Annotated in this window: 56 protein-coding genes and 1 tRNA gene (1 of these 57 running past the window's edge); 34 read left to right on the top strand and 23 right to left on the bottom strand. The window is 41.6% G+C overall.

Annotation, left to right across the window (positions count from 1 at the left end):
* The 3 genes from QZZ55_RS04595 to QZZ55_RS04585 form a co-directional block, all read right to left on the bottom strand.
* Positions 1-32: the beginning of a carboxymuconolactone decarboxylase family protein gene (locus QZZ55_RS04595; RefSeq protein WP_293265803.1), read on the bottom strand. Its footprint begins 355 nt before the window's first position; only the first 32 of its 387 coding nucleotides appear in the window; its start codon is at positions 30-32; its stop codon lies off the left edge, out of view.
* A gap of 59 nt (positions 33-91) precedes the next feature.
* Positions 92-448 carry a MerR family transcriptional regulator gene (locus QZZ55_RS04590; RefSeq protein ID WP_293265801.1) on the bottom strand — a complete coding sequence of 119 codons (357 nt, stop codon included), beginning with the start codon at positions 446-448 and terminating at the stop codon, positions 92-94.
* 161 nt (positions 449-609) lie between these two features.
* Positions 610-1,086, bottom strand: a complete 477-nt coding sequence (locus QZZ55_RS04585; protein ID WP_293265799.1) for an acyl-CoA thioesterase — start codon at positions 1,084-1,086, stop codon at positions 610-612.
* A 201-nt stretch (positions 1,087-1,287) separates the two neighbouring features.
* On the opposite strand from QZZ55_RS04585, the gene QZZ55_RS04580 reads away from it, so the two are divergent.
* Positions 1,288-1,848 (top strand): hypothetical protein, encoded by a 561-nt coding sequence (locus tag QZZ55_RS04580; RefSeq protein ID WP_293265797.1) that lies wholly within the window; start codon positions 1,288-1,290, stop codon positions 1,846-1,848.
* Between the two features lie 78 nt (positions 1,849-1,926).
* Here QZZ55_RS04580 and trpA read toward each other — a convergent pair whose 3' ends face one another.
* Both trpA and trpB read right to left on the bottom strand, forming a co-directional pair.
* Complete coding sequence (gene trpA / locus QZZ55_RS04575) at positions 1,927-2,709, bottom strand: tryptophan synthase subunit alpha (protein ID WP_293265795.1); 783 nt, start codon at positions 2,707-2,709, stop codon at positions 1,927-1,929.
* Positions 2,706-3,935 carry a tryptophan synthase subunit beta gene (gene trpB / locus QZZ55_RS04570; RefSeq protein ID WP_293265793.1) on the bottom strand — a complete coding sequence of 410 codons (1,230 nt, stop codon included), beginning with the start codon at positions 3,933-3,935 and terminating at the stop codon, positions 2,706-2,708. Before trpB ends, trpA begins: the two co-directional genes overlap by 4 nt.
* Before the next feature lie 83 nt (positions 3,936-4,018).
* On the opposite strand from trpB, the gene QZZ55_RS04565 reads away from it, so the two are divergent.
* A complete protein-coding gene (locus QZZ55_RS04565; RefSeq protein WP_293265791.1) occupies positions 4,019-4,561 on the top strand; it encodes a TetR/AcrR family transcriptional regulator in 543 nt (180 codons plus the stop codon).
* A gap of 65 nt (positions 4,562-4,626) precedes the next feature.
* On the opposite strand, the gene QZZ55_RS04560 is transcribed toward QZZ55_RS04565, so the two are convergent.
* Positions 4,627-5,058 (bottom strand): hemerythrin family protein, encoded by a 432-nt coding sequence (locus tag QZZ55_RS04560; protein WP_293265789.1) that lies wholly within the window; start codon positions 5,056-5,058, stop codon positions 4,627-4,629.
* Positions 5,059-5,166: 108 nt separating this feature from the next.
* Complete coding sequence (locus tag QZZ55_RS04555) at positions 5,167-6,600, bottom strand: M48 family metalloprotease (RefSeq protein WP_293265787.1); 1,434 nt, start codon at positions 6,598-6,600, stop codon at positions 5,167-5,169.
* Between the two features lie 120 nt (positions 6,601-6,720).
* On the opposite strand from QZZ55_RS04555, the gene QZZ55_RS04550 reads away from it, so the two are divergent.
* Positions 6,721-6,957, top strand: a complete 237-nt coding sequence (locus QZZ55_RS04550) for a sulfurtransferase TusA family protein (RefSeq protein WP_293265785.1) — start codon at positions 6,721-6,723, stop codon at positions 6,955-6,957.
* Positions 6,958-6,983: 26 nt separating this feature from the next.
* The gene (locus tag QZZ55_RS04545) at positions 6,984-8,063 is read left to right on the top strand and encodes an AI-2E family transporter (protein WP_293265783.1); all 1,080 of its coding nucleotides are present in this window, start codon (positions 6,984-6,986) and stop codon (positions 8,061-8,063) included.
* Positions 8,064-8,140: 77 nt separating this feature from the next.
* On the opposite strand, the gene QZZ55_RS04540 is transcribed toward QZZ55_RS04545, so the two are convergent.
* A complete protein-coding gene (locus QZZ55_RS04540) occupies positions 8,141-8,608 on the bottom strand; it encodes a peroxiredoxin (protein WP_293265781.1) in 468 nt (155 codons plus the stop codon).
* Between the two features lie 154 nt (positions 8,609-8,762).
* Here QZZ55_RS04540 and dapA point away from each other — a divergent pair, with 154 nt between their 5' ends.
* The 3 genes from dapA (at position 8,763) to QZZ55_RS04525 (ending at position 12,065) form a co-directional block, all read left to right on the top strand.
* Positions 8,763-9,641, top strand: a complete 879-nt coding sequence (gene dapA, locus QZZ55_RS04535; RefSeq protein ID WP_293265779.1) for a 4-hydroxy-tetrahydrodipicolinate synthase — start codon at positions 8,763-8,765, stop codon at positions 9,639-9,641.
* A gap of 10 nt (positions 9,642-9,651) precedes the next feature.
* Positions 9,652-11,034, top strand: coding sequence for an outer membrane protein assembly factor BamC (gene bamC / locus QZZ55_RS04530; RefSeq protein ID WP_293265777.1), 1,383 nt, complete (start codon positions 9,652-9,654; stop codon positions 11,032-11,034).
* Between the two features lie 83 nt (positions 11,035-11,117).
* On the top strand, positions 11,118-12,065 hold the full coding sequence (locus tag QZZ55_RS04525) for a 2-hydroxyacid dehydrogenase (RefSeq protein WP_293265775.1): 948 nt from the start codon (positions 11,118-11,120) through the stop codon (positions 12,063-12,065).
* Positions 12,066-12,086: 21 nt separating this feature from the next.
* Here the strand turns inward: QZZ55_RS04525 and QZZ55_RS04520 are convergent, their stop codons facing one another.
* Together QZZ55_RS04520 and rlmD are read right to left on the bottom strand one after the other, a co-directional pair.
* Positions 12,087-12,710 (bottom strand): RluA family pseudouridine synthase, encoded by a 624-nt coding sequence (locus QZZ55_RS04520; RefSeq protein ID WP_293265773.1) that lies wholly within the window; start codon positions 12,708-12,710, stop codon positions 12,087-12,089.
* On the bottom strand, positions 12,707-14,101 hold the full coding sequence (gene rlmD / locus QZZ55_RS04515) for a 23S rRNA (uracil(1939)-C(5))-methyltransferase RlmD (protein ID WP_293265771.1): 1,395 nt from the start codon (positions 14,099-14,101) through the stop codon (positions 12,707-12,709). Before rlmD ends, QZZ55_RS04520 begins: the two co-directional genes overlap by 4 nt.
* A gap of 118 nt (positions 14,102-14,219) precedes the next feature.
* Between rlmD and QZZ55_RS04510 the strand changes: the two genes are divergently transcribed.
* On the top strand, positions 14,220-15,203 hold the full coding sequence (locus tag QZZ55_RS04510) for a glycosyl transferase family protein (protein ID WP_293265769.1): 984 nt from the start codon (positions 14,220-14,222) through the stop codon (positions 15,201-15,203).
* 24 nt (positions 15,204-15,227) lie between these two features.
* On the opposite strand, the gene QZZ55_RS04505 is transcribed toward QZZ55_RS04510, so the two are convergent.
* Positions 15,228-16,397, bottom strand: coding sequence for a cation:proton antiporter (locus QZZ55_RS04505; RefSeq protein WP_293265767.1), 1,170 nt, complete (start codon positions 16,395-16,397; stop codon positions 15,228-15,230).
* 173 nt (positions 16,398-16,570) lie between these two features.
* Between QZZ55_RS04505 and nfuA the strand changes: the two genes are divergently transcribed.
* The 5 genes from nfuA (at position 16,571) to QZZ55_RS04480 (ending at position 22,318) form a co-directional block, all read left to right on the top strand.
* The gene (gene nfuA, locus QZZ55_RS04500) at positions 16,571-17,164 is read left to right on the top strand and encodes a Fe-S biogenesis protein NfuA (RefSeq protein WP_293265765.1); all 594 of its coding nucleotides are present in this window, start codon (positions 16,571-16,573) and stop codon (positions 17,162-17,164) included.
* A 255-nt stretch (positions 17,165-17,419) separates the two neighbouring features.
* Positions 17,420-19,843: an endopeptidase La gene (lon, locus tag QZZ55_RS04495; RefSeq protein ID WP_293265763.1), complete on the top strand. Its 2,424-nt coding sequence runs from the start codon at positions 17,420-17,422 to the stop codon at positions 19,841-19,843.
* A 133-nt stretch (positions 19,844-19,976) separates the two neighbouring features.
* Complete coding sequence (locus tag QZZ55_RS04490; protein WP_028468835.1) at positions 19,977-20,252, top strand: HU family DNA-binding protein; 276 nt, start codon at positions 19,977-19,979, stop codon at positions 20,250-20,252.
* A gap of 34 nt (positions 20,253-20,286) precedes the next feature.
* Positions 20,287-20,363, top strand: a tRNA-Asp gene (locus tag QZZ55_RS04485).
* A gap of 65 nt (positions 20,364-20,428) precedes the next feature.
* On the top strand, positions 20,429-22,318 hold the full coding sequence (locus QZZ55_RS04480; protein ID WP_293265761.1) for a SurA N-terminal domain-containing protein: 1,890 nt from the start codon (positions 20,429-20,431) through the stop codon (positions 22,316-22,318).
* A gap of 54 nt (positions 22,319-22,372) precedes the next feature.
* On the opposite strand, the gene QZZ55_RS04475 is transcribed toward QZZ55_RS04480, so the two are convergent.
* Together QZZ55_RS04475 and QZZ55_RS04470 are read right to left on the bottom strand one after the other, a co-directional pair.
* Positions 22,373-23,494 carry a beta-ketoacyl-ACP synthase III gene (locus QZZ55_RS04475; protein ID WP_293265759.1) on the bottom strand — a complete coding sequence of 374 codons (1,122 nt, stop codon included), beginning with the start codon at positions 23,492-23,494 and terminating at the stop codon, positions 22,373-22,375.
* A 125-nt stretch (positions 23,495-23,619) separates the two neighbouring features.
* Positions 23,620-23,808: an RSP_7527 family protein gene (locus QZZ55_RS04470; RefSeq protein ID WP_293265757.1), complete on the bottom strand. Its 189-nt coding sequence runs from the start codon at positions 23,806-23,808 to the stop codon at positions 23,620-23,622.
* 132 nt (positions 23,809-23,940) lie between these two features.
* On the opposite strand from QZZ55_RS04470, the gene gcvA reads away from it, so the two are divergent.
* From gcvA to QZZ55_RS04435, 7 genes are all read left to right on the top strand, one after another.
* Positions 23,941-24,825, top strand: a complete 885-nt coding sequence (gcvA, locus tag QZZ55_RS04465) for a transcriptional regulator GcvA (RefSeq protein WP_366512295.1) — start codon at positions 23,941-23,943, stop codon at positions 24,823-24,825.
* A 45-nt stretch (positions 24,826-24,870) separates the two neighbouring features.
* Positions 24,871-25,566, top strand: coding sequence for an aspartate/glutamate racemase family protein (locus QZZ55_RS04460; protein ID WP_293265755.1), 696 nt, complete (start codon positions 24,871-24,873; stop codon positions 25,564-25,566).
* A 431-nt stretch (positions 25,567-25,997) separates the two neighbouring features.
* A complete protein-coding gene (locus QZZ55_RS04455) occupies positions 25,998-27,173 on the top strand; it encodes an acyl-CoA dehydrogenase (RefSeq protein WP_293265753.1) in 1,176 nt (391 codons plus the stop codon).
* A complete protein-coding gene (locus QZZ55_RS04450; RefSeq protein WP_293265751.1) occupies positions 27,173-28,390 on the top strand; it encodes a CaiB/BaiF CoA-transferase family protein in 1,218 nt (405 codons plus the stop codon). The genes QZZ55_RS04455 and QZZ55_RS04450 overlap by 1 nt, the downstream gene beginning before the upstream one ends.
* A gap of 3 nt (positions 28,391-28,393) precedes the next feature.
* A complete protein-coding gene (locus QZZ55_RS04445) occupies positions 28,394-29,854 on the top strand; it encodes an NAD-dependent succinate-semialdehyde dehydrogenase (protein ID WP_293265749.1) in 1,461 nt (486 codons plus the stop codon).
* A gap of 14 nt (positions 29,855-29,868) precedes the next feature.
* A complete protein-coding gene (gene gabT, locus QZZ55_RS04440) occupies positions 29,869-31,140 on the top strand; it encodes a 4-aminobutyrate--2-oxoglutarate transaminase (RefSeq protein WP_293265747.1) in 1,272 nt (423 codons plus the stop codon).
* Between the two features lie 113 nt (positions 31,141-31,253).
* A complete protein-coding gene (locus QZZ55_RS04435) occupies positions 31,254-31,787 on the top strand; it encodes a cupin domain-containing protein (protein ID WP_293265745.1) in 534 nt (177 codons plus the stop codon).
* A 57-nt stretch (positions 31,788-31,844) separates the two neighbouring features.
* On the opposite strand, the gene QZZ55_RS04430 is transcribed toward QZZ55_RS04435, so the two are convergent.
* The 5 genes from QZZ55_RS04430 to QZZ55_RS04410 all read right to left on the bottom strand — a co-directional run bounded on the left by QZZ55_RS04430 (position 31,845) and on the right by QZZ55_RS04410 (position 37,881).
* Positions 31,845-33,071, bottom strand: coding sequence for a hypothetical protein (locus tag QZZ55_RS04430; protein ID WP_293265743.1), 1,227 nt, complete (start codon positions 33,069-33,071; stop codon positions 31,845-31,847).
* A 1-nt stretch (position 33,072) separates the two neighbouring features.
* Positions 33,073-33,870: an outer membrane lipoprotein-sorting protein gene (locus QZZ55_RS04425; protein ID WP_293265741.1), complete on the bottom strand. Its 798-nt coding sequence runs from the start codon at positions 33,868-33,870 to the stop codon at positions 33,073-33,075.
* Complete coding sequence (locus tag QZZ55_RS04420; RefSeq protein WP_293265739.1) at positions 33,860-36,178, bottom strand: MMPL family transporter; 2,319 nt, start codon at positions 36,176-36,178, stop codon at positions 33,860-33,862. Before QZZ55_RS04420 ends, QZZ55_RS04425 begins: the two co-directional genes overlap by 11 nt.
* Before the next feature lie 66 nt (positions 36,179-36,244).
* Positions 36,245-36,997, bottom strand: coding sequence for a TetR/AcrR family transcriptional regulator (locus QZZ55_RS04415; RefSeq protein WP_293265737.1), 753 nt, complete (start codon positions 36,995-36,997; stop codon positions 36,245-36,247).
* A 62-nt stretch (positions 36,998-37,059) separates the two neighbouring features.
* A complete protein-coding gene (locus QZZ55_RS04410; RefSeq protein WP_293265735.1) occupies positions 37,060-37,881 on the bottom strand; it encodes a pyruvate, water dikinase regulatory protein in 822 nt (273 codons plus the stop codon).
* Between the two features lie 188 nt (positions 37,882-38,069).
* On the opposite strand from QZZ55_RS04410, the gene QZZ55_RS04405 reads away from it, so the two are divergent.
* From QZZ55_RS04405 to xdp1, 5 genes are all read left to right on the top strand, one after another.
* Positions 38,070-38,603 carry a tRNA-uridine aminocarboxypropyltransferase gene (locus QZZ55_RS04405; RefSeq protein WP_293265733.1) on the top strand — a complete coding sequence of 178 codons (534 nt, stop codon included), beginning with the start codon at positions 38,070-38,072 and terminating at the stop codon, positions 38,601-38,603.
* Between the two features lie 123 nt (positions 38,604-38,726).
* A complete protein-coding gene (gene ppsA, locus QZZ55_RS04400) occupies positions 38,727-41,099 on the top strand; it encodes a phosphoenolpyruvate synthase (RefSeq protein WP_293265731.1) in 2,373 nt (790 codons plus the stop codon).
* 61 nt (positions 41,100-41,160) lie between these two features.
* A complete protein-coding gene (locus QZZ55_RS04395; RefSeq protein WP_293265729.1) occupies positions 41,161-41,940 on the top strand; it encodes a sulfite exporter TauE/SafE family protein in 780 nt (259 codons plus the stop codon).
* A gap of 189 nt (positions 41,941-42,129) precedes the next feature.
* A complete protein-coding gene (gene prsT, locus QZZ55_RS04390) occupies positions 42,130-44,937 on the top strand; it encodes an XrtA/PEP-CTERM system TPR-repeat protein PrsT (protein WP_293265727.1) in 2,808 nt (935 codons plus the stop codon).
* Positions 44,938-45,100: 163 nt separating this feature from the next.
* Positions 45,101-45,922, top strand: a complete 822-nt coding sequence (xdp1, locus tag QZZ55_RS04385) for an exosortase-dependent surface protein XDP1 (RefSeq protein WP_293265725.1) — start codon at positions 45,101-45,103, stop codon at positions 45,920-45,922.
* 69 nt (positions 45,923-45,991) lie between these two features.
* On the opposite strand, the gene QZZ55_RS04380 is transcribed toward xdp1, so the two are convergent.
* Positions 45,992-46,825, bottom strand: coding sequence for an enoyl-CoA hydratase-related protein (locus QZZ55_RS04380; RefSeq protein ID WP_293265723.1), 834 nt, complete (start codon positions 46,823-46,825; stop codon positions 45,992-45,994).
* A gap of 155 nt (positions 46,826-46,980) precedes the next feature.
* On the opposite strand from QZZ55_RS04380, the gene QZZ55_RS04375 reads away from it, so the two are divergent.
* Complete coding sequence (locus QZZ55_RS04375) at positions 46,981-47,232, top strand: hypothetical protein (protein WP_293265721.1); 252 nt, start codon at positions 46,981-46,983, stop codon at positions 47,230-47,232.
* 184 nt (positions 47,233-47,416) lie between these two features.
* Here the strand turns inward: QZZ55_RS04375 and QZZ55_RS04370 are convergent, their stop codons facing one another.
* Complete coding sequence (locus QZZ55_RS04370; protein WP_293265719.1) at positions 47,417-49,042, bottom strand: methyl-accepting chemotaxis protein; 1,626 nt, start codon at positions 49,040-49,042, stop codon at positions 47,417-47,419.
* 372 nt (positions 49,043-49,414) lie between these two features.
* Here QZZ55_RS04370 and QZZ55_RS04365 point away from each other — a divergent pair, with 372 nt between their 5' ends.
* The 4 genes from QZZ55_RS04365 to QZZ55_RS04350 all read left to right on the top strand — a co-directional run bounded on the left by QZZ55_RS04365 (position 49,415) and on the right by QZZ55_RS04350 (position 52,735).
* A complete protein-coding gene (locus QZZ55_RS04365; protein ID WP_293265717.1) occupies positions 49,415-50,284 on the top strand; it encodes an AraC family transcriptional regulator in 870 nt (289 codons plus the stop codon).
* Between the two features lie 823 nt (positions 50,285-51,107).
* Positions 51,108-51,533: an RDD family protein gene (locus QZZ55_RS04360; protein WP_293265715.1), complete on the top strand. Its 426-nt coding sequence runs from the start codon at positions 51,108-51,110 to the stop codon at positions 51,531-51,533.
* 111 nt (positions 51,534-51,644) lie between these two features.
* Complete coding sequence (locus tag QZZ55_RS04355) at positions 51,645-51,857, top strand: hypothetical protein (protein ID WP_293265713.1); 213 nt, start codon at positions 51,645-51,647, stop codon at positions 51,855-51,857.
* Between the two features lie 491 nt (positions 51,858-52,348).
* On the top strand, positions 52,349-52,735 hold the full coding sequence (locus QZZ55_RS04350) for a hypothetical protein (protein ID WP_293265711.1): 387 nt from the start codon (positions 52,349-52,351) through the stop codon (positions 52,733-52,735).
* 79 nt (positions 52,736-52,814) lie between these two features.
* Here the strand turns inward: QZZ55_RS04350 and QZZ55_RS04345 are convergent, their stop codons facing one another.
* A complete protein-coding gene (locus QZZ55_RS04345) occupies positions 52,815-53,690 on the bottom strand; it encodes a LysR family transcriptional regulator (RefSeq protein WP_293265709.1) in 876 nt (291 codons plus the stop codon).
* 184 nt (positions 53,691-53,874) lie between these two features.
* Between QZZ55_RS04345 and QZZ55_RS04340 the strand changes: the two genes are divergently transcribed.
* The 4 genes from QZZ55_RS04340 to QZZ55_RS04325 all read left to right on the top strand — a co-directional run bounded on the left by QZZ55_RS04340 (position 53,875) and on the right by QZZ55_RS04325 (position 55,904).
* Positions 53,875-54,483 (top strand): glutathione S-transferase family protein, encoded by a 609-nt coding sequence (locus tag QZZ55_RS04340; RefSeq protein WP_293265707.1) that lies wholly within the window; start codon positions 53,875-53,877, stop codon positions 54,481-54,483.
* Positions 54,484-54,533: 50 nt separating this feature from the next.
* Positions 54,534-54,926 carry a nuclear transport factor 2 family protein gene (locus QZZ55_RS04335; RefSeq protein WP_293265705.1) on the top strand — a complete coding sequence of 131 codons (393 nt, stop codon included), beginning with the start codon at positions 54,534-54,536 and terminating at the stop codon, positions 54,924-54,926.
* A gap of 220 nt (positions 54,927-55,146) precedes the next feature.
* Positions 55,147-55,347: a 2-hydroxymuconate tautomerase family protein gene (locus QZZ55_RS04330; RefSeq protein WP_293265703.1), complete on the top strand. Its 201-nt coding sequence runs from the start codon at positions 55,147-55,149 to the stop codon at positions 55,345-55,347.
* 98 nt (positions 55,348-55,445) lie between these two features.
* Positions 55,446-55,904 carry a DMT family transporter gene (locus tag QZZ55_RS04325; protein ID WP_293265701.1) on the top strand — a complete coding sequence of 153 codons (459 nt, stop codon included), beginning with the start codon at positions 55,446-55,448 and terminating at the stop codon, positions 55,902-55,904.
* Positions 55,905-56,054: 150 nt separating this feature from the next.
* On the opposite strand, the gene QZZ55_RS04320 is transcribed toward QZZ55_RS04325, so the two are convergent.
* Positions 56,055-56,360 (bottom strand): antibiotic biosynthesis monooxygenase, encoded by a 306-nt coding sequence (locus tag QZZ55_RS04320; protein ID WP_293265699.1) that lies wholly within the window; start codon positions 56,358-56,360, stop codon positions 56,055-56,057.
* A gap of 109 nt (positions 56,361-56,469) precedes the next feature.
* Complete coding sequence (locus QZZ55_RS04315) at positions 56,470-57,321, bottom strand: helix-turn-helix domain-containing protein (protein ID WP_293265697.1); 852 nt, start codon at positions 57,319-57,321, stop codon at positions 56,470-56,472.
* Positions 57,322-57,671: the final 350 nt, after the last annotated feature.

The raw sequence follows: 57,671 nt of genomic DNA, 5'->3' as shown, positions 1-57,671 counted from the left end.
TCTAAACCAACAGCATATCTTGATTTGTTCATTGCCTTGCTCCGTTTGGTGGGTAATTGAGGCAAGGTTACAAGTTAGAGCTTACTCTAGGTCAAGAAGTTTTATGAAGTATGTAATATTCAATTTTCTCATCGAGGGCGGCTAGGTGCTGAATCTCACTTTCAATACGAGATTTTAATTTAGCGCGATGTTGCTCAAGTAATGTTTGGCGCTCTTGATTCGTACTTTTACCCAATGCTCTTAGCTTTGCGTACGCTAAAATACTTTCTAGAGGCATTCCTGTTTGTTTTAGTCTAAGAATAAATGTGACCCATTCTAGGTCTTTTTCTGTGAAAAAGCGGTGGCCGTTTGAACTGCGATGGATGTGATTGAGAAGGCCAATTTTTTCATAATATCTTAGAGTATGGGCTGATAGGGCTGTGCGTGCAGAAAACTCTTTCATATTCATCGAGAATATCCTTATGTTGGCAACATTGTGTAATGAATGTGAAAAATACCCCTAGGTAGTTTTTGATTAAGTAGCTATAGAAAAAGGATGTTGTGACATAGGTTGCTGATACCTGATTACCAATAAAAAACGGATCAGATATCAGTATTTATGTATTGCTTTTATTTTACGTGAGCTTCCATTTCATCCCCGATTCGTTTTCTCATATCCATGAGGCGCAGTGCGGAATCTCTGAGGCGAATATCATGTTCTGTAACTGGGATCCATTCAGGTATATCGGTTGGTTTACCCTGGTCATCAACGGCAACCATAATAACAATGCAGTGAGTAGTTAGATGGCGTTCGGCATTTTTTGGATCACCTGCACGTACATCAATTCCTATATGCATTGATGAGCGGCCGGTATAAATTACTTTTGCAGCAACTTCAACAATGTTGCCTACGTGAATGGGTTTAACAAAACGAATACCGCCAGCATACGCAGTAATGCAGTACTTACCGCTCCATCCTGCTGCGCATGCATATGCTGCTAGATCGATCCATTTCATCACGGCGCCGCCATGAACCTTTCCGCCGAAGTTTACGTCAGCTGGCTCTGATAAAAATCTCAGTGTGATTTGTCTTTCTTGGCCTGCCATGAAAACCTCATAATTATACTTTATTGAAAGTCAGGTTATTATATAGACTAAAGGTGCACGTGAGAAATGTCTGATTAATTAGCCGAAAGAGGTGCTTATATGGGCCGTTGTTTGAGGAGTGTTGTGATCTTTGTATGTGTTTTTGTTTTTTTCTTGTCCACTACAGGGAGTCATGCAGCGGAAGAAGTAAAGAGAGAGCTTGTGATTGATCACGTTATGTTTCCAGTTTATTTAAATAATTCATTCCTAAAAGTAGTAAAAAAATCATGGGAAAAACATAAGGTAGGTAAGATTAATATAGGGCCTCAAAACGCCAGTTACAAAGGTGTTTTCTTTGGCAGCAAGAGTTTTTATGTGGAGCATTTATCAAATGTTAAATCACAGCCCTATTGGAGTAATGCGGTTTACCTTGCGGTGCCTAAAAAGTATTGGAGCTATTATAAAAATCCCGCTTTAGTGACTAAGAATTTTCTAGTTCCTTATTTTGGTTGTGGCTATCAGCTTATTAACCCTGATTATAAATATATCAATAGCAAGGTCTCTAAGGGACTGTCGTATGATGGGTTTACGCTTTTGATTTCTGAAGCGTTGCGAAAAGAGATCGTCAATGTCGCAGGACAAAAGTGGTCGTTACCGAGTAATGGAAAAGTACGCGTCCATGAGAAGTTAATTCGCGTTAACGAGATGGCTGTGATTAATGAAAAGTCGGAGCTTATAGCGCCTTTATATCAGCCAAACCCGATACTACGAGAGTTTCTTTAAGGGATGCAGGTTGCGCTTAGTATTCCTAACACTAAGGCTGCGTTCAAGCAGCTTTAGTATTGGCTCATCGATTAGTAATTAGGGTTGTAACTCTTGCAGTTTAACAGCAACTGATTCTAAACCTCCTTTGTTGAATGCATTGAGTAAGGCTGAACCTACAATCGCTACATCTGCATGGCCTTTAAGTGAGCGGATATCGCTGGCAGTGTTGATGCCAAAACCTACCGCTAATGGCAACGAAGTAAACTTTCTAATCGTGCTGAGATAGCTCTGGATATTCTGCGCTTTAGTGTCGTCTTGGATAGGTGCTTGCTGTCCTGTTACACCTGAACGGCTTACGCAGTAAAGCATACCTTGAGCGTGCTTTATGACTGTTCTAATCCGCTCTTGTTGCATGTCAGGAGTAATTAGCCATATCGGGGAAATTTCTTTCTTACATAGAGGTGCAAGCATGGTGTGATGATCAATGGGCAGGTCAGGTATGATTATGCCAATGACGTTATCTCCCATCTGCTGTGCTAGTGATGCAAAACCGGGTTGTAACAACGGATTTAAATAGCTCATTAATAGCACGCGACTTTGTGAGTAGCGTTGCGCGAGTTGTTTTATATCTTTAAGACACTGAGATAACTTAGGTTGATTTTCCAGTGCATGATGGCATGCAGTGGTGATGGTCGGGCCGTCTGCTACAGGGTCAGAGAAGGGGAACTGTACTTCGAGAATTTCTACGCCACTTTCAAGCATAAGCTGCATTATTTCGAGGCTTTTTTCTATGCTGGGGTACCCGTAAACAACATGAGTCATCATCAAAAGAGGCTTGGTTTGTCTTTGTTCTTGTATGAATGAGGTTAGTTTGTTCATTGTGAGGCCTCTTCTTTCAAGTAACTGTGTAAAAATTCATTGAACGGTTCGTCCTTCAATGCTTTGGCTATGTTGAATATATCTTTGTCACCGCGCCCTGAAATGTTGATGACTAGGTGCTCGTCAGGAGACATAGTGGCTGCTTCTTTTAACCCTCCAGCTACAGCATGGGAGGATTCAAGGGCTGGAATTATTCCTTCGTGACGAGTAAGTAGCTTAAAGGCTTCGATGACTTCTATATCATTAGCACTGGTCATACGAACCTTTCCTTGCTCCTCTAAATCAGCCAGTATCGGAGAGACGCCAACGTAATCAAGTCCGGCGGATATAGAGTGAGTTGGCTGTAGTTGCCCTTCGTCATCCTGCAGAAAGCGTGTTGCAAAACCTTGAGCAATACCAAAGCGTGCTTGGTCGGTATTAAAGCGCATTGCGTGCTCGCCAGGGTTTCCACTGCGTCCGCCGGCTTCAACACCTACAAGTTCTGTTTGTGTATCAACGAAGGGCAAGAAAATGCCACAAGCATTACTGCCGCCGCCAACACAGGCATAGATCCGCTCGGGGTGCTTTCCAAACTGTTGTATTGATTGTTCTTTTACTTCTTCTCCAATCACAGACTGAAAACCTGCAACCATTTCCGGATAAGGTGCACAGCCGCAGCTGGTGCCTATGAGATAGTGTGTGTCTTCATAACTCGAAGACCAGTCGCGCAGTGCTTCATCTAACGCATCTTTAAGTGTGGCTGCTCCTGTCGATACAGGTATCACTGTTGCACCCAGCTGTTTCATCCAGAAAACATTGGGGTACTGGCGTTCAATATCATGTGCTCCCATATAAACAACGCACTCTAATCCCAGACGAGCGGCAACCAGTGCACTGGCGACACCGTGTTGGCCTGCACCTGTTTCGGCGATAACGCGTGTTTTTCCCATACGCTTAGCGAGTAGCCCTTGGCCTATGACATTGTTCATTTTATGGGCGCCGCTATGGTTTAGGTCTTCACGTTTTAAATATATCTGTGCACCGCCAATTTTTTGTGTGAGGTTGGCGCAATAGGTTAAAGGGGTAGGGCGCCCTGAAAAATGTTGCATTTCAGATTTCACCTGTTGAACGAAGGAGGTGTCAGCCATAGCTTCGCGATAAGCTTTTAGCAGCTGTTGTTGGCTGCTATAGAGTATTTCGGGGATAAAGCTCCCGCCGTATTGACCAAAGCGTCCTTCATCATTCATGATCGTGCCTATATGCATTAATTTATTAACTAAACGGTTCGGTAAAGATAATAAAAAATCTTACTGGCGTCAATGAGGTTTTTATGGCGCGTGGTCGTCCTTCCAAAAAAAAAGTTATTCTTGATGCAGCACGACAGCTGTTTGCTGCATCGGGCTATCAGGGCACATCGATTGACTTAGTTGTGCAAACAGCCAGTGTTTCAAAACCAACGGTGTATAACAATTTCCCAACCAAGCAGGCGTTATTGCTGGCTTTACTAGAGGAGCTGTTGTCAGAGGTTCAGCAGCAGCGACAAGTCATTCTGGGTGATGATAACTTGTCGGTTATTGAACGCTTGATAGGGGCTTTCCGACAACTGGCTACCGTGCCAGAGTATTTGTCAGTCTATCGAATGTGTTATGGCGAGCGGCATAAACTTGATGATGATACTTATCAGCTATGTATTGTGTTTGATCAAGCATTACAAGATGACTGTATTGAATTGCTTCAAAGGCAAGAAGCGACTAAAGAGACTTCTATGATGATCATTGCCATTTGTAGAGAATCCTTACTGATTCCAGCGCTTTCAGGAGGGCGGGTTGTTTCTTCGCAGGTAATTGAAGCGGCTTTATCTCGTGTACTTTAGCAACATGAATGTATCAGTTTTGTTTGCGGTTTGTGAGACGCTATTCAAAGGATGGGCCGATACTTCTAGTATCCATTTCTCTTATTAGGGCTTATAAATGCAGCAACAGCGTGATCCATGGTCACTGTATGAGTTTTAAGCCACAGAGGAAATATTTCGTTCATATAGGTTTTTAATGAATGAATATCTTGATAGAGAGACCAGTGATTTATTAAAGAGTTTAGTTCGTGAATTAAGCGGTTGTGTTCTTGCTTATGTTGAGGAAAACCCGGGAACTGTGCTTCGAGCATGGACGCTTCTTCTTTGTCAAAGTGTGAGCGCTTGTGGTGCAGGAGTCTGTCGAGTAGAGGAGAAATTAACCCTTTGTTGCTTTCTCCTGTATATATTTGAGTAATGGTCAGGTTTATTTCAGAAGTAAGGCGCGCAGCTTCTTCGTGATCTTCATTGATGAAATTGAGCGCTACTTTTGGGACTCCATGCTTTTCTAAATAGCTCATACTTAGGGCACCACTAGCTTTTTATTATTACATTTGAGGCTACTCGATTAATTCTTATAACAGTATGTTTCTTTAGTCTAGTCTGAAAGAGCAAAAGGATTAACTGAATTAAAAGTCCATTTTCATTTCTTCTCTGACTATTTTGGTATCAATTTCTAATTGAACTAGCCTTGCTTTATCTGATGAAGTGAGGCCATTTTCTCTGCTTGCAAAAGTGATTTGCTTCAATGCTCTGTCTATCTGGCCCGTTAGTAAAAAGTATTCAACACGTGCCTGATGAACTGCTGTTGTATTTCCAGCTTGGCCTAATGCTTCTGATAATAAGTACCATGCGTTGATATCGGTAGGATAATTTTTAATCAGTTTGTTGAGAACCGTTACAGTATCTTGAGGGCGTTCAGCTCCCATGTAAGCTTTTGCTAGTAGTTGTTCTACTGCATAATGACCAGGGAAAAAACTCGCGAGTTTTTCTAGCTGATCAGTGGCAGTAATCCACGCTTGGGCGGCTATTTGTAATTCTGCATTTGTTAATTTCACAAAGAGATGTTCCTTCCACTGTGGTGGAAGTTTTTTTAATGCTTTTTCTGCTTGTTTGAACTGGTTCATTCGAATAGCTGCGACCGCGAGGCCATAATAATCTAATGGGGATTTTGTGACTTTTGCTGAAGTTTGGTAGTGATTTAAAGCTTTTTGAGGGTTGCTCGAAAAATGAACTTTCAAACGAGTACGAGTTAAATCAAAGTCTAATGATATTGGTGTAGCAGGGCTAGGCGGAAGTTGGCTTGCTCGATTTAATGAGTCAGCGATACGTGATTCTGTGACGGGGTGTGTTAAAAGAAATTCAGGGGGGCGAGTGCCTTGAAAGCGTAGAGATCTCTGCATTTGTGAAAACATGCGAGGCATTGCGTATGGGTCAATACCAGCGGCTGCCATAGTTTGCATGCCGATTCGATCCGCTTCTTGCTCGTTTCGACGGCTAAATGCGAGCCGTGAGGATTGTTGTGCTGCAAGCGAGCTAGTCAGGGCGGCAACGCCGGCTTGTGTGTCGGCTGCGGCAATAAGAATGCTGGCGAGCATCGTGGCTAGAGTGAAAGGTTTATTGCGGCGAGACTCTTCTAACTGTGCGGCAAAGTGACGCTGGCTTAAATGGGCTAATTCATGTGCGATGACTGATGAAAGCTCGTCTTCTTTTTCGGCAGACAGTACTAACCCGCCATGAATCCCAACTATGCCGCCAGGGACGGCAAAAGCATTGAGTGTTGCGTTGTCGAGTACAATGAGCTCCAAACGCTTGTCTTGTAATTGACTATGAGCAGTGAGCTGCCATAAAAGGTCATGCAAATAAGAATAGGTGATTGGATCATTAAGAAGGGGAGCGCTACCGCGCAAAACACGTGCCCATGCTTGGCCTAGTTTATGCTCATTATTAAGAGAAATAATACTTGAGGTTGAATCTTCAATTATCGGCAGCTCATCGTTGGCGTGTGCTGGTGACGCAGTGATAAGGATTGCAGTACATAAAAAAGTTATCATAAAGCGCATACTGTTCTTCCTGTTCTCTTTCAAGGGCGTGTGAAGCATGTCATTATCTTACCCCCGTTGCTATGTGTGATACCTTTTAAAGGTAGTAATTAGTCGTAAATTATTGAAATATGGGCCTTTATGCAAGATAGTGAGATTGACCAAACGTTAGACGTTAGAGAATTAAATTGTCCTTTGCCGCTACTTAAAGCAAAACAGGCATTAAACAAGCTTGCTTCTGGGCAAGTACTAAAAGTGATTGCTACGGATGTTGGATCAGTTAGGGATTTTAAAGCCTTTACCGACCAATCAGACCATGAGTTACTAAACTCGTTCATTGGTGAATCTGAATATATATACCTGATTCGACGTGGATAACTTAATTTTGACTGGATAGAGACACTATGAGAGCAATTATCTCAAAATGGGTAGAGCGATATTTCTCTGATGAAGAGGCTCTGTTTTTATTTTTATTACTCGGTTCGTTCCTTCTAATTATTTTAACATTAGGTAAGCCTTTAGCCCCTGTTTTTGCTGGGCTAATCATTGCATTTTTGATGCAAGGTGGTGTGGATACACTGGTTAAAAAGAAGATCCCGCACTTATTATCGGTAGCAATTGTTTTTACGGCTTTTTTGAGTTTTTTATTAGCACTGTCTTTGATCGTATTCCCTTTGGCTTGGAAGCAGCTATCAAATTTATTTCAAGAGCTACCCGGTATGGTTCAAGAGGTCCAGGCATTACTGCTGGTACTTCCGCAAGAATATCCTCAATGGGTATCAGAATCGCAAATTAGAGAGGTTATGCAGCTAGCGTCTAGCGAGCTATCTAGTGCGGGGCAATGGGTTTTCACTTTCTCTCTGAACTCTTTAGCTGGCGTTATGACGCTATTGGTGTATCTAGTGTTAGTGCCAATATTAGTGTTTTTCTTTCTCAAAGATGGGCGGTCACTAGTGCGCTGGTGGGTCAATTTTCTTCCAAGAAAGCGTCAGATGATGACAACCGTATGGCAAGAAATGGATGATCAAATTGCCAATTATATTAGGGGGAAAGTTATTGAAATTTTGATCGTGGGAACTGTGACCTACGTGACATTTCTGATGCTAGGTATTAATTATGCGGCATTATTGGGAATCATTGTTGGATTGTCAGTACTCATTCCATACATTGGTGCGGCACTAGTGACCTTGCCAGTGGCGTTGATTGCCTTTTTTCAATGGGGCTGGGGCGGTGAATTTATGTACTTGATGATTGCCTACGGCATCATTCAAGCGCTGGATGGCAACGTATTGGTTCCTCTATTGTTTTCGGAGGCAGTAAATTTACATCCGATTTCAATTATTGTTGCCGTATTGATCTTTGGCACTTTGTGGGGGTTTTGGGGGGTGTTCTTCGCGATACCATTGGCTACGTTGGTTAAAGCCATCTTGAACGCTTGGCCGGGGCCGTTGGATGAGGAACCGCATGAAGAAATTCCTGCTTAGCGTCCAATAATGATTTATTAGAAGTAATGCTCGTCAAAAGAAGCGAGCATTACAATGGAAAATGTAAGTCTACATGGTTAGATGCTTTTGGCGGCAATAAGGACTTCGTCAACATGCCCTTTAACCTTAACTTTACGCCATTCTTGTCGCAGTATTCCTTCTGAATCTATGAGGAAAGTACTGCGTTCAATACCCATATACTCTTTTCCGTAAAGCTTTTTCAATTTGATAACATCAAAGTGGTTACACAGGGCCTCGTCAGGGTCACTGATTAACTCAAAAGGGAAGCTGTGTTTAGCTTTATAGTTTTCATGTGTCCGCATGCTGTCGCGGCTTACTCCTATAATTTCAGTGTTAGTATCTTTGAATTCATTATAAAGGTCTCTGAAATTCTGCCCTTCTGTGGTACAACCCGGTGTATTATCCTTTGGGTAGAAGTAAATTATTAAGTTTTTACCCTGTAATTCAGATAACGAAAGGGTAGTTTCGCTGGTCGCAGATGCTGTGAAGTTTGGTACTAACTGTCCTACAACTATGTTTGGCATTATTCTTTCACCTGTATTTACAAAAAAGCGGCGTGGCTACTACGCTTATGTACTTTATTTCGTATAGAATATTGAGCCTTATACGATATCAGATCAGGTTTTGGATGTGTGTAGATAAATACAACATACCAAGCCTTAGTTAACGGAGAGTGAAATGATTACCGGCAGCATTGTGGCGCTAGTGACTCCAATGAAAGACAGCGGAGAGATCGACTGGGTTGGTCTTGATAAAGTTGTAGATTTTCATTTGGAAAACGGCACGGACTCTATTGTGGCAGTTGGCACAACAGGTGAGTCTGCAACACTTAATTGTGAAGAACATTGTGCGGTAATCAAACGTGTTGTAAAACGTGTTAATGGCCGTATCCCTGTTATAGCCGGTACCGGTGCTAACTCTACAGCTGAAGCTATTCAGTTAACAAGAGAAGCAAAAGGTGCTGGAGTAGATGCTTGTTTGTTAGTTACTCCTTATTACAACAAACCAACTCAAGAAGGTTTATATCAGCATTATAAAGCGATTGCTGAAGCGGTAGATATTGCGCAAATACTCTATAACGTACCTGGGCGTACGGCGTGCGATATGTTGACGAGCACCGTATTACGCCTGGCAGAAATACCAAATATCGTTGGAATAAAAGAAGCAACGGGTGATTTAGAACGAGCGAAAGATTTAATTAAAAAAGCACCTGAAGGGTTTGCTATATATTCTGGTGACGATCCTACAGCCATCGAAATGATTATTGCTGGTGGGCAAGGAAATATTTCTGTTACAGCAAATGTTGCTCCTGCAGAAATGGCTGAAATGTGCAAATTAGGCTTGCAGGGCAAAGCAGATGAAGCGCGTGCGCTCCAAACCCGTTTGATGCCATTGCATACTAAGCTTTTTGTTGAAGCAAACCCGATTCCTGTAAAATGGGCAATGTATGAAATGGGCTTAATGGATTTGGGTATTCGCCTACCTTTGACGGTGTTATCTGATGAATTCCATTCAGTAGTGCGTCAAGCGCTTGTTGATAGCAACGTCTCAAAGTAAGGAATAACTGATGAATACACGGTTGCTTTCATATGCAATTTTGGTTGGGCTGGTTGCAACCAGCGGATGTAGCATAATTGGCAAAAATCCAATTTATGGTGAACATGGTGTTTTTAAAGACCGAAACCAAGAGTATGAGAAAGCAGCTGTTGGTAAAGAGCTGAAAATCCCATCTCATATTCAGGTTAAGCATACACAGGATCAATTTGTAATACCTTCTGTAGGGCAAACGGCTTCGGTTCGTACTTCTGGTTTTGAAGTGCCGCGCCCTGAGTTTTTCTATGCGGACACAGGAAGTGATGCTGTTAATTTCAGGAAGGTCGGTGATCAAAAAATTATTGTTGTTGATGAACCGATTGCCGCTGTTTGGGAAAAAACACTGGATTTCATGAAGTTTAACGGTGTTCAAATTGCAAGCGCTGATGCTCGGCAGGGTTTGATTGAAAGTGATTGGATTTTGTTAAACGGACCTGAATATAATTTCATGGATCGTTGGATTAAGCACTTAACGCTTCAAGACATTCCGGGAGGCTCTCGTAACAAATTACAAATTAGCTTGCGTCCGGACCCTGAAAATTTTCAGCGTACTTCTATAGAGATGAAGCACGTTCAGTTCCCTGAAGAGCAAACAGTTGCCGATGTGGATTGGGAAAGTGCGTCGCAAAACGTTGGCTATAAATCAGACATGATGTTTGAAATGTTGCGTTACATGAGTAAGGCAACAGTAAAGCCTGAAGAGCGCTCATTACTGGCAATGCAGCAGAAGCAAGCTAAGCGCCCATTGTTGGGTCGTGATTCACGTGGCAACCCGGTGCTGAAAATTGATGTGCCAATTGATCTTTCATGGAACATGTTAAATACAGCGGTTGATAATGCGGGTCTGGATATCGGGACTCGGAATCAAAATATTGGCATGTTGTATATGACTTACACTACATCAACGCCTGTAGAAAGTAAGAAAAGTATGGGCTTCTTTGAATGGATCTTTTCTGACAGAGAAGAAATTAAGCTTGATACAAGTGTTATATCTTCTGCTTTAGGTGTGGAAAGCGTCTCTGACGTAGAGTACAGCTCGAAAGGTAATATTGAAGCTCCCGTTCTTAAAGAAGGCGAGGTGCAAGCTCTGGCAGACCCTAGTAATCCAGCAAATCAGAAAGGCTATAAGATTTGGATCGGAGGTAGGGTTGTGTATGTCTTCGGTGGAGATAAAAAGAAAGGGAGTTTTAATGCTGATACAAACGCTTATGAGCATGTCGGTAAATATCAGTTAAAAATGAATAGAACGCGTTCCGGTGTTTACGTATCTGTACGCAATGATGAAGGTTTATCAGCGCCAGCTATTGTAGCTGAGGAAATTCTTTGGTTAATCAAAGATAATATGCCTACGGGTTGATTCAGCTTTAACCGTTTTACTTTATTTGATCAAAGGGGCTTTATGCCCCTTTATCATACCCGTTATATTTTTTGGAGAGAGAAATGAAAGCTGTCTTTCTGGATATAGAAGGTCTTAATGATTTAAATCTTGCACATCTTGAAGCGTCGTTTGAGGTGTTTGATTCGTTTAAAAGTACTGCGCCTGAACAAGTGATCGAAAGAGTTGTTGATGCTGATGTCGTTATCGTTAATAAAGTGCAGCTTACCAAGGAGATACTCAGTAGTGTTTCTCGACTTTCATTAATATGTGTCGTGGCTACGGGCACTAATAACGTTGATCTTGATGCTGCAAAACAAAACGGTATCGCCGTTTATAATTGTCAAGCTTACGGGATTCCGTCAGTAGTTCAGCATACTTTTTCATTGATCTTGGCTTTACATACGAATTTACTAAATTATGATCGTGCAGTTCGCGAGGGCGATTGGCAAAACTCATCTCAGTTTTGTTTACTGGATTATCCAATTCGTGAATTGAGTGGCCGTAAGTTAGGTATTATTGGTTATGGCCATTTAGGGCAGGGTGTAGCTAATATAGCCAAAGCCTTTGGCATGGAAGTGCTAGTAGCAAGCCGTTCGCTTGATGATACTAGGGTTGGCCGTGTTCCTCTAAATGAATTGCTGTCGGTTGTGGATGTATTATCAATACATTGTCCGTTAACTGAAGAAACTCATAATCTGATTGGTGCCAAAGCATTAGCACTTATGAAAAATGATGCGGTGTTAGTTAACGTTGCACGCGGTGGTGTTGTTGATGAAAAAGCATTAGCCGATGCACTTCGTAGTGGAGAGTTGGCTGGAGCGGCTACCGATGTATTAACAGTAGAGCCACCAAGGGAAGGAAATATTTTGCTCTCTGCAAATATCCCTAACCTGATAGTAACTCCCCATAGTGCTTGGGGTAGCCAAGAAGCCCGACAGCGTATTATCGATCAAACCGTTGAGAATATTGTTGCTTATGGCTGTGATGATAGTACACGGCGGGTGCTTTAACGTCCTTGGTGCTCTAGATACTTAGAAAGGCGCTTTGGCAGTAAATGACAGCGACTCTTGTGTAAAAGGGTGTGTGAAAGTCAGTTCTTCTGCGTGCAGTAATAATCGGTCGGATAGTGCTAATGCCTCTCCCTCGGCGTAGAAGCGGTCACCTGCTATTGGGTGGCCTAGCCACTGCATATGCACACGCAGTTGGTGGGAACGGCCTGTTTCAGGATAAAGAAGGACGCGAGTGCTATCGTCCATCTTTTCAATGACTTCCCAGCGAGTTAAAGCGCTTTTCCCTTTCTCATGATCAACCATTTGAAGTGGGCGGCGTTCCCAGTCGCATCGTAACGGCTCTTTAATTATACCGTTATCTTCTGTGGGAGTTCCGCTAATAATTGCGTGGTATCGTTTAGATACTTGCCGAGTTTGAAATAGGCGGCTTAGCTCGACAAGAGATTCTGCTGTGAGTGCAAGCATCATTAAGCCGGATGTCGCGTAATCTAAACGGTGCACTATACGAGCAGTGGGGTGTCCTTCTGCTTGCACTCTGCGGCCTAGGCAATCTTGTTTGTCGGGCCCTTTTCCGGGTACCGATAATAGATCATGTGGCTTGTTAATGATAACCAGATAATCATCTGAAAACAGAACTGGAATCATCGTTTAAATGTCCCTTTATTCTTACTGCTTTTCGTTTTCGTTTTACCCAAAGCCATTTTTTTGAACAGTGCCATTGATTCAACATGGTTTGTGTGTGGGAACATATCCATGACATTAAAACGAATTAGTTGGTAGCCTTTTTCCAATAGTAGCTTGCTGTCTCTTGCAAGTGCTGAAGGGTCGCATGATACGTAGAGTATCTCGGTTGCTTGGGTTGGCAGTTGATTAATAACTTCATAAGCACCCGTTCTAGGAGGGTCGAGAACAATCTTGTTGGGTGATGATTTAAGCCATTGTTGATGTTTGTTATCAGCTGATAAATCAGCGCGAAAAAACTGAGCATTATCAATCTTATTAAGTTCAGCGTTGCTGGTAGCACGCTTGACCATTTCATTGGAGCCTTCAATGCCGGTAATCGTTTTGACGTGCTGAGCTATGGGTAAAGTGAAGTTACCTAACCCACAAAAAAGATCTAATACGACATCATCTTTATTCAGCTCAAGCCAGTTAATGGCTTGTCGAATCATCTGTTGGTTAACGCTAGCGTTGACCTGTAAGAAGTCGCCGGGATGAAATTCTAGTTGAATGTTTTCATTAGGAAGTGAGTAGCGGTTAGGCGCTAGCTCAAGTAATGCTAATGTATCGGTATCTGTTTTTAGATAAAGGTTAAATTGCTTACTTTTAGCAAAGTCGATAAGTAATTCTTTGTCTGTGTGCTTAGGTGTACCTTTGCAGCGCAATAGTAATGACTGTGAACTATCACCAAAAAGCAGTTCAGCATGAGTATAGGCTTTACTATTGGGTATTTGATCAAGTACGGCTTTAAGGTCGGTAAAAATTGATTCGCCGCGTTGATCTAAAACGGGGCAAGAGGAAATCTGAAGTAATTTATTACTTTTCTTGCGTCGAAAACCAACAATGGCCTCATCACTTTTGTGCAGTACATTAAGTCCTAGTCTTGCCGAACGGCGATAGTTCCAAGGGTCTGACTGAATAGGCTCTTCAATGTAAAGAGGTGTCTGTTCCCCGAAACGTGATAGCTGGTTGAGCACATTTTCTTGCTTTTCTGTGATCTGGGCATCGTGCTCTAAATGCTGAAGTTGGCATCCTCCGCATTCAAAATAGTGTTTGCAGAAAGGCTCTGTGCGGTCAGGCGACGGTTTTACAATTTGGACAAGTTTGGCTTCATCGTAACGCTTATGTTGAGTTGTAATGAGGGCTTCTACTTCTTCATTACGTAATGCGTCATCTACAAAAATAGTTTTGCCCTGATGCCGCGCTACGCCACGGCCTTCCTGGCTGAGTGATTCAATATGAAGCAAAAGAGCTTCTTTTGGTAATGTGTTTTTTTTTGTGGTTGGGCGGCCAAAACGAATTGATTGTTTTTTCATATTACTTTCCAGAATAAGCTGGCAGCATTTTATCATAGTGGAGATCAAGTCATCAGGCTCATTCTTACTTCTTTCTATTGTATAGTGAGCGCCAGAATATTTTTTTGGAGCAGTGGTCGTGGCTGAGCATCCGTTTGCGCCTTATGTGCGTATATTAGGTAAAGGTAAAAAGGGTTCCCGTTCATTAACGCAACCAGAAGCGTTTGATGCAATGAGTATGATATTGGCTGGTGATGTGCGCCCCGAACAATTAGGCGCATTCTTGATGCTATTACGTGTTAAAGAAGAATCTCCTCAGGAGTTGGCTGGCTTTGTTCAGGCGGCTCGGCTACATGCTCACGCCCCGCAAGCGTTAAATATTGACCTTGACTGGTCTACTTACGCAGGAAAAAAGCGACAATTGCCATGGTTCTTATTGGCTGCTTTTGTGTTGTCTGAAAACAACACCCGAGTCTTTATGCATGGATCAAAAGGCCATACAGATGGCCGGCTATACATAGAGGATATGTTGGCCCATTTTGGGCTGGCTGCGGCTAAGGAGTGGGGGCAGGTTTCAACTGATTTAGATAAGCAGCGGTTTGCATATATGTCGATCAATGAAATGGTGCCTCATCTCGGAGAAATCATACAGTTGCGGCCAATTTTAGGGCTTCGATCTCCTGTACACACGTTATGTCGATTGATTAATCCTTTAGGTGCAAGTTGTACTGTTGATGGTGTTTTTCACCCTGCGTATGCACCGATGCATCAGGAAACAAGTTTATTGCTGGGGGTTCAGCAGGGGCTGACTATTCGTGGTGATGGTGGAGAGGCAGAGCTCAAACCTGATTCAGATTGTGAAATACGTTGGATCAGGCAAGGAAAGCTATCAGACGAGCAGTGGCCTAGGATTTATCAGAAACGTTTAGTAAAAGACGAGGTTCTAGATCCCGCTTTATTGCTAGCGTGCTGGCGTGGAGAAGTCGATCATGAATACGGAGAGGGGGCTGTTATCTCAACATTAGCCTCGCTATTGATATTGCTGGAGAAGGCAACGCAGAAGAATGATGCGTTGGTCTTAGCGCGCGATTTATGGGGGCAGCGTGATAAGACGCGTTTTTAAACGGGTTCAGGTTAAGGCGAGATGCTAATCACGCCTTAACCTGTCAGAAACGGCAATAGGCGATGGAAAATTAAAGATAACCACATAGGTTGAGAGTATGAAAGTGAGAATAGCAGTAGCCTGAATGACATGTGATGCTTCTTGCCCTATTAAGGCGGTACTGGTGGCAATATAAGCTATCAGCAGTGAAAATTCACTAATTTGCCCCAGCCGAAACCCTACTTCCCAAGACATGGCGTTATCTTCCTTAATTGTTTTAAGTAGCAGATGAAATACGACAGGCTTTAAAGTAACAACTAATACCGCCAATATAAGGGAGGGGACCAGTATTTGTCCGACTAAACCAAGGTTGAAACTTGCACCGACCGAGAAGAAGAAGAGGATTAAAAAGAAATCGCGCAGAGGTTTGAGGTTTGTGGCGATGTATTGAGAAATAGGGCTGGTTGCTAATGTTACCCCGGCTACAAAAGCGCCCATTTCTGCTGATAGGCCAATGTACTGTGCGCCTTCTGCCATACCTAGGCACCAACCAATAGCGAGAAGAAATATGTACTCGTGAAATCTATCAAATTTCTGTATTAGCTTAAGAATAATATATTTAACGAGCGCAAAACCGCCAATCACGAGTAATGGGAGAGCAACTAAAGGTTTTATAAGATCCATAGTGCTACTGTTTTCATTTTGGCCGCTGTATAAAAAGAGCAGTACAAGAATGGCAATAACATCTTGAAGCAGTAATAACCCCACGACTAGTTCGCCTGTATGCCGGTGATGTAGTACGGTCGTTGGGAGTAGTTTGATACCAATGATGGTGCTGGAGAACATTAAGGCAGCACCAATAATTAATGACTCTGTCTGTGTGTAACCAAACAGTTGAGATGCCGCATAACCCGTTACTAAAAACATTAAGGAGCTTCCTAAGGCTACCCATGTTGCTTTTTTAATCATCTGAACCAGATGAGAAGGCTGCATATCCAAACCTAATAGAAATAGTAGAAAAATTATACCGACATGCGATATATCAGATAACAACGCTGTATCTGAGATAAGTTTATAGCCATAAGGGCCAAGAATAGCACCAAGTACAATGTAAGCAACCAGTAATGGTTGGCGTGTATAAAGTGCAGCTGAAGCTAATATAGCGGCACCGGTAAAGATAAGAAAGAAAGAGAAAACTACTGAGTGCTCAGTCATTTAAGAGGCTCCGTGACAGCATGTGTTGAGTGTAACAGAAGAGGGTGTGCTGTGTTGGGCCGTTGATACAAAGTTGATGATTGTTGTTTAATATCTGATCAATTTACTCGGAATTAGAATCAGTGTATCCTGATGGCATTATTTGTACATATGTTTGTATTCGGGTGTAAAAAATGAACATGACGGTTACCGAAGGCGCTGAAGAATATCTCGCCGATTTATTATCTAAACAAAATGTTGAAGGCATCGCCGTAAGGATGTTTGTTACTCAGCCAGGTACGCCCTACGCGGAAACTTGCTTAGCATACTGCAGACCAGAAGAGCTGGTTGAAGATGACGAGGTCATGGAGCTTAGTAAGATTCGTTTTTATTTTGAACGAAATAGCTTGCCGTATTTAGAGGAGGCACATGTTGATTATTCCCAAGATCGTATGGGAGGGCAGTTAACAATTAAAGCGCCAAATGCCAAAGTACCTAAGGTTTCTTCTGATAGCCCAATGAGTGAGCAGATCAACTACATTCTTTACAGTGATATCAATCCAGGCCTTGCTTCCCATGGTGGAGAAGTTAAATTGATGGAGTTGGTTGAAGAAACTGATGGGTTTATTGCAGTGCTTCAATTTGGTGGTGGCTGCCAGGGATGTAGCGCCGTTGATATGACACTAAAAGATGGCGTCGAGAAAACGTTAGTTGAACGTCTACCCGGGTTATTGGGTGTGCGCGATGTGACAGATCATAGCGTGACAGATAATTCCTATTATAAGTAAGCGTGATTGCCAGGTGCTCTCGTAGATTAAATGCATCTGGTTCATTGCTGAATCAGCATTGTATTGCTATACATAATTCATGTGCAGACTACCTTTATCAAAAAGTGAGTAGTAATCGATAAAGGTTGTTTTCCTATATCTAGCCCCCATAGTCTAATTCAGACATCGAAAAGCCTACATAAGAAGGCATCGGTGTCTGTTTTTTATATCGCACCCTGATATCTAGAGGTGCCTTGCAGAGAGGCAAAATCCATTATGGATCAGTTTGAAGCTACCGATATTATTAATGTAGAGCTTCCCGTACTGCCGTTACGTGATGTGGTTGTGTATCCGCACATGGTCATTCCACTGTTTGTCGGCCGAGAAAAATCCATTGAAGCGCTTGAAGCCGCTATGGAGTCTAATAAAGAGATTTTACTGATTGCGCAGAAAAACGCATCAGATGATGAGCCTGTTGCAGGCGACCTGCACGATATTGGTACTGTTGCCAGCGTTTTACAAATGTTGAAATTGCCCGATGGTACCGTGAAAGTTTTAGTCGAAGGTGATTATCGAGCTAGAATTATGGAGCTAGATGATTCTGATAGCTTCTTCACCGCACAGGTAAGCAGCTTACCTGTCGAAACACTGACTTCCGCTGAAAGCGAAGTGTACAAGCGAACAGCGTTAGAGCAGTTTGACCGCTTTATTCAGATCAATAAAAAAATTCCTTCTGAAGTGCTTTCATCTTTACAAAATATTGATGATATAGGCCGTTTGTCCGACACAATTGCTGCGCATATGTCGTTGAAACTAGACGAAAAGCAAAGCATTTTAGAAATGCTCGATAGCCGTCAGCGCTTAGAGCACTTGATGTCGTTAATGGAAGCGGAAATTGACTTGGTAGAAGTTGAAAAGCGCATCCGTGGTCGCGTTAAGAAGCAAATGGAAAAGAGCCAGCGTGAGTACTATCTGAATGAGCAAATGAAAGCCATTCAGAAAGAACTTGGCGATTTGGATGAAAACGGTGTTAGTGACATTGATGAGCTAAAAAACCGTATTGATGCTGCTGGCATGCCTAAAGAAGCCTATGACAAAACGCTTGCTGAATTTAACAAGTTGAAAATGATGTCGTCAATGTCCGCTGAAGCAACGGTAGTACGTGGCTATATTGATTGGATGTTACAAATTCCTTGGTCTAAGCGCTCTAAAGTGCGACATGACATGAAGCGTGCAGAGATTATATTAGATGAAGATCATTTCGGCTTAACCGAAGTGAAAGAACGTATTTTAGAATACCTTGCAGTGCAGCAACGAGTGAAGAAGCTCAAAGGTCCTATTTTATGTTTGGTTGGGCCTCCTGGTGTTGGTAAAACATCTCTAGGGCGCTCAATTGCACGTGCTACTAATCGAAAATATGTTCGCATGGCATTAGGTGGTGTTCGTGATGAGGCTGAGATTCGTGGTCATCGTCGTACCTATATAGGTTCTATGCCAGGTAAGTTGATCCAAAAAATGGCGAAAATTGGCGTTAAAAACCCTCTTTTCCTCTTGGATGAAATTGATAAAATGGGTATGGATCAGCGAGGCGATCCTGCTTCTGCATTACTGGAAGTGCTTGACCCTGAGCAGAATTCAACTTTTAACGATCATTACATGGAAGTGGACTACGATCTATCTGATGTGATGTTTGTATGTACTTCTAACTCCATGAATATCCCGGGTCCGCTTTTGGATCGTATGGAGCTTATTCGTATTCCTGGATACACTGAAGATGAAAAGTTAAATATCGCTCTTAAGTATTTGGTTCCAAAGCAAATAAAGCAAAACGGTTTAAAAGAAAAAGAAGCCAAGATTGAAGACTCTGCGATTGTCAGCTTAATTCGATATTACACTCGTGAAGCGGGAGTGCGTGGCTTAGAACGTGAGATTGCCAAAATCTGTCGCAAGGTTATTAAAACTATTGCTTTGGGCGAAGCTGATGAGCAGTTAATTATCACTGATGAGAACCTGGAACGTTTCAGCGGTGTTAAAAAGCACAGCTTTGGATTGGCTGAAGAGGAAGATTTAGTTGGTCATGTTACCGGTTTAGCGTGGACTCAGGTTGGTGGTGATATGCTGAGTATTGAAGCGACCGTTATGCCAGGCAAAGGTCGTCAGATTACGACGGGTTGCTTGGGTGATGTAATGAAGGAATCTATTTCTGCTGCGCTGACTGTTGTTCGTAGCCGAGCTAAAGCGTTGGGTATTTCTTCTACTTTTCATGAAAAGCAAGATGTGCATATTCATGTTCCTGAGGGAGCTACACCTAAAGATGGGCCAAGTGCTGGTATTGGGATGTGTACAGCGTTAGTTTCTGCTTTGACTGGAATTCCGGTTCGCTCTGAAGTTGCTATGACAGGTGAAATTAATCTGCGTGGCCAGGTGATGCCAATAGGTGGTTTGAAAGAGAAATTGTTGGCTGCTCATCGGGGTGGGATAAAAACTGTTATCATTCCTGATGAAAATCAACGTGACCTGAAAGAAATTCCTGATAATATAAAGGCCGATTTAGAAATTAAGCCGGTTAAGTGGATTGATGAAGTGCTTGACATTGCGCTTAAGTTCCAGCCTAAACCTCTGGAAGATGAGCCTGTCGAAGCGGTTTCAACAGAAAAAAAATCTGCTAAAACCTCGACAGGGCAAATAAATACACATTAATGCGAAACATAGGCAGAATCAGGCGTTGGGAGCTTGACACCTAATTCTGCCAGTTGGTATAAAGTGCGGGCTATTTGTGCTGAGCATGGACTACAGAACATAAATAATAAACGACTCGATAAAGGGGAACATCGTGAACAAGTCTGAATTGATCGACGCTATTGCAGCTTCTGCAGATATTCCAAAGGCGGCTGCAGGTCGCGCATTAGACGGTGCACTGGAAGCAGTTACTTCTGCATTGCAGAAGGGTGAGTCTGTCGCACTAGTTGGTTTTGGTACATTTTCTGTGAAAGAGCGCGCAGCACGTACAGGGCGTAATCCTCAGACAGGAAACCCGATTGAGATTGCTGCTGCAACTTTGCCAAACTTTAAGCCTGGTAAAGCGCTAAAAGACGCAGTTAATAAGTAAGGATTTGATTGCGTTAGGATCATAGTCCAAACATGGAGCGGTAGTTCAGTTGGTTAGAATACCTGCCTGTCACGCAGGGGGTCGCGGGTTCGAGTCCCGTCCGTTCCGCCACGATAAAAAGCGCATTCAGGCGAATGCGCTTTTTTTTTAATTTTAGGATTTGTTTTAGGTGAATCATGCTGCAATCCATTAGAGATAATTCGCAGAGTATTGTTGCCAAAGTCATCGTTGGTTTAATTATTGTTACCTTTGCGTTATTTGGAGTGGAGTCATTAGTCAGTCTGACCTCTGAGTCAGATGCGCCGGCCACCGTGAACGGTGAAGAAATAAGCCGTCAAGAGCTTTATCAGGCAACCGAATTACAAAGACGCCAGCTATTAACCCAAATGGGTGAAAATGCAGATCCAGCATTGCTGGATGAAGGTATGATCAGCAGTATGGTGTTAGATAGCCTGATCGAACAAAAATCTTTGCTCTTGGCAGCGAAGGATAAGAATTTGTTAATATCTGATCGCATGATTGATCAGATGATCATCAACACGGCCGACTTTCACGTAGAAGGTAAGTTTAACCGAAACCAATTTGAAGTAGCTTTGCGTAATGCCGGCTTTAGCCCGCTGATGTACAGAGACTTGCTTAGAAAAGAGCGAGTGATTGAGCAAGAGCGAAATGCGTATCAACTGTCTTCATTTACGATACCGCAAGAGTTAAAACGCATTGTTGCACTCGATCGTCAAACACGTGACATCAATTATTTTGTGTTACCACTGGCTGATGTTGCACGGCAGGTCACTGTATCTGAAGATGAAATAAAAGCTAAATATGAAAGTGAACGTAGCTCTTTAATGACATTAGAGCAGGTTGCCATTGAGTATCTCCTGTTAGATAAAAATGACTTAAGAGAAGAGGCCGAGGTATCTGGTGATGAGCTGGCATCAGAATACGACCAATATGTTGCTTCGTTCCAAGCAGAAGAAGAACGAGATGTAGCCCACATTTTAGTTGAAATTACTCCTAAACAAGATGATAGCGCTGCGTTGGAGAAAATATCCGTGCTTAAAGCGCGTATAACGGCTGGTGAAGACTTCTCTGCGGTTGCTGTTAGTGATTCAGAGGATGTTGGTTCTGCTGCTTCAGGAGGTAAACTAGGTGTTAATGGGAAGGGGGTTTTTTCCGCACCGTTTGAGCGTTCAATGTATGAGCTAGCTGTTAATGAGGTTTCTGAACCTATTCGTACAGAGTTCGGTTATCACCTCATAAAACTGAATGCTATTTCTCAAAAAGAGATAGCAAGCATTACAGAGTTGAAGTATAAGCTTACTGACGATATTTTAGATAAAAAGGTAGAAACTGCTTATGTCGAACGTCTTGAGCTTATGGCGGACGTCACATTTTCTTCTGGTGATTTAATAGAGCCTTCTGAAGTGATGGGGTTAACGATTCTTTCCAGTGAACCATTTGATCGCTCTGGTGGGAAAGATGATATTTCTAAAAACGCTAAAGTAGTTAAGGCTGCCTTTAGTAACGATTTGATTAAAGAAAAAGTAAACAGTGCTCTTATTGAATTAGATAAAGAGCGTACAGTTGTTGTACGGATTAAAACTCATTTAGAGCCTCGTGAGCAAACCTTTGAGGAAGTTTCAGTACAGTTGAAGCAGGAGCTTGTTCAACAAAAAGGTAGTGATTTGCTTGAGTCTAAAGCTCAGAACGCAGTTGAGCAGCTTATTGCAGGTGAAGCTTTTGACAGGGTAGCGGCTAGTGTTGGTGCAAAACCACAAGATAATGTAACTGTTTCACGCGCATCGTCTGACCTGCCTCAAGAAGTGCGTAACCGTACTTTTTCTTTGGTTAAACCTGTAGGTGGAAAAGTTGTAGCATCAAAAGTTGTAATGAATGGTGGCGGAATTGCTGTTGTATTACTAAATAAGGTAAATACACCAGAGATAGAGCTTTCGCAAGCTGAGTCTAAATCGATGGCTAATTTTCTTGGCGCACGTTCAGGTCAGCAGGAATACCAAGCATTAGTTAGTCAGTTGAAGAGCGCTGCAGAAATCGAGCGAAAATAGTAAATATTGAAATTAAAAAACGCACTTTAAAGTGCGTTTTTTTATGGGTGTTTTTTATCTTTTCTTGATGACGAGGCTTCCTATTGAGTACCCTGCCCCGAACGAACAAATAAGGCCAAAGTCGTTTCTGTTGAGGTCTTCATGATTCTGGTGAAATGCAATAAGTGAACCTGCTGATGCTGTGTTGGCGTACTCGTTAAGTACGATAGGGGCTTCGCTTTCACTGGCGTCGCGTCCAAGAAGTTTGCGGGTAATTAAATGATTCATATTAATGTTGGCTTGATGCAGCCACCAGCGTTGCACATTTTCAACAGAGAGGTTGTGTTGCTCTATGTGTTTTAATATATGTTCAACAGCCATAGGGCATACTTCTTTGAAAACTTTGCGCCCATTCTGATGGAAGAGAGCATCTAGAGAAAATGGATCTGTGTCGCTTACTCTGGCGGTATAACCAAAATTTGACCGAATGTTGTTTGAGAAAACCGTTGCAGCTTTTGTACTAAGGATTTCGTAACTGTGCTCTGAATGGCAGGTGCTTGAATCTTCAATAATGGTTGCTACTGCAACATCGCCAAAAATAAAGTGGCTATCTCGGTCGCAGTAATTGACTTGGGGGGATGTTAGTTCAGGATTAATGACTAACACTGCTTTGGCTGTACCAGCCTTGATCATTTCGTAGGCTCTATGCAGGCCGAACGTTGCTGAGGAGCAAGCAACTTGCATATCAAACCCAAACCCCTGAATACCTAATTCATGTTGGACCTCGATAGCAATCGCTGGATAAGCACGTTGTGTGTAGGAGCAAGCAACAATGACAGCGTCGATCTGATCTGCTGATTTGTTGGCAGATATTAGGGCCTTATGTGCAGCGGCCAGTGCTATCTCTGCTTGAACAGATAATTCGTGGTCGGCTCTTGCTGGGATACGAGGGCGCATGCGAGAAATGTCTAAAACACCATCTTTACAATAGGCGAATCGACGTTTGATACCCGATGCTTTTTCTATAAACTCTGCAGTAGATAAAGGCTTGGCATTTATATCGCCGGCTTGGATTGCATCGAGATGCTCAGTGTTGAAGGCGTTAGCCCAAGCGTTATAGGCCGTAACCAGCTCTTCATTTGTGATCGTATTTTCAGGAGTCCAAAGACCGATACCGCTAATGACAGGATTTTTCATGGCATATACTTCGTTAAATAGGGGCTATTAACAACAGTATAGACAAGAAAAGTTCTACGAATAAAGGGAAAGCGGTGTTGAACAGGTGTAGGCTCGGGGCCAAGGAGGCCCCAAAATAGTATTATTTAGTGATGAGCATGTCGGCCATTAATGATTTTTGGAAGCTCTAAATGTAGTAGTGTTTTAAATTTTGACACTGTAGACGTGTATAGTTCGCCTAAGTATTCACTACGCAGTTGATGCGCTTGGTTAATGTAATAAGCCGTATCAAGGTTGCCGTCTTTATCTGTGTGGAGTTCGATTTCGTTGCTCATATGTTTCTCACTTAGATCGCTTGGTATTAATTAATGTGCTTATACTAAGGTCTGAATAGAAGTTGCACAAACGATCAATTTTCATCAGAATGATGAGAAAAATTCACTAAAGAGGTGTTTGTTATTAGACGCTTGCCCCCACTCAATTCTGTACGTATTTTTGAAGCAGCGGCCCGTAATGAGAGCTTTGTAGCTGCTGCTGAAGAGCTTTCAGTAACCGCTTCGGCCGTTAGTCATCAAATTAAAACACTTGAGCAGTTCTTAGGTTTGGTGTTGTTTCGAAGGAATAAAAGAAAAGTTGAGTTGACTCCGGTGGGAGAGCAATATCTTGTATCTATTAAATATGCATTGGATGAAATAGAAGTTGCGACTCAGCGTTTAACGGCGAATCCAGAAACAGATATTGTAACAATCAGTGTAGCGCCGAATTTTTTAACTCGATGGCTGATGCCTAGAATGCAACGCTTTCAAGAAAGATTTCCTGATGTGGAGCTTCAAATAAGTGCGTCGACTGGGCTAATTGATTTTAATAAATCAAATACAGATATGGCTGTCTATTTTGGTCATGGTGAATGGCATGATATTGAAGTTCACTTTCTAAGGAAGGTCTTACTTGTGCCTGTTTGTAGTCCCGCATTAATAAAAAATGGACGCCCATTGGCTAAACCAGAAGATTTACGAAAACATACTCTTATTCAGGTAAGTAAGCGCCTTTATGAGTGGCAAGAGTGGTTACAACTTGCCGGTGTTGAATACCTTGGTTTTGGTAGAGGGCTGCAGTTATCCAGTAGCCAGTTAGCCACCGCGGCAGCTCAAGAGGGGCTTGGTGTAGCACTGGCCGACAGTACGTTAACCTCAAGAGAGATAAATGAAGGAAAGCTAATAATGCCATTTGATATTATGTTGAATACACAAAAGTCCTTCTATCTTGTCCATCAAAAAAATAGGCCTTTAACGTATGGCATGCGTGCATTTAAGGATTGGGTTATTGAAGAGATGCACAAAAGTTGTGTGTAATTTTCTTGAAAATCGAATGTGCCTGTAAAAATATAAGGGTTGATTATGCAAACAATTGGGTTGTTGGGAGGAATGAGCTGGGAGAGCACGGTAAGTTATTACCAGCTGATTAATCAAGGTATTAAAAGGGAGTTAGGGGGGCTTCATTCTGCCAAAATAATTTTGAATAGTGTCGATTTTCAAGCAATAGAAGTTTGTCAGGCGCGAAATAATTGGCAAGGTGCTGCTGATATTTTGTGTAAGGCCGCCCTTAATGTGCAAGCTGGAGGTGCTGATTTTTTACTGATTTGTACTAATACCATGCACAAAGTAGCTGGAGCTATTGAGGCTGAAATTGATATTCCATTATTACATATTGCAGATGCAACCGCGCAATCGTTAGTCTCTCAAGGAGTTTCCCGTGTAGCTTTGCTGGGAACTCAATTTACGATGGAACAAGATTTTTATAAAGGGCGCTTATCTGATTGTTATGGGCTGGATGTTGTTATTCCAACGACTGCTGATAGGGCTATTATTCATGATGTTATTTATAACGAGCTTTGCAGAGGAAACGTTTTAGAAAAATCGAAGCAGGAGTATTTGAGAATAATTAATCAAATGGCCGTTCAAGACGTTGACGCTGTGATTCTAGGATGCACTGAAATTGGTTTGTTAATTAAGCAAGCAGATACATCTATACCATTGTTTGATACAACAGAGATACATGCGCAGGCTGCTGTTGCTTACGCACTAACGTCGTAGTGATGTTACTGGTCGTGTCAAAAGAGCCTAGTGTAATCTTATAAAATTGAACGGAGCATGGCGGTTTCTGCGTCTTGTATCTGTTCGGTATTTCATACAAAACTTTGCATGTTAACTATGAAATTCTAATTAAAAATCACAAATGCCACTTTTTTTACGATAAGAATCACATTCTTATCGTGTTGAGTACTTCTCTCTGCTATTAAAATTATTATCTTTTATATCAATGCTTTATGTTTATGTCATTAGGTTCTTTATAGAATGTTAATTTCACATCATTTTTTTTATTGTAAAAAAAGCTATTACACATCTTGCTTTTGTAAAAAATAATGAACACTATCTGCATAATATAAACCAAATTATTTGTTAAAAGCGGGTGTTAGTAAAAGACATCATGGCGCTATTATCAAAATCACATCGAGGCCATTGGTATGAGTAAAACAGCTTTTGTATGGGAAGACCCTTTCTTGTTAGATCAGCAGATTAGTGACGAAGAGCGAATGATTCGTGATGCTGCACGTGATTACATGCAAGGGCAGCTAATGCCACGTGTACTAATGGCAAACCGTAATGAAACATTTGATGTTGAAATCATGAAAGAGCTAGGTGAGCTAGGTTTGCTGGGCAGTACCTTACCTGAAGAGTACGGTTGTGCTGGAGCTAGCCATGTGAGTTATGGTCTTGTTGCCCGTGAAGTTGAAAGGGTTGATAGTGGTTACCGTTCTGCAATGAGTGTGCAATCTTCGCTTGTTATGCACCCTATCTATGCATATGGCAGTGAAGAGCAGCGTCAGAAGTATCTACCAAAATTAGCCAGCGGTGAATGGATTGGTTGCTTTGGCCTAACAGAACCGGATGCGGGTTCTGACCCAGCAGGTATGCGAACACGTGCAACAAAGGTTGATGGTGGATATATCGTCAAAGGTAGCAAAATGTGGATTACCAATTCACCGGTTGCACAAGTCTTTGTGGTATGGGCAAAACTAGACGGTGTTATTCGTGGTTTTGTACTCGAGAAGGGCATGAAGGGACTTTCAGCACCTAAGATTGAAGGTAAGTTCTCTTTACGTGCATCGATCACTGGTGAAATTGTGATGGAAGATGTGTTTGTTCCTGATGAAAATATTTTGCCAAACGTCTCTGGCTTATCTGGGCCATTTGGATGTCTTAACAAAGCACGTTTTGGTATTGCATGGGGCGCTCTAGGTGCTGCTGAATTCTGTTGGCAGGCGGCGCGTCAATATACATTAGATCGTAAACAGTTCGGCCGTCCATTGGCACAGACTCAGTTGGTTCAGAAAAAACTAGCAGACATGCAAACAGAGATTTCTCTTGGTCTACAGGGCTGCCTTCGTATGGGACAAATGCTGGATGCTGGAAACTGTCCTGTTGAACTAATTTCCCTGATGAAGCGTAATAACTGTGGAAAAGCATTAGATATTGCCCGTGTATCACGTGATATGCATGGTGGAAACGGTATTGCAGATGAGTTTCACGTGATTCGTCATGTTATGAACCTTGAAGCGGTCAATACGTATGAAGGTACACATGATATTCATGCGTTGATCCTCGGCCGTGCTCAAACTGGTTTACAGGCCTTTTTCTGATGAGCGGAGCCTTATCTCACATCCGTGTTTTAGATTTGAGCCGTATTTTGGCTGGCCCTTGGGCTGGCCAAATGTTGGCTGATTTCGGAGCGGAGGTGATTAAAATAGAACGTCCTGGTTGTGGCGATGATACCCGTGGCTGGGGGCCTCCTTTTATGAAGGGAAGTCAATCAGATACCAGTGATGCAGCTTACTTTCATTCCGCTAACCGCGGAAAACAGTCTGTTGCTGTTGATATTGCCTGCCCTGAAGGACAAGCCATCATCCGTGAACTTGTTAAAGTTTCTGATGTGGTGCTGGAGAATTACAAAGTTGGTGGTCTGAAGCGTTACGGGCTTGATTATGATTCATTAAAAGAGATAAACCCACGTTTGGTTTATTGTTCAATTACTGGGTTTGGCCAAAACGGTCCGGATGCTCATCGTGCTGGATATGATTTTATGATTCAAGGCATGGGCGGCTTGATGAGTGTTACGGGTGAGCCTGATGGCATGCCAATGAAAGTGGGTGTTGCTTTAGTCGATGTGATGACGGGTTTGTATGCCGCTAATGCTGTTCAAGCAGCGCTACTGTACCGGGAAGAGACCGGTGTAGGTCAATACATTGATTTAGCATTACTTGATGTACAAGTTGCAACGCTCGCTAACCAAGCGATGAACTTTCTCGCTAAAGGGGAGCCGCCTGGAAGATTGGGTAATGCTCACCCTAACATTGTTCCTTACCAGGCATTTCCTACTGGCGATGGTCATATTATTTTAGCCATAGGTAATGATCAGCAATTTCAGCGCTTTTGCGAGGTTGCGGGAAGTCCTGAGCTGCCAACAAAAGCTATGTTTAGTACTAATCAAAAGCGTGTAGAAAATAGGGGGGAATTGATTCCGCTCTTACTTCCGCTGATGTTGAAGAACAGCACACAACAGTGGCTCGAAAAATTAACAGAAGTAGGCGTACCGTGCGGCCCGATCAATACCATTGAACAAGTATTTGATGAACCGCAAATTAAGCACCGTGAAATGCAGGTTTCTCTTGCTCATCGCGATGCTGGAGAGGTCCCTTCTGTTGCTAATCCTGTGAAATTTTCTGAGACACCGATTGCGTATCATCAGGCGCCGCCTGTGCTAGGCGAGCACAGTTCTCATATTCTGGAATCTATCCTAGATATGTCGCCTGATGAAATAGAAAGTCTGTGTAATCAAGGCGTTATTCAAAGAGGTTAAGAAATGTTATCACTAAAAGACGCGAGTTTACTTAAAACGCAGGCCTTCATTAATGGTGAATGGCAGAGTGCACTAAATGGTCAGGTAATGCCTGTTTTAGATCCTGCGACGGGACAGAAAATATCTGAAGTTCCGGACATGCGCGAGCAAGAAACTCAGCAAGCAATTGCGGCGGCAGAGAAGGCTTTTCCTTTGTGGAAAGCGAAAACAGCTAAAGAGCGTTCGCTTATCTTGCGCCGTTGGTTTGACTTAATTGTTGAAGCAAAAGACGATTTGGCACAAATCATGACGGCTGAGCAAGGCAAGCCTTTGAGCGAAGCCGCAGGTGAAGTTTTATATGGCGCTTCATTTGTTGAGTGGTATGCCGAAGAAGGAAAGCGTGTTTATGGTGACTTGATTCCAGCTCAAGCGGCGGATAAACGCATTATGGTGAGTAAAGAGCCTATTGGTGTTGTAGCAGCCGTAACGCCTTGGAACTTCCCAAATGCGATGATCACACGTAAATGTGCTCCAGCTCTAGCGGCAGGTTGCACTATGGTGCTTAAGCCGGCAGAAGATACACCGTTATCAGCATTGGCTTTGATGGTACTTGCTGAGCGAGCTGGTATCCCTAAAGGGGTTATTAATGTAGTTACTACAACGCAACCTGCGGTGGTTGGTCGTGTTTTAACTGATAGCCCAGTCGTTCGTAAGCTATCTTTCACGGGCTCAACTGCTGTTGGTAAGCAGTTAATGAGACAGTGTGCTGATACTGTTAAGAAGATGTCTCTTGAGCTAGGTGGTAATGCACCGCTTATTATTTTTGATGACGCTGATTTAGATAAAGCAGTACAAGGCGCTGTTATTTCGAAATTCCGTAATGCAGGACAAACGTGTGTCTGTACCAACCGTATTTTGGTGCAGTCCAGTGTTTACGATGTGTTCGTAGAAAAGTTTAACAAAGCGGTAAATGAGCTAACAGTAGGGCATGGTTTGCAAGGTACGTTTGATCAGGGACCTATGATTAATCAAGCAGCCATTAGCAAAGTATCTGAGCTGCTGGATGATGCCGTTCAAAAGGGCGCACGATTGGTGTGTGGTGGTCAAGAGCATGCGTTGGGTGGCACTTTTTATCAACCAACTATCATCGCTGATGTAACCAATGAAATGCGTGTTGCTCGTGAAGAAATATTTGGTCCTATCGCTCCGATATTTCGTTTTGAAACCGAAGCAGAAGCTATCGCAATGGCCAATGATACTGAATACGGCTTAGCAGCTTACTTCTATGCAAACGATTTGAGCCGTGTATGGCGCGTTTCTGAAGGGCTTGAGTACGGAATGGTTGCGGTTAATGAAGGTGTTCTATCAACCGAAGTGGCTCCTTTTGGTGGCGTTAAAGAGTCAGGTATTGGGCGCGAAGGCTCACGATATGGCATCGATGAATATCTTGAAATGAAATACACCTTGCTGGGTGGCATTAATTAATAGGGAAGCTCAGAATGACAACGAATAAAGAGATGCAAGCACGCCGTGAAAGTTCGGTTGCTCGCGGTGCAGCAAATATCACTCAGTTTTACGCAGAAAAAGCAGTAAACGCTGAAGTTTGGGATGTTGAAGGCAAGCGTTACATCGACTTTGCTGGTGGAATTGGTGTTTTGAATGTTGGGCATTTGCACCCAAAAGTTGTAGCAGCTGTTGAAGCTCAGTTACACAAGCTCATGCATACTTGTTTTCATGTTATGCCATATGAGCCTTACATTGCGCTAGCTGAAAAGCTGAACGATATCACTCCCGGTAAGCATGCGAAGAAAACACTGCTGTTAAATACGGGTGCTGAGGCTGTTGAGAATGCAGTTAAAATTGCTCGTGCAGCAACAGGGCGCTCTGCTGTCATTGCTTTTAACGGTGCATTTCATGGCCGTACGATGATGGGTATGGCGTTAACGGGTAAAATTGTGCCTTACAAGCAGGGGTTTGGTCCTTTTCCTGCTGAGGTTTATCATGCACCTTATCCAAATGCGTATTATGGAGTTTCAGCGAAAGACTCACTTGACGCTGTTAAGAACTTACTGAAAACGGATGTTGATCCTGGCCGTGTAGCTGCAATTATTATTGAACCGGTACAAGGCGAGGGTGGTTTTTACCAGGCCCCTGCTGACTTTATGCAGTCTTTGCGTGCCCTGTGTGATGAACACGGCATATTGTTAATTGTTGATGAAGTTCAGTCTGGCTTTGCACGTACCGGTAAAATGTTTGCTGTTGAGCATTCAGGTGTTACGCCTGACCTTATCTGTATGGCAAAAAGTCTTGCCGGTGGTATGACATTGTCTGCTTTGGTGGGTAATGCTGAGCTGATGGACGTTCCTGGTCCTGGTAGTATCGGTAGTACTTACGGTGGTAGCCCTATGGCATGTGCAGCTGCATTAGCGACTATTGAAGTGATCGAAGAAGAAGGCTTGATTGAGCGTAGTAATGAAGTAGGAAAATTAATTACTTCTCGCTTCTTGGCTATGAAAGAAGCTGGGCTGACTTCTATTGATCATGTCCGTGCAGCAGGAGGTATGATTGCATGTGAGTTGTTTGATGAGAAGGGTGATCCAAACCCCGATTTAGCAAAACAGTTAGTAGCTAAAGCAACAGCGAATGGGTTATTGCTACTTTCTTGTGGTACTTTTGCAAACACAATTCGTGTATTAGTTCCGTTAACGGCCTCTAATGCACTAATTGAAGAGGGTTTAGATATTATGGAGCGCTGCTTACGCGAGTTGTAATGCCATAAATCTATTAACTGACGGCTGGTTTCTATTCACCAGTTGTCAGTTTTTCATTGTGCACGGAAATATTTGATATAATCCAATAAACGTAATTAATACAGGGTATTGGTGTGGATGTTGGTGAGAGATTAAAACAGATACGTAAACTTAAAGGTATTTCCCAGCGCGAGTTGGCGAAGCGTGCTGGTGTAACAAATAGCACTATATCGATGATAGAAAAAAATGGTGTCAGCCCTTCTGTTAGTTCTCTTAAAAAAATCCTAGCTTGTGTTCCCATTTCCATCGGCGACTTCTTTACAGATGAAGCAGAACCAGAGAAAGTGGTCTTTCGGGCTGATGAGCAGCCAGATGTAGGTACAGATAATGTTAAGTTGCTTTTAATTGGTGCTACGGTAAAAGAACGTACGACTAATATAATGCGCGAATATTATCCACCTGGTGCTGATACAGGTTCAGATATGTTGCAACATGAAGGAGAAGAGGGCGGTGTTGTTTTAAAAGGAGAGATTGAGCTTACCGTTGGCCATGATGTATATAATTTAAAAGAGGGAGATGGCTACTATTTTAACAGTGCCATCCCGCATCGTTTCAGAAATATGTCAGGCGAAGAGTGTCAGATTATCAGTTCTAATCCGGCTAGCTAACCTTAAAAGTTAGCTATGGGAAATTAATACAGTGTTTTGTATGTGCAAACCACTGTATTAAAAATATCGCTCTACCCCTATTTGGATATGATTATCTTTATCAAATGATGATAATAATTTGTCATCGTTTTCTGGCGAGAAAAACCTACCGTCCAGAGATATTTTCCATTTGTCACCTAATCGTCGACTGAATTCCACTTGAAAGCTCGTACTCTCGTAATCTAGATCGTAAATGATACCCGCGAGCATTTCAGTACTGGCCGTATCGTTTAAAGCTAATCGAGCACCTATAGATATGTCATTTTGGAATACGGCCGTTGCTTTCTTGCCTCGTTGGTCCCATCCATACTCCAGTAGAACGCCTAAATCAGTATTGCTTTCTTGAATGCCATAAAACGTATACTCAAAGCCTGCTTGTGCTGCCCAATAAGTGGAAGAGTCAGTATTTCGCCAGATGGTTTCTGCCTTCCACAACCAACTGTCTATTGTGGCTTGTAGATCAAGCCCAAATTGATTCATTTGCTCATAATAGGGTATGAGTACAGTTTCACTTCCTTTCAGGCCTGCTTGTAAAATAGGGTCTCTGTTGGTTCCGCGAAACCAGTGAGTCCCAATATCGAAGTCCCCAATAGAGTGGCTCCAGCGTACGGCTAAGTCTGTATGTCGTTCGTCATTAGTTGCTTCATACTGAGCTTGATCGGTATCAACAACTAACCCGGAGCGCAAGCGTCCTTTTTTGCCAGGGAATGTTTGTTCTCGAAAGCCTGGGAGTATATATAGATCAACAATACCCCAGTCTTTTACAAGAGAAAGGTTGATCATGGGTTGCCCCAGCTTATCCTCACCATCAATATCTTCAATACTGTCGCTTTGGTTAATAACATCAACGAGGTGTTGAAATTCGGTTACACCCCAGAATACTTTGCCTATACCGCTGCGTAGTTCCCAATCATCTCCTTGGTGAATCCAAATAAGCTCACGAATGTCAGCATGAGTTCGTTCATCATCATGCTGATCTAGGCGCAAAAAGGACTTAAAACTTAAAGAGTCTAAGCCATCATTCCACTGCCAGAAGAGGTCAGGTTCTATCGCTAAGGAAACATTAGCATTTTGATATTGATGTGAAAATTGTGGGCTTTCAGGAAACAGCCTTAACTCAGCTGTTGCTTTACCCGAAGCTTCAAATTCCACATTGGCGTTAACCTGAGAAGCAAATGCCAGAATGAGCCCCATGCTGCTTAATTTAATTCCATGTAGGAAATTGATGCTTCGTAGTAAAGGCATATTAACGTGCTCGTTTTAATGAATTTTTATTAAAGTCCGCATTTTTCAAACCTTCTTTGAAGCGATATTCACTCCAAATAAGATCAGTATCTTTCCGTGTTTGGTGGTTTACCATCTTCATGATGTCTGCCCGCCAATGTTTACCTAAGTATTGTTTGTAATCAACATAGGTCAATGTTTTTAAGGGTGACCCTTTTCGGTCATAAAATTCAATTTTATGTAACCTGTTTTCAGATTGGTCTATCCATGTAACACGACGTGTGTATCCAGAATACTTATCGACTGGGTATTGCTCAACCACTGAGCACTGCTCAGAACCACAAGGTTCATCCCGAAGATATTTATACGTGTACTTTTCAACTTCAAACGAGGTGAGATCTTCATAAGCAAACTCAGACCCCATAAACGGACCTGATTTGTTCCGCGAGGCGATACGTTTGACACGTTTAAGAGCGGGTAAGTACAGCCATTGGTCATCAGCCCCAACAGGATGGGAAAAGCTAAGAAATGCTGTCCCTTTCACATCAAGAGGTTTATCAAAAATACTTAAACTTTTGTCACCATCAGCTTCTTGTTCTAATGACTTTAAGCGTATTTCACGAACACTTTCTTGGCCTTGGCTGTTTCTCAAAACCATGGTCATTTGGGCTTGCATATCGCTCCACCCTTGGTCTCGCTCTTTAGTTTGTTGAGCTATCGCTAGACCTTTTTCTTCAGCCGTCTCAGCAAGCGCGTAGGAGGCTGAGCTGAGTATGATAGCGGATAGCATCCAGCTAAGTGGTTTTGGGTTAAGGTGCATCAGTTTCTCCTTGTTTAACCGTATTTGTTTCTTTGTTATCAAGTTTCATTAGTAGAGGGGGGAGGAATAAAAAATCTACTATCAGTGCGATGATTATAGTGATGGCCGTAAGTAATCCCATATCTGCATTTATTTTGAAACTGGATTGTGCCAACACCATAAAGCCAGCCACTAAAACGAGAGTGGTAATCCAAAGTGCACGGCCAACACTAGCAAAGGCATACTGGACAGCTTCTGTAGAATTTTTTCCTTTATCTACTCTAGCGTGACGGTATTTGCTAAGGAAATGAACGGTATCATCGACCACAATACCTAATGTCATACCGGCAACCACCGAGAGTGCTAACCCTACTTGCCCATCAATGAAATACCACACACCAAAGCCCATTGCTGCGGGTGCTAAGTTAGGTAGTAAACTAATAATCCCATAGCGTACAGATTTCAATGCAATTCCGAGCAATGCAGAAATCAATATTAAGGCCAGTGTTATTCCAATTAACATACTTTGAATGTTGCGCTGACCAATGTGTGAAAACATCAAGCTGGGGCTGGCTACTTGAATCTGATATTGCGGAGCATTTTTATCAAACCATTGATACAAACGTTCTTCAAACTCAACTTGTTCATTACTGGTAAGATTTTTTATCGTCGCAATGACTCGTGTAGATGACTTATCAACATTAAGTTGGTTGTTTAAGTCTAACCCATAAGGTAATGACATTTCGTATAGGAGTAGATATTGGGCCGAGAGCTCGCGGTTATCAGGAAGCTTATAGAAAGCTGGATCATCAGCATGCATGTTTTTATTAAGACGCTTAATGATATCAGTGAGCGTACTCACATGATCGGTTTCAGGTTGTGAGCGCAGCCACTCTGTAAAGCTATCAAGTGAACTAAGGTAAGAGGGTTTGTTGATACCACTGGGCTCACCCGAATTAATAGAAATCTCAATGGAGGCCATGCCAGAAAGGTTTTCTTCCATAAAGTCAGTGGCTTGGCGAAATGGGACTGATGTATCGAAGTACTTTACGAAGTTATCGTTGAGTTGATTCTGTGGTAAGAAGACTATCAAAGCGAGAATGACTGCTGTCATACTTGGTAGCAATACTTTGCGCTTTTTAATGACAAAAGCTGAGAAAGCATCCATGAGGTCATGTTTCTCTTCTTTTTTGGGCTTAACTTTTATAGGTAGCAACGTTAACAATGCAGGGAATACAGTAATAGACAGTACAAAGGCAATCATAACACCGGCGGCTACCATATTGCCTAAATCACGAAACGGCGGAGAGTCAGAAAAATTCATACTCAAAAAGCCAATCGCTGTGGTAATACTTGTTAGAAAAATAGGACCGAAGTTGACACGTAAACTTTCTCTAAGAGCAACTGGTTTTTCTTTTCCTTGTCGCAGCTCATAGAAGAAAGTGGCCAAAATATGAACACAATCAGCCACTGCAAGGGTAAGGATCATGGTGGGTGCGCTTGCAGAAGGACCCGTTAGATAAAAGCCAGTCCAGCCGGCAAGTCCCATAGTGCTCGTGATAGTAAACAAGATAATAACAACAGTTGCTATAGTCCCACTTACCGTACGTAAGAGAAATATCATGCTGAGAACAACCATACCAAACATCATTGGTATGAGTGTTTTACTATCGTTTTGAGAAGACTCTGCAAAACTGTTATTCATCATAACCATGCCCGATAAGTAAAGCTCTAAATCGGGGTTGTCTATCAAAAACTGTTGCTTCATTTCACGCACTTTAGAAACAACTTCAGGTACTTCAACAACAGGATTGATACCTGGCAAATGAACGGTTACGTTAACAACGGTTACGAGCCCATCAGGTGATATTAATTTATTTCTCATCAATGGGTCGTTGGTAGCAAGAGCCTGAAGTTTAGGCATGTCTTCTGGCGTAAGCACTGTTGGATCTAACACTAAATCTTCAACAATCAGGTCATCTTCTTCTGCGGTGGTGTACTGAAAGTTGGTAATTGAATCAACACGTGTCGAAAAGGGTACTTGCCACGACTGAAGTGTTAATTCATAAATACCAGCCAGCCGTTCTGGAGTGAAGACAGAGCCCTCTTTAGGGGTAATAATAAAGGCGACATTATCGCTTTTACTGTAGATTTTTTGCATGTCTTCAAAAGAGGTTAATTGTGGATTTTCTTCACTGAAGAATACTCGGTAATCACTTTTGAAAACTAGATTTTTAGCTCCTGCAGCTGATGCTACAACTAAAATGATGCTGATCAATAAGACCCAGATAGGGTGCTTAAGGGCAACATCAAAGACACGCTCTTTCATAATTCACTCCGTTTATGACGAACAGCCATTGGTTAATAAATAGCGACATCTGGTCGCTATAGAGGGTTAGATAGCGAGGATATGTCCTCTACTTTTAAGGTTGTCAATTTCTTTACAAAAGGTAATAGATTTAAGTCTGCTTATTGTGTTTGTCCAATCAAAGTCATTTGTGAGAGGTTGGAACTGAAACCCATCAAAAAGAAGATTCACATTGTTTATTAGTTCTCGTTCAACGACTAAATTGGAACGCGTTCCGCAGTGCTCAATGTTTTGTAGTAGAAGAGCATTTGTTCCGAAGCTTAAGCTCCAGCAGGCAAAAGCCAGTTGCTCTAGTGTCATCGGCATTGGAGGAGATATTTCGTTTCGATCTAGGGATTCTTGGAAAATTGAGACAATAGGGCCAATGAGCTTCCCTTCAAGTAATAGATGCTCTTCTTGTTTTGATGCTGATGCTTTATCCGTAATGTTGGATGTTTTAGCAGTAAGAACCAACATGAAAAGTGTTGGGTGTAATTTTGCATAAAGCATATAAGCAAAATGAATGGCTAGGCCCTGCTCTCTAGGCAGTCCATCAAACTGACGTGCCCTGTTAAACAGCTCAGCGAGAATGCTCATGCCGCGGTTACATAAACCAAGCAGAATATCTTCTTTACTATTGAAATGGTTGTAAATGGTACCTTTTGAAAACGGTAGTTCTTTTACCAACTTATCAATAGTAAGGGCGGCAATACTTTCGCGTTGAATGAAAGCATGCGCACAGTCTAACAGAGTGTTCTCTCTCTCTACCTGTGTTTTGATATCTAGAATACGTGGAGTCATAAATAATTCTTTTAGTGACGATTCGTCAAAAATAGCCCAAAAGAACATAAATGTAAAATAAATTAATTTTTAAGGCTACGCTGTAAGCCCCTATCGGCCATGATTCGAGTAGAAATTTCTTCTATAGAAAAGGTTGTTGTATTGATAAAAGGGATTTTCTGAGAAGCAAAGAGTCGTTCAACAAATCTAATTTCAGTATCGCATTGGTTGAGTGAAGAGTAGCGGCTGTTAGGGCGGCGCTCGTGTCTAATCGCGGTTAACTGGAAAGGGTCGATGGTTAAGCCGTAAAGCTTGTCTTTAAATGGGGTTAGGCAGGCGGGTAGGCCATCGCTTTCTAAGTCATCTTCCGTAAGAGGGTAGTTTGCTGCACGAATACCAAATTGTAAGGCCATATAAAGGCAGGTAGGTGTTTTGCCACAACGGGACACGCCTACCAAGATAATATCAGCTTCGTTATATTGTTTTGTTCTCGCTCCATCATCATTGTCTAGTGCAAAGTTTACTGAGTTTATGCGATCTTTATAGCGGTCAGACTCGACAATGGCGTGTGACTTTCCTACTGAATAGGAAGACTTTGTGCCAAATTCATGTTCTAGAGGCTTGATAAAAGTTGAAAAAATATCAATTTTTAGGGTGTCACACGTGTTTAAAATTTGGCGGATTTCATCATTTACAATAGTGTCGATAAGGATAGGTCTTAAACCGTCACTTAGCCCCGCAGCAGTAATGTTTTTAACGGCCTCCATCGCTTTGTCGGGTGTGTTTATATACGGCAGCGTGATCTTTTCGAACTCGATCTCTTCAAACTGCGCGAGTAGGCTGTCACCAAGTGCCTCTGCTGTAATACCTGTCCCATCAGAGATAAAAAATACAGTACGTTTCATGAAATTCTCTATGCTAGTTTGAGCCACTATAGCAAATATGATGGGGGGCTACAGCTAGAAATGGCACAATGATTTACGTCCGATAATTATGGTATTATTTTGCTGTTTTCAATAGGAAATAAGGCCATTTGTTGTATTCAATTATATTGCTTTAGATGATGTAAAGCCGATGAGTTATTTATAAATTAATGCATATAATTTTACTGACGCATGAACGAGAGTTACAAAAGAAGACTAACACTGGGCAACTAGTAGAGGCGCTCAGTGGCTTAAACGTAACGCGTATAACATGGAAAAGAACATCTCCGGACCCACTATTACTTAGGTGGATAAAAGAAGGTAATGTTGGTTTGTTGTACCCTGCAAAAGAGCTGAGCGATGAAAATGCTTTAGATGATAGTCCTGAAGCTTGTGATTTAAATCTGCATTTGAATCCTGAAAAGGCTGCTTTACTATCAAAATATATATTGATTGATAGTACATGGCAGGAAGCGCGCAAAATTTTTAATCGCAGTGTCTACTTGCGTATGCTCCCAAGAGTTACTTTGATACCCACTGAGGTGTCTATATTTACATTACGGCGGAATCAGGTAGAAGGTGGGTTGTGTACAGCAGAAAGTGTGATAGCTTTATTGCGAATGAAGAAGCACAATCTTCTTGCAAATAAACTGGAAACGGATTTTCATGCATTTATTGGTCGTGTAGTTGACTCATCTACATAAAAGCAGTTTTAAGATGAGCTTAGGTTTTATTATTTCTTAATTATTAACGTATGCTGTGCTGACGTTGCGCTGAAATGAAAAAGATAATCAACGTGTCGGTTGGATAGTAAGGGGAGGCAAGCTTTGCATAATTACGTATTACGTCTTGATCAGGCGGGTATGGGTGATGTTGATATAGTTGGCGGTAAAAACGCATCATTAGGCGAAATGATAAGCCAGTTAAGCTCAGCTGGAATAAAAGTCCCAGGAGGATTTGCTACCACAGCAGATGCATTTCGAGATTTTTTAAACTTTAGTGATCTCAAAGAAAAAATAAACAGTGTTTTGCAACAGCTAGATACTAACGATGTAGTTGCCTTAGCTAAAACAGGGGCTGAGATCCGTCAGTGGATAGTTGATGCTCAATTACAGCCAGAGTTAAACCTCGCTATAGAAACTGCATACGCCGAGTTATCCGCTGGCCAAACCGATCTAGCCGTTGCTGTACGTTCATCCGCGACAGCAGAAGACCTACCTGATGCCTCTTTTGCGGGACAACAGGAAACCTTTTTGAATATCCGTGGCGTAGAAGAAGTTAAGCAAGCGGTCAAAGAAGTATTTGCCTCTCTTTATAATGATCGTGCTATTTCTTATCGTACGCATCATAACTTTGAACACCATGAAGTTGCTTTGTCTGCCGGTATACAGCGAATGGTGCGTAGTGAAACGGGTGCTTCTGGCGTCATGTTCACTATGGATACTGAATCAGGCTTCAATCATGTTGTATTTATTACTGCCTCGTATGGTTTGGGTGAAACGATTGTTCAAGGTGCTGTAAATCCTGATGAGTTTTATGTTTATAAGCCTACATTGAGGCAAAAGATTCCTGCAATTTTGAGGCGTACCTTAGGGTCTAAAGCGATCAAAATGGTATATGCAGGTGATGGCTCGACAGCAAAATCTGTGAAAACAATTAATGTAGAAAACAGTGAGCGAAACCGCTTTTGTATTAATGATAGTGATGTACAAGCGTTAGCTGAGATAGCTGTCACTATAGAAAAACATTATGACAGGCCGATGGATATTGAGTGGGCTAAAGATGGTGATGACGGCCATCTCTATGTTGTTCAAGCAAGACCTGAAACGGTGCGCAGTAAAGATAATGGAAATGTGATTGAACGTTACTTATTAAAAGAAAAAGGTAATGTATTAGTTGAGGGGCGTTCTATTGGGCACCGTATTGGCTCTGGAGCTGTGCGCTTGGTGTCTGATATCTCTGAAATGTCAAAAGTTCAGCCCGGAGATGTACTCGTTACTGACATGACAGACCCTGATTGGGAGCCTGTAATGAAGCGTGCAGCGGGCATCGTTACTAACCGAGGTGGGCGAACATGCCATGCTGCAATTATTGCTCGGGAATTAGGTATTCCTGCCATAGTGGGTTGTGGTGATGCAACAGATCGGTTGCGTGATGGACAGGTTGTCACTGTATCGTGTGCAGAAGGTGATACAGGGCGTGCCTATGAAGGGCGGTTAAACTTTGAACACCAAACTAACAGCGTTGAATCAATGCCAGTGTTGCCGTTTGATATAATGATGAACGTAGGCAACCCTGATCGCGCATTTGATTTCCAATCATTGCCCAATGCTGGTGTAGGTCTTGCTCGTCTTGAGTTTATTATCAATCGTATGATTGGGGTTCACCCTAAAGCATTGCTCAATATGGATGAACAACCTCATGAAGTGCGTCAAGTGATTGAGCGGCGTATTTCTGGTTACGATGGGCCTATAGAGTTTTATATCGCCAAGCTGGTAGAGGGTATTGCAACACTGGCGGCCGCTTTTTATCCTAAAAAAGTTATCGTAAGAATGTCTGATTTTAAATCTAATGAATATGGGCATTTGATTGGCGGTGACCAATATGAGCCGAGTGAAGAAAACCCAATGCTAGGGTTTAGAGGGGCGGCTCGATATATTTCTGATTCTTTTCGGGATTGCTTTGAACTCGAATGCCGTGCATTGAAAAAAGTTCGTGATGAAATGCGCTTGACCAATGTAGAAATAATGATTCCCTTTGTTCGTACGGTTGGTGAGGCGAAGCAAGTCGTGGATTTGTTAGCTGAAAATGGTCTCAGGCGTGGAGAAAATGGGTTACGTCTTATTATGATGTGTGAAATTCCTTCAAATGCTTTATTGGCCGATGAGTTTTTGGAGTATTTCGATGGTTTTTCTATTGGGTCTAACGACCTTACTCAGCTCACATTAGGGCTGGATCGAGACTCTGGGGTAATTGCACACCTTTTTGATGAGCGTAATGATGCTGTTACAAAACTCTTAAGCATGGCCATAGACGCGTGTAAGGCCCAAGGCAAGTACATTGGGATATGTGGGCAAGGGCCATCAGATCACCCTGATCTGGCTAAATGGTTAATGGAACAGGGCATCAGCAGTGTTTCGCTTAACCCAGATTCGGTGTTAGATACGTGGTTCTTTTTGGCGAACCGTTCTTCGCATTAACCCTGCCATAAATTCTATATCAAAAAGGGGCTTTTGCCCCTTTTTACGTTAGTAGAGAACAATGAACGAATTAGAAGCTTGGCAGTACATCCTTATCGGCCTGTTGTTTGTTTGGAGTGGTTTTGTTCGTTCCGGGTTGGGCTTTGGCGGAGCCGTGCTATCGCTACCATTTCTTTTGCTCGTTCATAATGATCCGTTGATCTTTTTGCCCATTATTGCAGTGCACTTGCTTGTGTTCTCCGCTTTTATTGCTGTGACTAATCACAGAAGGAACGGTAAGCAAGCCTCTTTATCCAAGGTTGAATCTAACATTGATTGGCGGTATTTAAAGCGCTCATTAAAGATAATGATCGTGCCCAAGCTGGTGGGTGTTTTTGGTTTGTTAACATTACCAACAGAACTGATGGGCAGTATCATTTTCACGATTGTTATGGTTTATGCTTTTGGGTATGCCTTGAATAAGCCTTTTACCAGTAACAGCACAACATTAGATGCTAGCTTTTTGATGCTTGGTGGGTACATTAGTGGGACGTCTTTAATTGGTGCGCCTTTGATTGTTGCAGTGTATGCATCTCACGTGGCTAAGCACCAACTAAGAGATACACTGTTTGCTCTTTGGTTTATTTTGGTATTGATTAAATGTATCGCGTTCATTTGGGCCGGCATTGATTTTCAGTTGATACACCACCTATGGCTGCTTCCCTGTGCAACATTTGGGCATATCATTGGCATGCGTTTTCATGAAAAAATCATTCATGCAGAGACCCCTCTGTTTTTCCGCTTGCTTGGTATAACTCTAATTTTGGTTAGTGTTATTGGTCTGTGGAACGCGTGGAATTGAATAGAAAATTGATTAGTTCTACCGTATAAAATAAGTGCTGTTTGCGCTAGATAAGTAGAAAAAGTAGTTAAAGTCGAAGGGCTTTCTTCGTTTGTTAAGTTGCAACTCTATGACTACATTAAATGGGTGACGTGGTGCATTAGCATAGCGAAATTCAGATAATATGAGTTATGAGAAAGGACTGTATAAATGAGGATTGTCAGTAAGGCAGCTGTGGTGATACTCACGTTTAGTTGTATGAGTTCCTCCGTTGGCTCAGAAGCTGCGAGTAATGATGTCGCTGTTTATTTTGAAGATGCGAACAAGCTATATTTTCAAGATGATTTTGATGCTTCTATTGTCCAGTTGAAAAATGCCTTACAGGTGGATCCTCGTCATTTGCCATCATTGGTTCTTTCTGGTGAAGTATATTTAAAACAGGGAGATGCCAAAGCGGCTGAATATGTATTACAGCAAGCATTGCTCTTTGGCGCTGACGCTTCACTTATTACAATAAATTTAGCTAATACATATCTGCTGTTAGGCAAATATTCCAAGATTATTTCTGACCTTCCTATTGAGGGGCTGCCTCCCCGCATAAAAGTGGACCTTCTTGGGTATCGTGCTGAAGCCTATACATTGTTAGATGAGTTAGGGGAAGCGCGAGAGTCTATCGATGTGGCGCTTCGTGTAGACCCTTCAGCGCTCTTGCCTCGTCTAGCCAGTGTCATATTGCTTATTCGAGAGGGGGCTTACGAAGATGCTTTGAAAAACTCGCAACAGTTAATCATTGATTGGCCCTCTGACGCTCGCTCTTGGAATAGCCATGCTTCTGTTGTGCATGCGCTAGGTGATTTAAAGCTGGCTATTCGCACTTATGAAAAAGCGCTCATTTTGCAAGCTAGTCATGTTGATGCGCGCGTTGCAAAAATAGGGGCGTTAATTGACTTAGATCGGCTGGACGAGGCGAGTGTTGATTTAGGTTTTCTGAAAAGAGAGTCTCCTTATGAGCCACGTGCTGCTTACTTTCGGGGATTGTTACTGTCCAAAATGGGAAGTGATGAAAAGGCTCGTTTAGAGTTCGTTAGATGTACTGAAGTTATTGCCGTACTTCCTAAAGAAAAAGTGAGAGCTGATCCTCAACTCTTAATGGCCGCTGCGTTAGCGCATCATGCGTTAAAACAATGGGAGTCTGTTCGTACTTATCTTGAAATGTACTTGAGGAAAGTGCCTTCAGATATTGGTGCTCATAAGCTGTTAGCTGATGTTTTATTAGGGCAGGGTGAGCAAGAGCAAGCAATCAAATTATTGAATACTATCCGCCCACTCGCCAAAACTGATGCCAGTATCCTTACCATGCTTGCCGCGGCTTATAGCCAGACAGGGAGAGATGCCAGAGCGACAAAGTTACTCGAAGAAGCCGTTCTTTTTGGTAACAGCCTATATATTGAAACGCAGCTTGCAAAGAGTCAGTTGAAATCGGGAAGTGTCATAGAGGGCATGCAAGCTTTAGAAAGTATTTATGCCAAAGAGCCTACACAGAAAACAGCGTTTTTATTAACTGTTATGTATTTAAAACAAAAAATCTTTGATAAAGCTGAAGTGTCGGCACGAAGGTTAGTGAGTTTTTCTTCTGAGAATGCGACTTATCGCAATTTATTAGGGGTCGCACTCTTTTCACAAAGGAAAATGGATGACGCTAGAAATCAATTCGCTGCTATTTTGAAAGACGATCCCGCCTTCTCTGCTGCAAAAATAAATCTTGTGAAGATAAATATAGCAGAGAATAAGCTGCTTGATGCTCGTACCCAAATGAATGAGTTGCTGGCTTTTGTGCCTGAAAATACGACTGTGATGCTCCAAGTGTCGCGTCTAGAATATGTTTCTGGTAATCATACCGAAGCCCTTAAGTGGGCTGAAAAAGCATCAGCTCTAGAGTCTAAATCTTTAGAAGTCGTGCTTTATTTAGCCGATTTGTATGTGAGGCTAGGAATGTACGACCTTGCTGAAAATACAGTAAGAGCGGGTGTACAGAGTCATGCTGATAATTTGGCTGTGCTTTCGTTGTTAGGGCAAATTCAGGGAATAAAGAATGAACCTAAAGCAGCACAAGTGACATTTAAAAGAATGGTGAAAATTGCCGGATTTGATGCTGATGCATTATATAAAATAGCAAACTTGCAACTACGTATTAATGAAGTGGCGGATGCGCGTTACTCATTAACAAAAGCACTTCAAGGGCGGCCAGGTTTTTATCCCGCCGAAGTATTAATGACAGAGCTAAGTATTAAATTAGGCATGTTTGTTGGAGCAGAAAAGGCAGCGCTCAAATTGCAGGAGCGTTATCCGAACAACCCTATTGGGTTTCAGTTACTAGGTGATGTTTTCATGGAGCAGCTGCAGTTTGATAAGGCCGATGAGCAGTACATATTGGGTTTATCAATTAAACCCGTAAGCGCGTTGGTGATTAATCGTTTCAGGGCTTTAAAAGCACAGAATAAAGGTGATGAGTCTGGGGATCTATTAGAGTGGTGGCTTCAATCTTACCCAGAAGACACCACTGTTAAATTAGCCTTTTCTGAGCATTTACTTGCAGATAGTCAATATGAAAAAGCCGTTGATGTTATGCAACAGCTTTTGAGTAATTTTCCTGAAAGTGCATTATTACTCAATAACATGGCTTATGCGCTTTATAAATTAAATCATCCTGACGCTCTTGTTTACGCAAGGAATGCTTATAAAAAAGCGTCGGATATACCTCAAGTAGCCGATACCTTGGGGTGGTTGTTGGTTGAGTCAGGTAATGCAGAAGAAGGTCTGAAATACCTTAGGGAGGCGAGCTCTCGCCAGTCCAATGCTCCTGATATTCACTATCATTTAGCCGTTGCCCTTAAGTCCTTAGGGCGAGTTAAAGAAGCAGCAATATATCTTGATAAGGCGCTACTGACAGGTGTGGAATTTGAGGGAAGAGGTCAAGTTATTGTGTTAAAAGAAGAGCTTCAAGAAAAACTACAATGAAATACCTGTTTGAATATTTGTCTTTCTATATGCTTGTTTATTTATAACTAATTGTTTTTAAAGTAATTAAATTATATGGCTTTAAATAATCTTGTTTAAATTGTTTCGTGGTAGTAGTATGTCTTTTATTGGAGACAAAAAGAACAAAGTTGTAGGTGGTCATATGAACATTACAAAGTTTAAGATTGGATTATGTGCGGTATTGGCTATTACCAGTCTGAATGTAAGTGCATCTGTAAGCTGGAACTTTAAGACCTCATCAAATGGTGATTATCGCGTTTCAAGTACGACATCTGGAAGCTATAGTTTCTCTAGTGATAGTATTGGAGCGATGACTACATTGTCTGCTTGGTCTGCTCCTGTGTCGGGACCAAACCAAATTAGAAACGTTGATAGTTTACTTGCGCATAACCAGTACGGCTTAGTTATTGATCAGGATGGCTATGGCTCCGATGGTTCTGGATATGGTAATTCGGGTGGTGATAATCACGCCATAGATAATGGTGGCACTTACGAATTTGTCATGTTTGATTTTGCAGAAAAACAGTTTTCATTAGATGCTTTTAATATTGGCTGGCATGGAGGTGATTCTGATGTGACGGTTATGGCATATCAGGGCGGTACGACCGGTTCACAGCCTGCTGCAGATATAGGTGGTGTGAATTTATCAGGCTTATCAGCAAATGGTTGGAGTGTTATTAGCCATCACGCAAACCCGGGAACGGGCCAGGAAACGGTAAACAGTAATTTAGATACGGTTTATTCAAGCTATTGGATTATTGGTGCTTATATGTCGGCCGTTGGAACGGGCGCAAGTACAGGAGATTCGATTACTGATAGCAACTGGGATGGCATAAAATTGGCAGGTATTAGTGGTAGCGTAAGACCTCCATCAAATGAAGTTCCTGAACCAAGTACCTTGATATTGTTAGCGTTAGGTTTGGTTGTTATTGCGCGCAAAGCAAACTGGCATAAGCATACTTGAGAGCAGATAAGAGATTGTGTTTTTAATAAAACCGAACCAAGTAAGCTTCGGTTTTATGGGTAGCCGTCACTACTTCCCGTTAAATTTAGCGGGACGTTTCTCAACAAAAGCACTGACCGCTTCTAGATGATCATCTGTATTGTGGCACATACCTTGAAATACAGCGCATAAGTCTAAAAAATCTGCAAGCTCTTGACGTTGGGCTGCTTTCATCAAGCGCTTAGTAAGCCGTGTCGCTTGAGGGGGTTTAGCTGCTATTTGGCTTGCTAGTTTTAATGCTGCGGGCATTAGTTCTTCAGGGCTGACAACATCCATCAATAACCCCATAGCTTTAGCTTCATCAGCCTTAACTAGACGGCCAGTAAACGTCATGTCTGCAGCTTTTTGGTAACCAATTAGCCGTTGTAAAAACCACGCACCACCATCACCAGGGATGATTCCTAAGTTTACGAAAGTTTCACCGACGAGTGCTTGTGTCGAGCCAATACGCATATCGCACATACAAGTAAGATCAAATCCAGCCCCGATAGCAGCACCGTTGATCGCAGCAATAACCGGTACTTCGCAGTTATATACAGCCAGCGGGATTTTCTGTATTCCATTTCTGTACTTATTTTGTACTTCATATACGTCGCCACTGAATGCGCCGTCATGATGCTCGCCATCGCGCTCGAGCATCTCTTTTATATTCCCGCCAGCAGAGAACGCAGTACCTGCTCCAGTGATGACTAAAACAGACACCGCTTCACATGTGTTAACCCACTGAATAGTCGACAAAATATCATCAATTAAGTGAGTCCCTGTTAAGGCATTTCTAACATCGTCTCGATTCAAAGTTAAAACAGCAATACGGTTATCTAATTGTAAGGTTGCATCTAAAAGCTGAGGAATTTGATTAGGCATTTTTAAGTCTCGATTTTTTCTATAAGAATACGCGATATTTTGTTTTTAATTAAGGGTTTTCCTTTATTATTAAATGGTTGATTCAAACAGATGTTTTATTATCTAATGTAAGGGTAAAAAATTGCTTAATATCATATAGGGAGAGGGGAATAGAGATGAACGATACCGTTAAAGGGATTTCTATATTGACGGTTACCGCTGTCGCTATTTCATTGGTATTAAATCAAGACAATAAAGGCCTGAGCATGGCGTTTATAAAAGATAAAAGTGAGGAGCACTCTGACGTTTTAGAGTTGCAGCAAGCGATACTGAGAGGCGAAGACCCTACACGAAAACAAGAATCCACAGCTTCGGGTGAACAATTATTAAGCGAAAACGAAAAAGTAATACCTGCTAAGAGCAAGTAACCATTTCTTTCTTCAGCGTTTGCTATTACCACTTGAAGTGACAATAGTTTTGCCAATGTATCTATATGGGTAAGGTAAAAAAGCCTAATTCTTGTGAATTAAAGTGTTCTGCTAAAAAACCACCCTACTTACACAGAATCAAGCTTTGCTGTTGACTTTTGCCTATGTGGCGCCAGTACTTTTTTTAGGTAGTAAATTGATTAACTTGACTCTGCAGTGCGCGTGATAGTGTTGCTAGCTGCTCACTATTGTTAGCGGTAAGTTGCGCTCCTCCATGAGTTTGGTCAGCAATAATAGCTATGTTATTCAAGCTGAGACTCATTTCATCGGCAACTGAGCTTTGTTGATGAGCAGAGGAGGCGACAACCGTATTCATTTCTAGTATTTCTTGAACGTGCTCTACAATGCTGACGAGGTGCTGGCCAGCATTAGAAGCGCTCTGTATGCATTTTTGTGCTTCATTATGACTTTCTGACATCATACTGACCGCATTCTTGCATGCCTGTTTTAATTCTGAATTTAGTGTGTTTATTTGGTCTGTAGATTCTTGAGTGCGTTTTGCAAGCGCGCGTACCTCGTCAGCAACGACAGCAAATCCACGCCCTTGCTCACCAGCACGGGCTGCTTCAATAGCGGCATTTAAAGCAAGCAAGTTTGTTTGGTCAGAGATATCTCTAATAATTGATAAAAAACTTTCAACATTATTCATATCTTCTTCGAGTTTTATGATGTTACTTGCTTGGTTTTCGAGTTGACCTGCCAGCCCGTTGATGGAATTGATAGTTTCTAAAACGATGTTTTTACCTTCTTGGGCCGCTGCTGCTGCATGCACAGTAATATTCGCAGTTTGTTGGCTACTATCGGCCACATGCTTGGCTGTATTGGACATTTTATTCATAGAAGTGGACAGTAGCTGTGTTTCTTCACTTTGTTGCATAACCCCTGAGGATGTTTGCTCTGCGGTAGATGCCATCTGTTCTGCAGAGCTGAGCATTTGACTACTAGAGAGTCTCATTTTTTTAATCAGGTCTTGTTGGATATCGAGCGTGGCATTGATCGTTAGACCAAGATTGCCAAGCTCGTCTTGATTGGTGGTATTAATACGCTTTGAAAGATTACCTTTAGCCACTTCCTTCATGGTGTTACTCATACTAAGCAGTGGTCGAGTGATTGAGCGAATAGTAGAAATCGTAAGCCATGCAAGAAGAGGTGTTATAAGAATAATAAAAATGGCAGATTCAATTAATCGGGTAAGAAAATTATCGTCAATGTCATCTATATACACACCTGTACCAATGACCCACCCCCATGGCTCGAAAAGAGAATACTTGGAAAGCTTTTCTGAAGGGATGCTTTCACCAGGTTTTGGCCACATGTAATATTCAAACCCAGACCCATTGAGTTTGGCTCCGTTCACAATGTCTACAAATAATGGTTTCTTATCACTATCTGTGAATGTAGAAAGGTCTGTTCCATCTAGCCTTGAGTTGGTGGGGTGCATGACCATGCGCAGCTGCATGTCATTAATCCAAATGTAGTTTCCTTCGTCATAACGCATTGCCTTTACTGAAGCTAGGGCTCCTTTTTGGGCATCAAGCTTATTTAAAAGCCCATTTTTTTGTTGTGTCTCATAAAAGGCTATGACGTTAAACGCCATGTCTACCGCATTGCTTGACTGCATTTTTCTTTCAGATATTAAGTCATTTTTTAATTGCCAGAGATCGTAGGATTTTATCGAAATACAAAGAGAAGCAAAAATTAGGGTAATAAAAATGAGTTTGGATTTAACGGTCATGTTGGGTACAAACATAGAATAAACTCCACGCCAAAGGGCTACTGCTGTAAAGGAGTGCACGGTTTAATAATTTTTGTAATTTTTAATTTACAGTGCGCTTGAGGGAAGTGTAGCAAGGTTTGTATTAAATGCTGTTTCAAACAGTAGTTTTAATTGTATCTAATTGTATCAAAAGATTATTCGTCTTAAATGGGCGACGAAATTCTCAGTTCAACTAGTACTAAATAACTAGATTGTAAATAAAAAGACACATTTGGGCGTAAGCAAAAACTTTTCATAGTTTGCTGCTTGTTGATAAGGATTTTGGATAAAGTCAGCAAGATTTGCTAAATCATAGAGTGATAAGGTTACTTTTATCACATTAATGTTGTTGAAAGAGATGCACCTATGACAAACGAAGAGCAGTTTTATCACCAGCGTTTTGAACGTGTAATTGACTATATCTATAAACATTTGGATAAGCCGCTAGACCTTTACGTATTAGCTGACATTGCTTGTTTATCTCCTTATCACTGGCATAGGGTGTATAAAGCAATGTATGGGGAAACGTTGGCCGCTACAGTTAAAAGGCTACGTTTACATAAAGCTGCAGGCCATTTAGTCAATAGTCAAAAGAGTGTGGAAGAGATTGCAAAATCATCAGGCTATAGCAGTGTACAGTCTTTCAATCGAGCATTCAGTGATAGTCTCGGTTTGCCTCCTGCTCGTTATCGAGTTGAGGGAAACCATCAAATATTTAAACTTTCAAAAGATAGAGAATTAGTCTCTATTAAAGGTGTCGATATGTTACAGGTTGAAATAAAAGAGGTTGAGGCGATATCCCTAGCAGGTGTTGATCACACGGGGTCTTATATGGATATAGGAGGCTCGTTTGAAAAGTTATTTGCTTGGTTAGGTATGAAGCAGTTGATTTCTGAGCAGACCCGCTCGTTTGGCGTTTACTTTGATGACCCAGACGCAACTCCTGAAGAGAAATTGCGCTCGGCTGCATGTGCTACTTTATCTAGCTATGATGTGATGAGCTCAGACCCCGTGACGGAGTACGCAATAGGAAGCTGTGAATGCGCTGTACTTCGATATGTTGGCCCTTACTCAAACATGCAGGTCGCTTATCAATGGCTGTTTGGTGAGTGGCTACCTAACTCAGGCAGAGAATCTGAAAATGCCCCGGTATTTGAAGAGTACGTAAATGACCCAAGAACAGTGGCGCCGAATGAATTAATTACTGATATTTACTTACCCCTTAAGCGACAGTGATTATATGTAGGCAATAAAGGAAAATTGTTGTGCATTCGTGTTGTTAGTTTCTAAAGAGCGACCAAGACGACAGCTCAGAATAGATTTTTTACCGAACCAAATTAATTATCTAAAAGGCAGCTTTACGGCTGCTTTTATATTATTACATCTAAGCATAATGGCACCACTACGCAGGTAGTGGCGTTGTAAAATTACCACCTTATGATTTGTGCTTATCTATACAGTATATCTAGGCGTTGATGATGTTTGTGCTGGTTTTGTATCAATTCGAACGATATGAATGCTTGTATTGTCTCAAGGTCTGAGTTGAAAGTATAATGAAATCAGACAGATGGATGTCTGGCATGGGTAGTTATACGGACCCCGTATATCAATTGTTAACACGCATGCGCGGTTTGCCACGGAAGAGGCCTCTCTATTGCTAAAGATTTTCCTTCCTTTTCAAACGATCACGTCTGTTTTTTATTAATAACGGTAAGGGTAGATACACGGACCTCCGCATATACAAATGTAAGGGATTTAACATGGAAACAACAGGATTAATTATTTGTTTTATTGCATGGTTTTGGTCTGTCATTAGAGGGATACAAGTTTCATTTCTTTGCGTAGCATTGAATTTCTTTTTTCCACCGATATCACAAGCTATCTTCGCTTATTATGAGGATGAGATGAGGTATCCATTTATTGCTCTTGGTATTGGTCTAATTCTTATTTTTTTCGGAGGTCGATGAAACATAATAAGAATAAAAAACAGTTGGTTTTTGTTCCTTCGTCACTGTTTTAGCTTGTTAGTTGGGTAAGACTACGTCAATTTGGGGTAAGTATGTTATTCAGGTTTAAACGATTAGTAGCGCTATTAATAGATATAGTTATTGCTTTAGTTGTGGGGGGGCTATTATTGGGAGTAGTCGTGTTGGTGCTAGTTGTCGTTGATGCGGGAATTAATATCAATTTAACGAAGTATGCTAGCTTGATTGGAGCTGTGGCGTTTCTGTTTGGGTACATTTTAGTCAATTATCATTTCTTGCGAAATTATCAGGCCTCAGTGGGGAAGAAGTTGCTTGGTCTTAAAATAAGTGGTGCTACCGCTGTTCCAGTGCTTATGTTGCGCACGTTAATTCCGGTGTTAATCTCATATGTTGCCATCTGGTTGACTGTGGTTTCTTTCGTTAACTACGTTATTGGTTTTGGGCCTGCCAAAAAGTGTGGTCACGACTATTTGTTTAAAACAGAGGTTGTAAATGCATAACAAAATCTGTTATTGCGAAGCTTCTACGCATATTAATTCGCTAAGCATCGAGGCATATTCAGGGTTAATAGTGAATTGAATATCGGTATTAGCTAACGGGAGAGATACTTCATGGTTCAGACTCATAATGATGATACACGCTACTTTATCGAAATAGATTTAGATAGTTTAGAAATCATTCGTTGCGGTTTTGATCAAAAGAAAAACTTGGATAAGGGCCATCAAAACTGTGCTGGTATTCATCGACTGTTTTTAACTAAAGGTCAGTACAGTAAATTTGTTAGTCGTTGTGAGTCAGAGCTTCAGTCTATATTAGACGCATAACCGGAATTTGAAGCGGTAAGGCTAACCGTTTGCTCAGTTTTGCTTTATTGCACAATTGAGCTAACTGTTATCAACCCCCTAAATGGACGTGGTATGATTTCCATTATCACGTTCATCTGCGCTAATACCTGCTTTTTCTTTAAAGCCTTTTGCTAAAAACTGGATGAATTTATATATCGTATGTGGCCGGTAATGTCGGTGGTTTTTATGAAGTTAATTGTGGATTACTCACTGTGTATCGGTCGTTTTTTCTAGGCTACCGGCCCAGATTAGTGGCCTTAACGTTACAGGTATCTTCAGAAAAAGTGGCTTCCAAAAAGTCTGTTTAATTGTCTGAGCCAATAAAAGTTATGCTACTGTTAATTCTCTTGATCTCTATTTGTATTGGTAACAGGTACAGTATCGCTTCGGCTTGCAGTTAACCCACTAAACTGAAGGCTCGTAATAAGTCGAGAGCATTATGTCTATGAAAAATCTGCTGCGTGTAAACAATGAGAAAATTTAGTCATTTTATAGTTCTGGCTGTAATACCTTTATTGTGTGGGTGTGCTGATAAGGTCAATTCTTTAGAGGTGACCGCTACGGCATATACCTCAAGCCCCCAAGAAACAGACTCTACGCCTTCGCTTGCAGCATGGGGAGACACCCTTAAGCCAGGGATGAAGTCAATCGCGGTTTCAAGGGATCTCATTAAAATTGGGCTCACTCATGGTGTTGAGGTGTCCATTGAGGGGATGGAGGGGAAATATAAGGTGCTTGATAAAATGAATAAGAGATGGAAACAAAAGATAGATATCTATATGGGTAAAGATATCAAGAAAGCCAAAGAGTGGGGGAAAAGAAAGGTCACAATTCAATGGACGAGTGAACCATCATAATAAAGGGCACTCACAAATGCAGTGCGTTCTGCTGCGCTTCATTGGCGATCGATAATTTATAGTATTGATTTAATGTAAGTTATTTATTAGCAAACCACTGCTCAAGAAACTCTACGCATTGCACCAGTTTAGAGGGGACAAAATGTCGTGCAGGGTACAAGGCGTAAAGCGTAAGATTGGGCTTCTTTGACTTTTCTAAAACTTCAATAACTTCTCCCTTTTCAAGTGCTTCACGGCAAACAAAGTCTGGAATTAGTCCAATGCCTTGATTGCGTTTAATGGCTTCCATCATAAAAACCGTACTGTTAACCCGTAATGTCCCTTTAATGGCAATACCGTCTTCAATAGGCCAAACATTTTTCCCTTGGAAATAACTGTATACGAAGCAATTATGCTCTTTAAGGTCTTGTGGCAAGTTAATAGCAGGGTGGTTCTTTAAATATTCAGACCCTACACATACGCGATATTTGAAACAGGTCAGTGGGCGGCCGACATAATTCGTATCGATTGGTAGGCTGGAGGCTCGAAAGCCTAGATCAAAACCTTGTTCAACCAGATCTACACTTTCATCTCCTAGATGAATATCTAGCTCAATGTCCGGGTAAGCCTGCATAAAATCGGCAAACAACGTAGATAAATCGATGATTCCAAGTGCCATAGGAGCGTTGATTTTTAATTTGCCGCGTGGGTTCTGCTGAAGGTCTTGCACAAAGTTGTCTGCTTCATCTAGCTTTTCTAGTATTTCCCTTGCTCGTTGCAAATAACCCACACCTACATGGGTCAGCTGGACATTGCGTGTAGAGCGATGCAATAAGCGAGCGCCTAGTGAGTCTTCAAGACGGCTAATCTCCTTACTTATCATGGATTTAGATGTATTTGTTTGCTCTGCAACACGTGTAAAGCTACCCAAATCAGCCAGACGTATGAATAGTTGCAGCGCCCGTAGTTTGTCCATAGAAGGTAGTATCCAATGAAGTAATGATAAGCAAAAGTTTGTTTCTATTATGGAAACAGTAGGTTTTAATTATAGCTATATATGTAGACAAAAATAAAGATCAAACTCCTCCTTGTTGTCGTTACTCATCTTTCAAGCGGCACGCAATTAGCTAAACCATTTAAACAATAATGAGGATAATACTATGTACACGTTATATTACTTTCCTGGGGCCTGTTCTCTAGCAACTCAAGTGGTTATTCACGAGCTGGGCCAATCGGTGGACATTATCGACAAGCAGCAAGTGAGTGATTTTAGCGCTATCAATCCCGCGGGTATGGTTCCAGTACTTGTCGATAACGGAAAAACACTTTTGGAAGGAGCCGCTGTGATGTTATATCTGCTCAATAAACATCAGAGCAGCATGCTGCCTGCCACTGGACGAGGGCGTGAGCAAGCCATTCAAAATATCATGTTTGCCAATGCCACAATGCATCCTGCCTATAGTCGTTTATTTTTTATTGCTCAGAACATTGCTGATGAGAAGGCTAAACAGTCATCCTTTGATACAGCAGCCCAAGCTATTACCCGTCTATGGCAGGTCGTAGAGCAACAGCTTGTTGGGCAAGACTTCCTTGGCGGTGACCAGCCTTCAGCCGCGGATATTATGCTGACTGTGTATTCACGTTGGGGGGCAAGTTTTCCTGTAGACATTTCAATGGGAAACAACACCATAAAAATGTTGGATGCCGTACTTGAAATGCCGAGCTTTCAACGTGCTCTTAGTGCTGAACAGCGTCAATCAGCTGCGTAGTGCTACCGTCTGCGGTGGCTCAATATTATCTATGGGAGAGGGAAGCTTGCATGAAAAATGCGACATATAGCGGTGATTTTGGCTCAAATGAATTTGAATTAATAATGAGTTTAGTTCGAGACTATTTTGATGGCTTGCACTATGGCGAGGTATCGAAATTGAGAGCCATTTTCCATCCGGATGCGTATCTTAACGCGCCTAGTTTACGACGTAGTCTTGAGCAATGGCTCGACGCTGTTGCTAATCGACCAATACCTAACCAGCAAGGACAGGCTTATGATTTTAAACTACTGTCCATTGAAGTAATCAAAGATCAAGCAATGGTAAAGCTGGAATGCCCGTTATTTGATCACTTTTATATAGATTTTCTGAGCCTTCTTAAGGAGAACGGGCGCTGGTTAATCGTCAATAAAATGTACTCTGATTTACGGGAAGGCCATTGATGAAAATACTAAAGATAGAAATGATCCACGATGTGGTGTGTTCTTGGTGCCCAATAGGGTAAACAAACCTATAACAGGCTATGAATGAGTTGCTTATATTTTTATTGATCGCCGGCTCTCATTCGGTTGAATGTTTTGAGAAGACAATAATAGGACTGACTGCAAAACAACAGTTTAGCTTTGCTGTTGCAAGCTAACTCACTAATATAAGAGAAAAATTATGCCATACGTAAATATTAAAATAACCGATGAAAATGTCACTCAAGAACAGAAACAGGCTCTCATACGAGGTACCACCCAATTGCTAGTGGACGTGTTAAACAAAAATCCGACAACTACCTTTGTGGTGATTGATGAAGTGAGTACCGATAATTGGGGCATTGGTTTCGATCAAGTAACGAAACTACGCCAATTAGCTTAAACATAGAGGGCATCTTATTACGGTCTTCTCGGGGAGCTTAGTTGTAGCTATCTGCATTTTGCTCCCCAAAAACATTCAGTAAATATGAAGGTATAAATGTGAATAGTACTTTTTTTTACGCATCAATTATGTTCGTTGCAGGTCTTGGCATTCCTTTGATGGCTGCGTTAAATGGTGGCTTGGGCGCTAAGCTTCAAAGTCCTGCATTGGCAGCTACAATATTATTTATAGTTGGGTTGGCTGTTTCGGTTACGTATCTTTTCGCAGTAGAGGGCGTATCTACTGGGCTATATAAAGCAAATATTCCATGGTATTTATACTTTGGCGGATTTTTTGTCATGTTTTATATTTTAAGTATTACAAGTGTCGCACCTCATTTTGGCATTTCTAATGCGGTTTCATTTGTATTGCTTGGTCAGCTAGTGGCTATGAGCTTTATCGACCATTATGGGCTTGTAGGTGCGCTGCAGTATTCCCTAACACCTAAGCGGCTGATAGGCTTAGCCCTAATGGGAGTAGGTGTGTTTATGGTTGTTGGTCGCTCAACAAGCGCATAAATCTAGCATAGAGCAGGTCTAAGTAATTAAACAGGTTTTGCTTAATGTAGACATTAACGCTTCATTTAGAGGCGTTAATGAATGGACTATACTTGAGCGAAGTGAGCGGTTCTCTGTATTCAGTACTGCCCGTATGATTTCATGACTTATTTAATCTGAAATTCCATCAATAACTTCAGTATTAAAGTATCGAATTGTGGGCGACGAATTTAAAGTAGCTGCTAATTCCTTCATTAACCCAGTTTCAGTTCTCCAATTCAAATAAGCATGATAATCATCGATGGATTGCCATTTTTCATAGAAAATTACTTGATTAGTATTTTGTTCACTATGAATGGAGATGCTAATGAATCCTTTATAAATTTTAGTATCGGGTAAATTCTTAGTTAATAGACTTAGTAATTTTGACTTCCCCTCTAGCTTTACGTCGGCTTCCAGTATGACAGTAATACTCATTTTATTTCCCTTTTTGTAACAGCAATTAAAGGCATCATCATATGTTTTTTTAAAAACGCCTCTACTCCTAAAAAGTCAAAAGTATTCATTTTCTGTCAAAACTAGCTATTTATATTTGTTTTGGAGTTTTTCCATAGATTTTTCTATAGGCTTTAATGAAATGTGACACATTGCTATAACCAACTTCAAGCGCGCAGTTTGTTACGTTTGAACCATTATCTAAGAGCTTTCTTGCCTCCGACATCTTTTTATCTATTAACCATTGTTTAGGAGGTTTTCCATATTCTCCTTTAAAATCTCGGTTAAATGTTGATAAGCTTCGACCACTCAGGTTGGCAAAGTCTGCAATGGTAAGGTTTTTGTTGTAATTTTCGAGCATGAGAGAAGTGATATTGCGTTTTCTTTTGTATTGCTCAGACATATAAAGCGTTTCGATAATGTTGCTACGATTATCTATGCTGATGAGATGTAAGAACTCCAGTATCTTGATTTTTAGAATCTCTCGATTATTTTCTGAACCTGAGTAAACCTCTTTTAACGCGTTAAAATAACAGCTTATATTTACGCTTGTGTGTAGTTTGCAAATAGTTGGTGCTATTGATATTTCCTTTTTACTACTTTCAACTTTTTTTCTCAAAAACAGATCGAATATGCTGTGCTCAATAAAAATAAAATAGAGCTCAATATCATTATTTATGGTAACAAAATCAGAAATAAGGTAAGTATCTCTAGGCATAAACAGCATTTCGCCAGACTGGGTGGTTATAGCGTTTCCTTCATTAGTTTGTACTTTTACTTTTCCTCTCAAGACATACATAAAGCAGTGAGACGTTGCTATTTTTTCTTGGTTTAATAGGTTACTTGTTAATTTTTTAAATAATATGCATGACTGGTCATCATGCAATATTATATTTATCCCTGGATAAGTGTATAGGGCTTTAGGTATTTCATGATTGTCCATTATTATGGGTAAATTAAAATATTCAATAATAAAATAACTAACAAGAATGAGGTGTCAAAATATCTGATATTTAAAAATATAGTAGAGTTGAATATTAAGAATGCAAAGCGCTTTCTTTGAGATAAGAGGTTGATTTTTCTATTTTCAACTAACGGCATCTCAAAGGCGTAATAGCCTAGCGAATAAAAAAAGGACGTCTAGGCGTCCTTTTTTATTATCTTGGCTCGGATAAGCATATATGTAATTCTTCTTCTGGAAAGACAATTAGTCAGCCACTAGGTCGAGGCATGACGCGTCCACATCGGCATTAACATAAGCCATGCCCAGTTTATGTAAGTATTCCAAACGGT

Source organism: Neptunomonas sp., assembly GCF_016744175.1.
Taxonomy (GTDB): domain Bacteria; phylum Pseudomonadota; class Gammaproteobacteria; order Pseudomonadales; family Balneatricaceae; genus Neptunomonas.
This window is presented reverse-complemented; position numbering and strand designations above follow the sequence as displayed.

Bases quoted from the DNA above. Each gene is read 5' to 3' on its own strand.
- QZZ55_RS04560 (WP_293265789.1), bottom strand. From the start codon at position 5,058: ATGAGCTATTTAGAAAAGCATGGAGTCCCAAAAGTAGCGCTCAATTTC.
- QZZ55_RS04350 (WP_293265711.1), top strand. From the start codon at position 52,349: ATGAGAAAATTTAGTCATTTTATAGTTCTGGCTGTAATACCTTTATTG.
- trpB (WP_293265793.1), bottom strand. From the start codon at position 3,935: ATGAATGATGAAGGACGCTTTGGTCAATACGGCGGGAGCTTTATCCCC.
- QZZ55_RS04455 (WP_293265753.1), top strand. From the start codon at position 25,998: ATGAGTAAAACAGCTTTTGTATGGGAAGACCCTTTCTTGTTAGATCAG.
- QZZ55_RS04425 (WP_293265741.1), bottom strand. From the start codon at position 33,870: ATGCACCTTAACCCAAAACCACTTAGCTGGATGCTATCCGCTATCATA.
- gabT (WP_293265747.1), top strand. From the start codon at position 29,869: ATGACAACGAATAAAGAGATGCAAGCACGCCGTGAAAGTTCGGTTGCT.
- trpA (WP_293265795.1), bottom strand. From the start codon at position 2,709: ATGAACAAACTAACCTCATTCATACAAGAACAAAGACAAACCAAGCCT.
- QZZ55_RS04375 (WP_293265721.1), top strand. From the start codon at position 46,981: ATGAACGATACCGTTAAAGGGATTTCTATATTGACGGTTACCGCTGTC.
- QZZ55_RS04365 (WP_293265717.1), top strand. From the start codon at position 49,415: ATGACAAACGAAGAGCAGTTTTATCACCAGCGTTTTGAACGTGTAATT.
- QZZ55_RS04475 (WP_293265759.1), bottom strand. From the start codon at position 23,494: ATGAAAAATCCTGTCATTAGCGGTATCGGTCTTTGGACTCCTGAAAAT.
- QZZ55_RS04550 (WP_293265785.1), top strand. From the start codon at position 6,721: ATGCAAGATAGTGAGATTGACCAAACGTTAGACGTTAGAGAATTAAAT.
- QZZ55_RS04345 (WP_293265709.1), bottom strand. From the start codon at position 53,690: ATGGACAAACTACGGGCGCTGCAACTATTCATACGTCTGGCTGATTTG.
- rlmD (WP_293265771.1), bottom strand. From the start codon at position 14,101: ATGAAAAAACAATCAATTCGTTTTGGCCGCCCAACCACAAAAAAAAAC.
- QZZ55_RS04360 (WP_293265715.1), top strand. From the start codon at position 51,108: ATGTTATTCAGGTTTAAACGATTAGTAGCGCTATTAATAGATATAGTT.
- QZZ55_RS04450 (WP_293265751.1), top strand. From the start codon at position 27,173: ATGAGCGGAGCCTTATCTCACATCCGTGTTTTAGATTTGAGCCGTATT.
- QZZ55_RS04540 (WP_293265781.1), bottom strand. From the start codon at position 8,608: ATGCCAAACATAGTTGTAGGACAGTTAGTACCAAACTTCACAGCATCT.
- QZZ55_RS04330 (WP_293265703.1), top strand. From the start codon at position 55,147: ATGCCATACGTAAATATTAAAATAACCGATGAAAATGTCACTCAAGAA.
- QZZ55_RS04460 (WP_293265755.1), top strand. From the start codon at position 24,871: ATGCAAACAATTGGGTTGTTGGGAGGAATGAGCTGGGAGAGCACGGTA.
- dapA (WP_293265779.1), top strand. From the start codon at position 8,763: ATGATTACCGGCAGCATTGTGGCGCTAGTGACTCCAATGAAAGACAGC.
- QZZ55_RS04320 (WP_293265699.1), bottom strand. From the start codon at position 56,360: ATGAGTATTACTGTCATACTGGAAGCCGACGTAAAGCTAGAGGGGAAG.
- QZZ55_RS04545 (WP_293265783.1), top strand. From the start codon at position 6,984: ATGAGAGCAATTATCTCAAAATGGGTAGAGCGATATTTCTCTGATGAA.
- QZZ55_RS04430 (WP_293265743.1), bottom strand. From the start codon at position 33,071: ATGCCTTTACTACGAAGCATCAATTTCCTACATGGAATTAAATTAAGC.
- QZZ55_RS04480 (WP_293265761.1), top strand. From the start codon at position 20,429: ATGCTGCAATCCATTAGAGATAATTCGCAGAGTATTGTTGCCAAAGTC.
- QZZ55_RS04355 (WP_293265713.1), top strand. From the start codon at position 51,645: ATGGTTCAGACTCATAATGATGATACACGCTACTTTATCGAAATAGAT.
- nfuA (WP_293265765.1), top strand. From the start codon at position 16,571: ATGAACATGACGGTTACCGAAGGCGCTGAAGAATATCTCGCCGATTTA.
- QZZ55_RS04420 (WP_293265739.1), bottom strand. From the start codon at position 36,178: ATGAAAGAGCGTGTCTTTGATGTTGCCCTTAAGCACCCTATCTGGGTC.
- QZZ55_RS04505 (WP_293265767.1), bottom strand. From the start codon at position 16,397: ATGACTGAGCACTCAGTAGTTTTCTCTTTCTTTCTTATCTTTACCGGT.
- QZZ55_RS04415 (WP_293265737.1), bottom strand. From the start codon at position 36,997: ATGACTCCACGTATTCTAGATATCAAAACACAGGTAGAGAGAGAGAAC.
- xdp1 (WP_293265725.1), top strand. From the start codon at position 45,101: ATGAACATTACAAAGTTTAAGATTGGATTATGTGCGGTATTGGCTATT.
- QZZ55_RS04590 (WP_293265801.1), bottom strand. From the start codon at position 448: ATGAATATGAAAGAGTTTTCTGCACGCACAGCCCTATCAGCCCATACT.
- QZZ55_RS04565 (WP_293265791.1), top strand. From the start codon at position 4,019: ATGGCGCGTGGTCGTCCTTCCAAAAAAAAAGTTATTCTTGATGCAGCA.
- QZZ55_RS04410 (WP_293265735.1), bottom strand. From the start codon at position 37,881: ATGAAACGTACTGTATTTTTTATCTCTGATGGGACAGGTATTACAGCA.
- QZZ55_RS04525 (WP_293265775.1), top strand. From the start codon at position 11,118: ATGAAAGCTGTCTTTCTGGATATAGAAGGTCTTAATGATTTAAATCTT.
- bamC (WP_293265777.1), top strand. From the start codon at position 9,652: ATGAATACACGGTTGCTTTCATATGCAATTTTGGTTGGGCTGGTTGCA.
- QZZ55_RS04380 (WP_293265723.1), bottom strand. From the start codon at position 46,825: ATGCCTAATCAAATTCCTCAGCTTTTAGATGCAACCTTACAATTAGAT.
- QZZ55_RS04470 (WP_293265757.1), bottom strand. From the start codon at position 23,808: ATGAGCAACGAAATCGAACTCCACACAGATAAAGACGGCAACCTTGAT.
- QZZ55_RS04395 (WP_293265729.1), top strand. From the start codon at position 41,161: ATGAACGAATTAGAAGCTTGGCAGTACATCCTTATCGGCCTGTTGTTT.
- QZZ55_RS04370 (WP_293265719.1), bottom strand. From the start codon at position 49,042: ATGTTTGTACCCAACATGACCGTTAAATCCAAACTCATTTTTATTACC.
- prsT (WP_293265727.1), top strand. From the start codon at position 42,130: ATGAGGATTGTCAGTAAGGCAGCTGTGGTGATACTCACGTTTAGTTGT.
- QZZ55_RS04520 (WP_293265773.1), bottom strand. From the start codon at position 12,710: ATGATTCCAGTTCTGTTTTCAGATGATTATCTGGTTATCATTAACAAG.
- QZZ55_RS04405 (WP_293265733.1), top strand. From the start codon at position 38,070: ATGCATATAATTTTACTGACGCATGAACGAGAGTTACAAAAGAAGACT.
- QZZ55_RS04315 (WP_293265697.1), bottom strand. From the start codon at position 57,321: ATGGACAATCATGAAATACCTAAAGCCCTATACACTTATCCAGGGATA.
- QZZ55_RS04585 (WP_293265799.1), bottom strand. From the start codon at position 1,086: ATGGCAGGCCAAGAAAGACAAATCACACTGAGATTTTTATCAGAGCCA.
- lon (WP_293265763.1), top strand. From the start codon at position 17,420: ATGGATCAGTTTGAAGCTACCGATATTATTAATGTAGAGCTTCCCGTA.
- QZZ55_RS04555 (WP_293265787.1), bottom strand. From the start codon at position 6,600: ATGCGCTTTATGATAACTTTTTTATGTACTGCAATCCTTATCACTGCG.
- QZZ55_RS04340 (WP_293265707.1), top strand. From the start codon at position 53,875: ATGTACACGTTATATTACTTTCCTGGGGCCTGTTCTCTAGCAACTCAA.
- QZZ55_RS04335 (WP_293265705.1), top strand. From the start codon at position 54,534: ATGAAAAATGCGACATATAGCGGTGATTTTGGCTCAAATGAATTTGAA.
- QZZ55_RS04445 (WP_293265749.1), top strand. From the start codon at position 28,394: ATGTTATCACTAAAAGACGCGAGTTTACTTAAAACGCAGGCCTTCATT.